Genomic DNA, 56,907 nt, shown 5'->3' on the forward strand with positions numbered 1-56,907 from the left:
ACGTGACTTGATGCTGCTCCCAAACAATGCCGACAACTTGAGGTTGAACGGAGTGAATCTCAGTATTTGGTGTTTTCCAAGCGTGCCGCTCTTTTTCAACAGACTCCCGAACCAACGCGGAGCAATCGGAAGGCTCAAGCACAGCACCTGCGATGAACGGACGGCTAGATGATCTTGATAGCCGAGTTTCACTTCGATGAGGCTTGATCGAATTGGAAAGCGGAAAATAAAGGTGTGATACGGTCGTTTGCTGCGACCGGCTAGGCAATCGATCTCGCTCGAGAAATGTTACGCCATCGGCGGTAAGCGCAAGCTCTGCGAGCCGAAGATCCATATAGTCTTGCGATGTTGGGCCGCTCAAGACGCCCATATAGATCAGATTTTCAACGCTTGGCCCGACCAGTTCAGTGGCCGAAGCCACGCCAAGTTGATGCTCAAAAATTTGAGACAGTGTCATGTCAGCGAGCCCCGGGGTCGCCCGATAGCTACCGCATAGCTTCATTACCGTCCGCTCAAATACTGTCGGCGTACGCACGGTCTGGTACGTCACCTCCGACTCCACTTCGTAGAGCGGCATGCCGACAGAGAAAGAACCCAACTTCATCGCTGATTACCTCGATTGCCGTTGCTGGGTCGCGGCGTGAACTTGCGCTGACCAGGGTTATCGTTTCGCATGAGTCGGCTCGCCGGAATCAGACGGGCGTCTCTATCCAGCTGATCGAGAATGTCCTTATAGACCGTGCGTGTCGTTGAGCCCTCCTGATCCATATGCGGTAGCGTTACCTCATATGACTCGTACATGCTTCTTGCACCAAAAACAATCAGTAGCTCCTGCGCTCGAGAGAAGGCCACGTTGATGAACTCGTATCGTGCGACATTCGCACGGCTAGACCTGCGCCTTGCCATACCCTGACTTCTGGTGTCGATTCCGTCATTGCGAACCAGACTAACCAGAATGATTGGCTTCTCCTTACCCTGATACCGTATTACGGTGTTGACCTCTACATCCAGGCATTCGAATTGCCCGGAAGGTTTGACCGTACGGATCGCCTCGCAGATTAACCGGCATTGCCGCGCGTAGAAGGAAACCACGCCGACTTGACGCCGCTTCTGAGCTGAATATCCAAGAAGGGCACTCTGCTTGTCGAGCTGAAGCAATGTGTGGGCAATCAACTGTGCTTCGAGGCGGTTGCTACGCGCAGGTTTACCCGCTGCGTCCATGTCCTCCTTGTGGATCTGCCCTTCCAAATTGCGAGATGTATCCACCCACAGGACGTGGTCACCCTCGTGAACGACTTTCTCCTTTTCTGCACGAGGAATTTCTGAGGACGGCAAACTGATGTTCTTGGGAATTCGATTGCCCCCACCATCAAGCGCGGGCTTGACGATAGATTTCCCATCTGCGTCGACCAGAACCAGCCCATGATTGCGATCGTAATTCGGGAACTCTAGCCCGCAGGTCAGGCGGCGCTCATAGAAATGGTTCACCATTGTCATGATCTGCGGATGCATACGGAACTGAACCTCGAGGCGTGCGCGTATCGCATCGTCTGCCGCTTCAAAGTGCGACTTGAACAAGGATGCCGTAACCATCTTTTCGAATCGGTGCAGATTTTGCCGGGTCAAAGCCGTTCGACTCTCTTGCTCGTCTTGCTCCGCCTCTTCAACCACGTCGCTGAATGTCTGGGCATCTGCCCCCTCCTGAAACAATGGTGGAAGCTGACGGTGATCACCCACCAAGATCGAGCGCCGCGCACGCATTAGAGGCAGCAGCATCTCCAGAGGAGTCGCCTTGCTGACTTCATCGATGATCGCAACGTCAAAACTTACCTGACCAGAGTCTTCGAGCGTTTGTTCACGTTCATTGCATGTGATGGCGACCACGTTGCACTGCGGCACATAGACTTCTTTGAAGTGCTCCCAATCAGACTGAGCTGAAGCAGGTCTGCGAAGATCATTCACCCAGTCCTGGATCAGTTGCCCCCACACATACTGCTCATCCTTCTGATTTTGTATTTGTTCCTCCAGCGTACGGACCTCGCCTTGGCGAACCAAGATTTCTTGGCTGAGCAAGGCAGCGACATCGATCGGGTTGTCGTTCGCGGAGTTTTCTGCTGCCTGCGCAAGAAGAAGCTCTGATGCACGAGCAAGGGAACTTGTCAGAGACTGATTTACCCTCGGCTCTGTCCTGATGTGCTGCTCGAGCTCCTGTTCGCGCTGCCGCCACTCAGATTCATCGATTTCCGGAACCTCACAGAGATCAATGAGCCTGTACACCTCTGCAATCAGTCGTTCCAAAGCCTGATCAATGGCCGCATTGCTGGTACGCAATGCGGCCAAACGATCGGCAAGCTCTGCGCCGACCTGTTCTGCGTTGTCGATGGCGGCACACCAGCGATCAGCGTCCACGAAGAGATCGCTGTACAGATCGGCACTCAGCCCACCGGCAGAACTGTTTCGAAGTTGCTTGATCTCCTGACGCTTGGCTCTCCAGGCTGAGACCAAGCTATCGTCATCGTCAACCCGCTCAGCTAGGGCCTTTTCTTCGGCCTCCAGTTCCGCAATGCGAATAGCCACATCAGGACTCTGTAGAGATCGGGGCCCCGCCGCATACAAGCGAGCCACATCCTTCTCCAGTTCCTGTTCACGTGTCCTCAACTTGCGCCAACACCTCACCAGTCCTGCAAGCATTTGAGGACGTTGTTGTGGCACGGCGTCCCAATCGGCCTTCGAGACCGGGAGTTTTGTTCGCGCTGCCGTCAACCCGAAGAGGCTGAAAGCTAGCTCTGATGACAGTGGTTCAGGCAGCGGGCACCCATCTGCAACATCCTCTTCGCCTGTCACCAAGAATTCCCTTAGGGTCGAAAGGCGGTTCCGCTTTCGTTTCGCGTCCTCGTGCTTCTGTGCCTGCTCCTGCAGCCTTTGCCAGGCCAAGTCTCTCTCAAGCTTTGCCCGGACACGACCTTGCTCATATAGATCAATACCTCTTTGTGCTTCGACAATGTCGCGGCGCACATATTCGGCTCTGTTCAGCCAGGACTGAAGCTGGCTCATCCGATCGGCAGTTTCACGCCAAGGCTTCAAGAATCGGTCGCTCGCATGCTCCGCCAGGGATGAGTAATACCGGGACAAAGCCGCTTGCTGAACAAAGGACTTTCCATCACCAGAGACTTTATCCAGGTCGCGTGCTAAACGAATGACCCGCAAATCAGGATGTTTGCCGAGCCGTTCTAGAGCGTTGTCAACGGCCGTGTGGGCTTGACTGGCCAGCAGTACGCGCTCACCGCGACGGGCCAATTGCATGATGGCTTCTGCGATCACGGTTGTCTTCCCTGTACCCGGCGGCCCTTGAATCAGGCACAGGTCAGGCGCGGTCAAGATCTTCTCGACTGCATCTTTCTGGAACGGGTTCAGATCATCTCGGAACCAGTGCGTGATCGATTCTTTGGCCGAAGGCTTCTTAGCTTGTCGGGCATCAAACAGGTAGGAGGAGAGGTAAGGGGCATAGCCTCCCTGATCTTGCAAGCGCTTGATCGCCATTTCATGGCGGCGAATCAAAGCAAGATCACCCGCAGCCGATACGGACAAGAACCCTTGCTCGGGGATTCTGGAAAGGATCATCTGGCGAATGTTTGCCAAGTCTTCCGCAACTGTTAGCTGATTCTGGTCGTCTTCAGAGAGAGCAACCACGACTTCAGCGAGGTGTGGCTCATTCCATTCGCAGTCCTTGATCTTGTCCTTGTGTGGAGCGATCTTCGCCATCGCCTCAGGTTGGCCGAGCTCAAAACCTCTCGGAGCACGCTTTGCCCCTTCCCGATCGCTGATTCGAAAGGTCCAGGGATCGACAGACACATTAAGGTCAAATGCCATCACGTCTTGACGTGAGAGCGACCGATGAACTTCACGCAGGGACTGCTCGCTCTCGCCAATCACTCTGAAGACGATCCTGTCCTCTTGCCACTCGCGCTGAATGAACCTCAACCCACGGGTTTTCTCCGACACGAGCTTGCGCTTCCACTTCAGGAATTCGGTCCAATCGACCAGTTTCTCCCGGGTGGTGATTGAAATGGGAGGTAGCTCGAATGCCAACTCGCGGGTCAAGGCATTGTTGTTGCGTTGGATTCGTGGCGGCTGCGGGTTGTCCTGATACACCACCACCGAAAGGCTGCGCTCGTAGCTGTGCCCAGGCGCATCAGCGACTTCAAACAAGTCCTGAACCATGAACACAGGGCTGGGAACGCGAGTCGGCCAGAAGCCCCTTACCGCCAACGAACATCCCCTGGGAAACGGCCAGGGCTGCTCCGGGTTGATGACCGGGCGAAGAGCAAGGCTCAAGTTATCGTCAGGGCGGTTCTCGATACTGAGGTTTGCCGCGTAGTACTCCATCGGCATGCCATGTGGGAAAAGCAAATTCAACATCCCCTCGATGCGATCGCCCCCAGTGAGGAAGTCCCGGAGCTGAGGATGTCGGCGAGCCAGTTCTCCTACCGTGCGCGAAACGCGTTCGCGATTTCTGTCGTCAACCCATATGTACAGATTGGCCATAACAAACAAAGTCCTCCCAGACCCAACGGCTCAGCTCCCACAAGGTGTGGGGTGGCTTCCGCGCTTTTTCTATAGGTTGTGTCTGTTCTTGATGAATAGATACCGTCAAGGACAGCGCGTAGTTCAGTCCTTCACGGCCACCCGGGTTGCCCCACCGTGCTGCGTAACCCTGGGTCTGCACCGAAGCTTGACGGCCCCTTTGGAAAACGACTCATCCGTCGCCTTGCTTGACCACACATAAGCCTCTCCGGCTTTCAGCAGGGCCATGCGCTCTGGCGTCAGGTTGCCGAGTGCGGCGTTGGCTTTCTGGATGTGCTTTAACCAAGCAGGCGAATTGAACTTGTGCATGATGATCTGGCTGGACAGCTCGATCAGGCTGACAGGCACAGATGGTGGGTCTTGGCTTGCGACCATGATGCTGACGCCCTTGTGCCGCATCTCTCGGACCACTTCGATGAGCCCGGCAACCAGGTCGGGACTCTCGATGTATTTGTGGGCCTCATCGAACACCACCAGCTTGTTGAAGCTGCGCCCATCGATGCGCGCATCTGCGAACAACTGCAAGAGCACGACGAACAGTCCGAGGGCTTCGTCCTTCTCGATGAATTCGTCCCGCAGGTCCACGATGATCAGTCGACCTGGCCTCACCACCTCAGTGAGCGAGGTTCCGTCGTTGATGTACTCAGCGGCCAGGTCGAGGCGCATCCGAGCCAGCTCCTTGAGGTGATCAGGAACCGACGATGCATCGATGCCTACACGCAAGCCCTCAAGGGTGATGTCGTCGCGCATCGCCTTCATGATGCGCATGATCTGACGGATGTACGTGGCTTGGTTGCCTACGGCGCCCATCAAAAATTTCCAGTGCGAAGCCTTCAGCTCTGAAGCCGAGAACTGCAACGGACGTACTTCGATGTCGGGGTACTCGGCCTGACGCTCTTCGATCTTGTCGGCTGGTACGAGAAGCAAGACATCTGCGAGTGCCCTCGGCTCCGCGCCATATACCTCCTTCAGCGCGCGAACCTGATCTTCCACCGAGTTCGCTCCCACCATCGACGTGAACTCGGGCTTGTAGTCCATCGTCGGGCTGTAGTGGAAGATCACCGTGGACAGCGGCTCAGGCAGGCAGTTGATACCAGGGATCTGCAGCGAAGCCATCTCTGCCACACTGCCCAAGGTGTAGCTCTTGCCGCCGCCCTGAACGCCGAACAGGCTGATGGTGTGGGTCTGATTGAGGTCAAGTGCCACCTTGCGCCCAGACACTTCACCAATCAGGCCGTACTGCGGTGTTGCTCCCGTGGCACCGAGCATGATGTCGTAAGCCACGCGGCTATAGATAGCCTCGCCATCTTGAGTCTGCGGCCGTTTAACGGACGCACTCAGGGGAGCCTCCTCCCCCGCAATAAGAACCGATGCGGGTGCCGGCTCCACAGTTGCTGTCGCATCCGGTTCGTCTACTGGCGGTGGTGGCGTGTCAGTGCTTGCAGCCTGCACGGAGCCAACTGGCTCGGGAGCCGCCAGCACCACGGGGGCAGGTTCTGGCTCACGCACGTGCACGCTTGAAGCCACCTCATGTTGCGTGTACCTGAACCTCGGACTGTCGTCCCACGCGAGTGTTCGATCCCGTGGCGGGCTGAGGAAGGCTGCCGTTTCAAAAGTAGGAACGGCAGGCGCCAATTCCCTGCGACGAAGCAGTTCTTGCGTGACCTCTCGCGCTGTGTCAGCAGAGCGCGCGTACTGGACGCTAGCCACCGTTTCGGTGTCAGTCACTGCAGACTCCACCAACTGTCGAATCAAATCACTACCGATCCGATAGAACTCGATGCCGTTTTCATGCTCGGCGGGCTCAGTCCCTGGCTTGCTGAAGTCAAACACCACGGCACTTCGTGTGAACTGCAGGGTGTAAGGCCGCTCATCAAGGCGTCGCAGGAAGTAGTGAGCCTCTTCGGCGGCTTCTGGCAAGACCACGCCATAGCGTTCGGAGCGGTCTAGGTAAAAGCCCAGCAGTGCAGCAAGATCGCGATTCTTGATGGGGCGGTCAGGCCGATCTACGTCAGCCATCCTGGGGTCGAAGTGATAGGCCAAGACGTGCTCGGACTGAGCGATCTGATCAGCGATGGACGCCTTCAACTGCGCGTAGGCAGCCACATCACCTACTTGGCTGTAGCACTTCACTTCGACCAGCCGACATGTCACCACACGGCTTGCTGGGTCGAGGTCGAACAGGGCAAGGTCAGTCCGACGGAAGCTGACTTCATCGCCCATTTCCTCAGCGCTTTGCTTCAACGCCTTGTACAACTCCAAGTGCGCGTCCAACGGCACGACGACCTGGTTCTGGAAAACGCCTTGGTGTTCGAGGAACAAACGCGAGAGCGCCAAGCCCATCGCCTCGGCCCGCTGGGATGAAGAGGACAGTAGCTTCAAGGCCAACCGTCCGGACAACGATCGAAGCTGATCCAGCATCACCAAGGCATGTCGGCCCGTGTTGGGCAGCCCGTACTCCCCCAAGATGGGAATCAGCAACGACTCAAGCTCAGCAACGGAGCGCGAGGTGATCGCCAATCGATGGCTCATGGCGCTCGCCATGTCGGGCGAGTGGTCAATCAGATAGTCTGGCCGCGTGGCATGGCGACGATGGTCGAAGAACTCGATCCCCAAGTTCCGATCAATCGTGAGCACCCAATCACTGACCTCATGAACCTGATGGAGCATGGCACGCTCGTCTGCCGACAGGCTCAACGCCACAACAGGGCGCGCATGCGGCAGGTATTGACTGCGAGCAACTGTCGCCACTGCGACCGAGACAGCACGGGAAACACCACCCATGAGGTCGGATAACGCCTCTGCTCCCTCCAGCGGCTGCGCCGCGCCATGAAGCGGACGACGCAGCCAAGTGATGGACTGCTCATCTTCCAGATAGTCCACTTCGAAGGGCTGAACCAGACCATGGACAAACGAAGAGTCGTCACTGTCCTGAACATCAACTGCTCGAATTTCCTCAGCAGGGAACAAGTCAAACAAGAAGGACAGATGCGCCGCATGCAATTCCGGATCCTCACGGAACTCCTTGATCGCACGAATGGCCAGTCGCAGCTTGGGGTGCAAATGACTGTTGGTCGGCGTCGAAAAAGCGTCTGCTTCCTTGGCACTCGTTCCCGAGTCTGGCGACAAGAGTTCCAGCAACGCTTCCCCGGTCGAAGGGGCTGCAGGATCAAGCACGAAGAGTCGGATGTCGTAACGTAGATCGGCGAAGTCAGGATGTCGCTGGAGTGCCAGCAGCACCTCGGCCATTGCGCCTGCGCGCCCCGCGTTGAAGGCGTTAATCGTCAGCGTCTCCACATACGGGTGCTGGACCAGATAACGCTGCACACGCGCGGCAAGATAAGCGCTATCGATGGTTGCCCCGCCGATGGCTGGCTCTGGCAAGCCCAAGGCAGCACAAACCTCCCCAATCAGGCCACGAGGATCCTTTTCATCGGTCGCTGCGTACAAGGACCAGAACGGGTTGATGTTGTCCACAGCCAGCGCTGTCCGCCCCAGCTCCTCACCGAAGGGAACAACCGGCGGAAATGCCGCTGGCGCAAGCTGCTTGATCACTGCGTCACGTGTCGGGATCACAAACTCTTTGTTACTAGCCCGGCTCTGCTCCATCCAGGCCTGGCCGAGATGGCTCCATGCAACATGCCAGTTGGCACGCAAAGGATGCGTTGGCCCCAACAGCACAGCATCTCGTCGCCTACCTTGGTAGTCTTCCAGCACGAGGGCCACTGAATCGATGGTGAGCGCGTAGCGAAGCTCATCCATCGCTTGCCGCGCAACGGCCGTCTCTGTGGAGCTGGCACGTGCAAGTGCTGTGTCGATCCAAGCCAAATAGGCGGAAGCATAGTTCTGAGCTGACTCCTGAAGGGACAGAAGATCGCTGGCCTGCATGATCAGCCGTTGGTCTCCCTTGAGCACTGCGGCGAAGAATGACTGCCGAGCCTCTCGGAATCGAGTGACCTCGTCCGGGACTGGCCACTTGAATGACGTCGTAGATCGGGTGGCAACACCCGAAGCGCTTATCGAAAGTCTCAAGCGGTTAAGACCTTCCGGGTCTTCAAGAAACGCGCGCTCCAGGTTCGCCAAAAGGCTGGACACCAAGACGTTCGCCTTACCCTCCTTGCCCAGGCGAATCTCCAAGGTTTCGCCGCTGGCCATGGCCTTGCTACTGCGCTCCACCCAGCCGCAGCCGGTCACAGTAACGGTTCCAGGATCACGATCCTGAGTCACCGCCGCAAAACGTGCACGCAGCAATGCATGCATCAAGCTAGCCTCACGCGGGACCGCACGCTGCGGTGGTTCTACCTCGACCTCGTCGTCGGTAACCACGTAAAAGAGGTCACTTTCGTTGGGGCTGGCGTGCGTCTCAGCTGCATCCGTGTTGAACCGGATGGGATTGCCTTCTCCGTCCGCGAGCGGGATGCGATCACCGTCCTCGGTCTCTGCATACACCCGCACGTAGTGCCAGCCTTCCTCCCAGTCGATCTTGCCAATCGACGAAAAAGCAATCGCGCCGGAGTCGGTTCCTTTGGTCCAGGCGGCCTTTCGTCTACGCAGGCCTGTCGGACCGTTGTCGCGCGACACAACCTCTGCCACAAACCGCGACAACCCTTCGACCTTGGACGGCACCGGGTCAACACGGAAAGAGACACTGAACTTCTTGAGCCCGGTTTTTGAGATGGGCAGCACCTTGTGCCCGATCAACTCAGCCAACCGGGGGTCTTCGTTGTCATCCTTTACCACGGGCAAGTCAGGCAGTGCGACATCGCCGATGTAGATGGCGTCGGGGTTAACTCCGCCGTCCTCGAACAACCATTTGTTGAACGCAAGTGGCCAATTCACACGGTCACGAACGATGGCTTGCGTCCACTCCTTGGGATTGGAGACGCCGATGCGGGAGAAGAACTCGCCAAGCTGCTTGCAGAACACAGGGTCCAGCAAGCCCAACTCAAGCGCGCGAACGCGCTCCGTCTTGGTAGACCAGGTCACGCGCTCAACGCACTCTCGGTTGCGCGCCACCCGCGCAGGTGCGCGCTCGGACTGTTGGAACAACTCAAAGTCCGGCACCAGAGCAAGTTCAAAGAGCGCTGCCCCCATCGCATCCGGATCAAACTCATTGATCTGGCAGGTGAGCAGGTAACGAGCGACAGCAGCGTCATCGGCGTACCTCCACCGGCTGTCACGCCGCCGCAACTCGCTCAAGCAGGCCTCCACGGCCATCCGCAAGTTGGCAGGAACTTGAGCCAGCAACTGCCCATTCAGCTCCGCATACGCGCCATCGATCGAAACCTCTTCGAACGTCGCGACGCCAAAGGAATCTTCCGCTGAAGCACGCAGGTCATTCGGAACGAAGACAAGCAACGGGGGGCGAAGCTCATCGTTCGGTAGCGGATTCCGCAGCTCAACCAGCTTGGTGCTGCTGACAGCCATGTCAGCAGCCATCGCTCGCAAGCCTTCGTCAGCCAGTACCACGACGTTCGCTGAAGGCACGGCAGCCCGCAGGCCACCAGCCAAGCGAATCATCAGCTCCCGATCCAAGTCGGTGACCCGCATGCAATGCCCAAGCTCGCGAGCGGCAAGCAACTGGGATAGCTTTGGAAGCAGGACCGATTCCAGCGCGGCGTTCAGCTCTTGATTGGTGAGTTCACGCAGTCCCTGACTCATGCGCGCGCTCCTTCGTTTCGTTCTGCAATCGTGTAGCGCGGCACCACGGTCTGAGTCACGTAGGCATCAGACAAATCTCGATAGAAGCCAATCTCACGGAGGCGTCCGGTGAATGCCTGCACATTGCTGCGCAGTGCCTTCCGTTCGTCGATGGTCGGAGCGCTGAACCCCTCACCGGGCGGCAGCTGATCGATGTAGAGCCCATAACGTTCACGCAAGAACGACAGCAAGTCGTCGATCCGCATCTCGCCGGTGAAGTAGCCTTGGTCCCCACCGGGTCGCAACACTGCGATCTGCAGCAACACTTCCAGCAGGCGACTCTCCAGCGCAAATCGCCGAGGTGCGTTCCGCGCGCGGGTCTGCGCAAGCAGCGCCCCCGACTTGTTCTTCAACATCGTCGCATCCAAAGACTCGATGATGTACTTCCGATGAAAGGCACCACGCAGTGCCACCAGAATCTCGATGTAGGTCTCGAAGTCCGAGAGTCCCATCTTTGTGATGGCCTCGACCTCTGCGTCAAGGCCCGCATCTCCCTCAGACAAGGATTCCAGCAGTCCGGCCAGGCGCTCACCAAAGAACTTATCTCGCTCTTCCGCGAACGGCTCTCCTTGCAGGCCGTAGAGTTCGCCGACCGAGAACACGGAATTCAAGGGCCGGATCAGTTTCCCTCTCCGAACGAGGTGCTCAGAAAATTCGTCTAGCTTCTTGGCGACGAAGTACGCTCGCACAAAGCTAGGAATGCGCCGGTAGTAGCCATCTGCGCTGCGCTCTGCCAGCGCTGCTGTGGAGGACTCTGAGCTACCCGACAGATCAACGAACAAGCCGAGCTTGTAGGGGCAGTCACCCTGAGGCTCGCGTTGCTCGCGGGGCTTCATAGGGCATGCCGATTCGGCGCACAGCGAGTTGGCCCCCTCCAGCTTCTGCCAGGCAGGCAGCAGCTTCAGCAGGCGAAGGTGGTACAGCGCCAAGTGGAACGACAACAGCACCTTCAGGTACTCCACCATCACTGAACGCGGCATGAAGGGCTTGTAGAACAGAAGTCGCTGAATGTCTTCGGCCATCAGATCGGCTGAGCCGATGCATACAGGCGCAAACCGATCTCCGCCCGCGCGCGTGTCCGCCGTGTCCTTTCTCTGCGACAGAAAGTGCAGCAGCGTCGCTGTCTCAATGTCTGTCAGCGCCTTGTCGTTCAGCTCTCTTGTGAGCTTGTCGAACCCGTCGAAAAAGAAGCCCTTGAGATGCTCGATGGCCTTGTGGCCGGCGAGGTGGCGCGCGTGGTGCAGCATCTGATAAAGATGCTGTGCAGCCCCGTAGTCACGCGAGTGCTTCGGGTTGCGAAAGCGATAGGTATAGCCATGCAGCGGTCGCGGCCCTGCCACGGCGGCGTTTTTCTTGCCGCGGTTCACGATGTCCATCAGGTGGGTTTCAACCCAACGCTCCACCATGTCTCGGTGCTGGGTGAAGCCCAAGAACTTGTCGCTGGCATCCAGGATGTCATCAACGAACTTGTCCACGGTCAACTCGCGCTTGTCGCGGAAAACGCTCGGATAACCCCCATGCTCCAGCCGCTCGAACAAGCCCGTGAGCACCCGATCCATCTCGATGGTCTTGAAGTCGAGATAGCTGATCTTCGGGAGTCGGAACTCCCTGTCCTTCTTCTGCAATGCCATCAGTTCCCCCTGGCGCCGCTCTCTGCGGCTTCTTCTTGGCGAGCGCACCCCACAGGGCCGTGCAGCAAACGCATCTCCACCCGACCATCGTCATGGCGGGCCAAGCGGTAGAAGTCGTGCCCCGTGGTGGTCAGCAGGATTTCGCGGTAAGGCTGAGCGTTGAGACTGTTCTTGAACACGCCAAGGCAGAGATAGAACCCTTGCATCTCCTCAACGCTTGGCCGGTAGCCTTCATTCAGGCGTACCAACATCTCGAATACGTCGAGGTTGATGATCAACTCACTGCTGATGGCGCCTTGGCCTTGGCCCTGGTACTTCAGCAATAGACCTGTCGGCAGGTGCTCAACGAAGCGTGCCTTGGCCGCAAAGTCTTGTACCTGCAACCCAAAGCCCTCCACTGGGAAGAGCCGGTAGCTGCGGACCGTACCGTGTTCGACCTGCCGCAACTGCAAGGCCAGGCTGGCGCCCAGTCGCTCGGGGCGCTGCAACCCCTCCCCACGGTTGATGGCATGCAGGATTTCGCCGGTGAGTTCGTCGATGGGCATCTCGCCACGAACAATCTCCACCATGCGTTTGGCAGAGCGATAGGGCAGCATCTTTTCCCAGCTGGCGTCACGCCGCTCAAAGAAGTGCTTGCGGCGTGCCATGGCCACGTACTCGCGATGCTTGCGCGCCCGGTGGCGAACTGACGAGTCAGACACGCCACGCGGCAGATCGCCGAACAGGCGCTTCAACACCTCGAAGTCAAACTGCCCTCGGCGCTCGAAGCGGAACAGGGCGCGGTCATCCGGCTGAACAAAATCCAGGCCTCGGTCGAAGCGGGGGTCCTCCTGCTTGCCAACATCCAGATCGCTCAGCAGCGTCAGCAGCCGGTCCGAGGTGGCTTGCCCGCCACCCATCCAGCTGTTGAAGTAGAAGCTCCGGGCCACGTCATCATGCTTGCCCGATGCGTACAGCGCATGAATCTCGCCACAGTCGCGGTTGCCAATCAGCATGAACGACAGCGCTGAACGCAGGTCGCGCATCGTGATGTGCAAACGCCCGCGTAAGTGGGCCATCGTGTAAAGCGTCTTGAGGCGTTCCAACAAACGCGGCCCGGCAATCTCATCCTGGAAACTGCGCGCGTTGTGCAAGGCGTAGCAACTGTCTTTCAAGTCACACAGCTCACAAGCAGCCCAGTTCTCCGGGCGGACGATGCTTCGCAGCGTGCGCTCCAGAATCGATCCATCCTGAGTATTGTTAGCGTCGTCGGCCACAACGCTGCGCAGGTTCAGGTTCACCACCGCCACGCCAGACTCCGCTTCCCCTGTGGCAAAAGCGCGCCGAACCAGGGCCGTGAGCGCCGGGAAATCTCGTTCATGCGCAGCGAGGAAGTCCACCAAGCGACCTTCGTTGATCGCAATCAGTCGTGTCTCTTGGGGCCTCCAGGTTGCTGCATCGTTGCCCTGGAACGGAGCCAGGAAGTCCAGCAACACCTGGTTGTTGTCCTTGTTGCCCTCGTCTTGGCTGCCGTCGTAGTTGATCAGGTAGCGCTTGCCCTCCAGGCTCAGCTCGCTGCCGTTTGCCAAACCACGATTGACGGCCCCGCCGCGCGCTTCGACCTCTTTCTCCAGGCGTTGCAAAAAGGCTGTCTTGCCATCACCAGCGTTGCCAGAGATCAGCACGAGTCGGAACTCACCCTGCAGCACAGCAGGCAACAAGGCACGGTCCAGCGCGGTGTCCACATAGGCTGAGAACCCAAGCGCGTCCATGCCCCGCGTACCCGCATTGCTGCGCCGGCTTTGGCTGTAGAGCGTCAGCAGGTGTGAAACGAACGCGTTGGAGTTGGGTGCCGATTCAGCCAAGGCGGGCTGCCCGCTACTCACAGCCGTCACCATAGCCGCCAGGCTGACAGTCTGCACTCGACGCGCATGGCGAACTTCTGCCAGCGCATCGCGGAAATCGACGGCCGTGTGGAAGCGCTCTGCCCTGCGCGGCGCAATGGCCTTGAGCACCACGTTCACCAACTCCGGCGCCAAGTCGGCAAAGCCCGACAGTTCGCGAGGGTCCGGCGCAGGCTTGTTGATGGGCGGCTCCGTGGTGTCCCACGGGTAGCGGGCGGTCAATGCCTCGTACAAAGTCAGGCCCAGCGCATACAGATCGCGGTCTGCGCGCTCGCCGTTGTGCGGAATGACCTCAGGGTCAAAGTCCGGCGGCAAATAGCGCCGCGAACCCCCGCCGCGCGACTCCTTGTCGTCGGCCCGCACTGACACGTTGAAGTCGATGATCTTGGCGCCCTTCTGCGTCCACAAGAGGTTGCGTGGCTTGATGTCGCAGTGATGGAAGCCCTGCGCATGCAGATGCACTAGGCCCTCAATCACCTGCTTGCCCAGCTCCAGCGCATCTTCAGGGGACAGCAGGCGGTCGTGGATCATGTCGCCAACATCGGCCCCTTCCACGTACTCAAACACCAGGAAGGGGATGTCCCGCCCTGGAATCACATCGGCATCGAGCACACGCACCACATGGGGGTGCTCGGGGATGTGCACCAGGTGGCGGTACTCCTTCTTCAGGCGCTCCAGGGTCGAGTGCCGGTCACTGACGATGAGCTTCACCGTGCGGGCCACGTCGCCCAAGGTGTCGATCACCTTGTAGACCACACCGAAGCTGCCTCGCCCGAGCTTCTTCTCCACGATGAACTTGTGGGTCAGGCGATGGCCTGCCACCAAGTTCAGGTAGTCGGTCTGGGCATCATCGACTTCAGTAGCCTCGGGCTTCGGAGCCTCTGCAGCTTGGCTGGCCACTTGCGCAACGGGCTGCAGCAAAGCATTCAGAGCAGCCAGCGCGGCAGATGCGGTCAGCCGCTGGTGCTCATCAAAAGCGCACAGGCTCTGCAGCCACGCGTCAAAGGCTTCGTTCAGTTCCGGTCGCAGTGCCGAGGGCTTGTTGAGGAACTCGCCGACCCGATCCCACACCGTGGTGGGTTCGCCCGCGAAGGGGCGCTCTCCGGTGAAGAGTTCGTAGAGGATGACCCCAGCGGAAAAGATGTCTGATGCGCTCGACGCGGCACCCGGCTCCCGGAACGCTTCCGGCGCCACATAGGCTTTCTCCACCAGATCAACAATGTCCGTCGCAATCGTCAGGCTGCGGTCCACACCGGGCTTGGCGAAATCGAAGTCGGTGATGCGTGTGGTGCCGTCCTGGCCAATCAAGATCGCGCCCGGCGTCAGGTTGCGATGAACCACACCGTGATGGTGGGCGTGGGCCAAGGCCGCCAACAGGTCTTTGGCCACGCGCCACTTCTGGTCCAGCGTCAGCGCCAACTGAGGACGAGCCATATGCACGGTCAGCGCTTGGCCCGGTGCATCGTCCAGGATCAGGATGAAAGACTTGTCGTCATCGGTCGGGAAGAAGTCCCGCGCCGCGACGATGTTGGGATGCAACGGCAGCTTAGACAGCGCCCGGTAAGCATTGGCAATGCGGTTGACCTGCGCCTTGCGCACATCCTCAGGCTGGTAAGGGTCTGCCTGGTACACCCGCAGGCGGGCCGTGCCACCCGCGAACGCGTTCTCGGCACGAAACTCGGTGTAGGCCTCCGCCGCCCCGAGCTTTTCTTTCACCTGCCAGTGCCCAAAGCGCTGCACGGCTGAAGCGGGCTTCACCACCTTCAAGGCATGCAGAATCAACCCCTGCTGCTGCAGGATGTTTTTGGAGAAGCGCACCGGGATGCGCGTGGCATCTTTGAAGTAACGCTCTGCGTCCTTCAGCTTCACCACCCGGTCTGCATCCAGCTGCTCGCGGTCATTCAGGTGAGCATCAGGCGCGGTGAGCAGGATGGCGGCATCGACATAGATACCGTCCAGTTCATTCCGACCGGGATTGGCCTGAGTCACCAAGCCCTTCACCGTGCGCGCATGACCGCGCAGCTTGCCCATCGGCGACGGATAGGGAGCGCGCCCCTCGGGGTACCACTTGCTGCCGTACACATCGATGGTGCCGCGCGTGCCCTTCACGTCGATCAGGTAAAGGGCGTGCGGGGTCAGCAGCGCGATGTCGATCTCAAAGCGCTCGCCCTGCCGCTCGATCTCGAAGTTGTGAAGCAGAACGAAACTGTCTGGCAAGCGATCCCGCAGGTAAGCGATCGCGCTGCGCTCTGCATCGTTGACCGGCTGGCCTATTGGGATCACTTTGGCCATCTCACTTCTCTCCTAGAACTCTTGCTTCCAACATGTCTCGCGCTTCGCGCTCCCAAACGCAAGCTTGATCTCTCAATTCCCGTGCGCGAATCGCAGGGGCGCCGATATATTCCCGGTCTGTGCGCGAAGGCCAAGGCACTTGAATTCGCTTGACGCGTTGCTCATCGGTGTGAGGAATGCTGGACCCAGCTGCTTCTCGCGAAAGCAATCTAACTCCATGCTCGCTAGACAGGAGTGTGAACAGATAGCCAACGTCGCTGTCGTCTTCAGGGACGATCCGAATCATGTTGTTGCTGCAGGAGAACCCGTCGAGATAGCTGCCGACCATCACCGAGCGTCCAATGAGGCCTCCCAGTTGACCGGCCTCCTGCACAACGATCATTCCTTTCCTGAGCAGCAGGCCGTACTCAGCGGCCACGCGCTTCATCAAGTACTTGTCTGAGGTAGGGGCCAGCTCGAACACGTCCCCTCCCGTGATGTAGGGACTGCCAAACTGAGGATCGGACGCATAAAGTCGCTTGAAGATACCTGGAATGAAGACCTCTGCAATCTCTCCCAGCTGGTGATTTTCGGTCGCACCGTCTAGTGCAATTCGTGACTCTGAATTCCTGGCACTGTAGTAATACGCGTCCCCTCGATCTTTAAAGACTTCGCTTGAAACCATTGCGACGTCTGGTTTTGGTAAAGAGGCAACGGGTGTTGGCTGCTTCAGCCCGAGTCTCTTGTACAGGCGATTTGCGGCTTCGCGGAGCGATTCCACCGCCTCCGCACGTGCGCGGGCAGCGGCATCTACTTTCGACGCAATTTCGTGTTCGGTCGGAATATCAAATCTTGGAACCGGCAGGTCGGCGATGTGTTCCGGCTCAATGTGCTGAATGATGGCGCCATATGTGCCAGAGACGACCAAAGGCACGCCGTAGCGGCTGGAGAGGAATGCGTGCAGATAACCCGGTTGAATAGCGTCAGGATCTGGGACGACCTTCAATACGTCCTGCGACGACCAGACGCCCGCCATATCTGGCCGCACATAGGACATCCGGCCGATCGTTCCGGAGCACGAAATCATCGTCATCCCTGGCCGCAGTCGAAGATAAGACAACCGTGAGGACTTCGCATCCTTCGCGCGCAGCAGTGAGAGCGTACTCAGGTCTGCGAGCAAGAGGGTGCCGCTGCTAATAAATGGCACACCGTGCTCAGGCGACTCAACATAATTGCGCTTGAACATCGGTCCGTTGTAGATGCCACCTGCGTATCCTTTAGTGAGGGTTCGCAAAGCGTCTTTGCGAACATTCAAACGCCGCAGAGCATCCCTGGCTTCTTGAGCGCCAGACATATAAGGGTTGCAATCGAGTCGTCGGCCGCCTTCGTCAAGCCAACCGGACCGGACAATGCGTGCATTCTTGAAGCTCGTGAAGGTCATACGGCGACCTCCAGGGGGAACCATGCAAGAAATGCTGCGTGCATCTCGGCAAAAGCCGTATCGGTACACCCCTTGATCGAGATGTGCTCAGCCAGCTTCTGGTAGATCGCAGAAGAGCGAGGTTGCCGGGTCTGCTTCAGCACCCATTCGGCGGCCTCCTTCGGCCGCGTTGGTTTGGCGGCGTTTGCAGGCCACCATCCGCTCTCCGCCAGATGCTGGCGCAGCGACTTGTCGCCTTTGTAGCGAAGCACGTCTGCCACCTGCGGCTTGTCCTGCCACAGCCAGTTCTCTAACTCGGGGTCGATGGCTATCACTTTGACCGCATCCTCAGCCCAGCCACTGGCCACCAGCTTGGCCGTGATGTGGGCAACGATGGCATCCTTACCAGGCGAGCCGTCCCATTCGCAATCCAACACCACGAGGGCGCGATGGTGGCTGTTCTGGTAAGGGCGCAACAACTCGTGGCCCTTGGTGTAGACGCCAGGGTCGTTGCCGCCTTCGTCCACCAGCAGGTCAGCACCGACATCAGTGTTGATCTCGAAGGGCGAGCAACCGAGACTCAGGTGCCAAGCCTCGCGCTTGAAGTAGCCACGGAAGGTGGCCGCCATATTGCTGTCGGCCACCAGGATGACGCACGGTCGCTTGTTTATCATCCCAGCACCCCCGCTGCGAACAGGCTGCCAAGATCGATGCCACCTCGCCACTCTTGCAGGCGAGGATGATCCGTCCCGGCGACCATCTCCACACCACCCTCGCTGGCCAGTCGTGCACACAGCAATTGATCCAGCTTGGCGCGCGCTAGCACGACCGGCGAATGTGATGACACCCAGACTTGGCTGTCGTACATGGACGAGAGCGATTGCAAGACCGCTTCGATGGCACGGGGATGGATACCGTTTTCTGGCTCCTCGGTCACCAAGATGGCCGGCTGCTTGCTGAGGTAGGGCAGCAGCGTCAGTGTGAGGATGCGCAGGGTGCCATCCGACAAGCCGGGTGACGGCACTTTGAAGTCGCCCTTGTAGCTGACCACGAAGTAGGCGTGGTGGTCGTCCTCACGTTCACGTACTTCGATGTCAACGACCTGCGGCAACGCGGTTTGCACGTGGGCAATCCAGTCGGCATAGCGCTCGCTGCGGTAGTTGGCAGGAGCACCCTCAGGAGCCCCCTCCCGCTTCAAGTCCAGCGCGAGCCATGGCACGTTTCGACCGTCCGCTGTGATCGCTTTGGGCTGACCTGGTGGGCAGGCAAACCGCATTTCCTCCCAGTCAGGATTGAGAAACACCGTTTCTGTAGTCAGTAGACTATGCAACCAACGTGACGCGGGATACTCATGCTCCGACTCAAAGAGCATCCGCGGCATTGCAAGCAAGGTATTGCCAATGCCGACTTTTGTGGAACGAGTTCGAGCTCCTGGTGGCGGAACTTCTGGCGTAAATTCAGCCGTTTGGCCAAATTCGCGCTGCAAGATCATTCGCCAGCCCTTGCCCTTCCGTTCGCCCACGCGAACGCCCTGATACCCAGGCTCCTCACGATTCGGTTTGAAGGCCTCCGGGAAGACGAAGAGGAACTCCTGAACCACATGCAGATCTCGATCTTCAGAGACTCTGAGCCCTAGCTCATATCGGATATGTGAAGGCCAGCGCTTTTTGTCGATGTCCAACGCGGATTGAGTTTTTTGCCGTTGAGCCTTACTCAATCGTTGAAACATACCTTCGACGAGTTTTGACTGGACCTCTTCTGGCAATCTCGCCTCGATGGCGAAAGAAAAGTCATCCCCCCGACCAGCAAACACGAGTTCTCTAAGACTACTGGCGCGAGCTTTGCCTTCCGACGACTTGCGACGACGCGGGACGAATGCATCGATTACATATTTAGCGTCCAGGAGGTCGCCGAATAGCCCCGGCAAATCGAGTAGCGTGCTCTTGCCAGAGCCGTTAGCCCCGACGAGCACACGAAAATCGCCAACATCGATGCCAAGGTGTTCAAAGCAGCGATAGCGTGTGGCTTCAAGTCGCGTGATCATTTGCTTGGCTCCGGATGTTGGGCGCGGAACTCGGCATACGCCTTGGCAATTTCGGGCAGGTCGTCGTCGAGGATGCGCTCCTTGCGGTGGAGCGTGCGCACTTGCAGGCCACCGCCGATGCGGACCTTCTCTTCGTGGCTGACATCCACCAGGATTTCTTCTCCGTCAGGGTGGCGCTTGTAGAGCGTGTTGCCACGGCGGTCGAAGCCCACCTTCTCGGCGACCGCCATGAAGACGGGATAGTCCTTCTTCTGGCCCAGGTCTTCTGCCTTGATCACCTCTTCGGGCTTGCGCTTCAGGAATAGCAAGCTAGTCAAGATGTTGACGTTGGCCTCGACAATGAAAGATTCCACCGGCAGGTCGATGCTAGCCAGCACCCAGCAGTGGCGAAGAATCCAGTAACGGATGTACTCATCGCCAGGGTTGCCCAGGATGCCGTCAGGCAAGACGATGCCCGCACGCCCCCCCGGCTTGAGCCACTTGACGCAACGCTCGATGAACAGTACCTCTGGCGACACAGCAGGCTTAATGGCGTTGGTCATCACGAAGCCATCGCCTTGCCGCTCCCAGCGGCGGGCCAGCTCGTACTGCTCCAAGATGGTCTTTTCGGTGACCGGAATGTCCGAGCCAAACGGCGGGTTGGTCATCAAGACATCGATGGTGCCAAGCGGGATGGCTGCCTTCGCAGCAGGCACACCAGGCAGGTGGCCTGCCGGGAACTCCAGCGAGTTCATGTGATAGAGGTGGCCGAGCGAATTGCCAGCCATCATCACGTTCATCTGTGCCGCGCGAACCAGGAAGGGGTCGAAGTCGGCGCCGAACAGGTTGTTGGCCGCGAAGTGGGCCAACCGGTCTCGAATGGAGACGAACTCTTCCGTATTCTCGTCGCCTGCCTTAATGCGCTTCTCTTCGTGGAAGACCTTGTTCAGGTAGTTCAAGGTCTCGACCAGGAAGCCACCCGTACCGCAGGACGAATCGAGCACGCGCTCATGCTCTTTGGGTGCCAACATCTTGACCACAAGACTGATGGCGCCACGCGGGGTGAAGTATTGGCCGCGATCTCCACGCAGGTTGGTGCCAACGATTTCTTGGTAGGCCGTGCCCTTGGCGTCCACATCGGTGCGACCAAAGTCGTAGCGGGCCAGTTCGGAGACGATGAATGCCAGTGCGCGGTCGGACAGGGTGATCTCTTCGTTGCCCTTGAACAGGCCGTCGTACTTCTTCTTCACCGCCTCAAAAAGCGGCTTGATGCGCAGGCGGATTTGCTCTCGGCCAGCAGCTTCAAACGGCTCGAACGGCCCTACCCAGAAGCGACGCGCATCGTTGGGCTGCTGCTCGTCATACATCTTGCAGAAGATGAGGTACAGGAACTGCCAGAAGGCCGCATCCTTGGGCATGCCTTCATTGCCGTGGATGTAGTTGTGGCAGCGGCGGAACGCTGTGCGCAGCATGACCGGATCGGCACGGCGCAGGCGCCCCATGGAGCGGCCTTCCACACTGAAGGTGTCGTCACCCAGGGGCCAGTCGCCGATGGGCTTGAACTTGGTGTCGAAGCGGGTGACTTCTTTCTTGAAGAAGAAGAACTCCAGTCCGTTGGTCCACAGGCCGTAGTCGCAGCTTTCGACTTCGGCCATCACGGTTTCCAGCACCTCGAACTCTTTGCGCGCCTCTTCCGGATCACGCATGCGATAGGCACCTTTGGTGCCGAGCTTGGGCTCTTTCTCCACCACCACTGCGCGGTAGAGGTTGTCCACCGTGTGTGCTTGGCCAGGCTTGAAGATGGCGATGTCGAGCTTGCGGTTCTTACCCAGCACCTTGACCTTGAAGTCAGGCTCCATGTCTTCGGCAGCAATGCCGTACTCATGGATGATGGCGCGGGCGATGCGCTGGCGGACTTGCTCTTTGTCGCTGTCCTTCACCGGGTTGCCGGTGATGTAGTCAAAGACCTTGCCCTCTTCGAGCGCTCTCTCGGGCGCTTGGGCTTCTTGATCAAGGTCGCTCATGTCGTTGTTGTCCTGTGCGGAGCGCTGCTTAGGCATTGCGGGGCTCCTTGTCGTCAAAGTCATCACTGCTGGCAGCGGCACCGCCCTCACGCACCCAGGCGTCCACGTCTTCTTTCTTGAACTTCCAGAAGCGCCCAACCTTGTGCCCCGGCATGCCTTTGGAGGTCACCCAGGTGTAGATGGTGTCTTTGGCTACGCCGAGGTAGTCGGCGATTTCATCGACAGAGAGCCAGCGGTCGTCCATATCTGCATCCAAACAAAAATGCGCCGCCAAAGCGGCGGCAACTGAACACAGTCTACGCCACTTTCAGCCAGTTAAATAGGGTTTGAACCTGTTTTGATCGGGTTAGGCCTTGTCAGGATCGTTCGAGTCGGACACGGGCGGCTTCAATCCCAACCTGGCTTCAAGTGCCAGAACGCGAGCCTCCCGCGCTTCCAACTCCTTGATCAACAACTGCGCTTCAAGCATCGTCTTGTGCGCGAATGAGCGAAGCTGACGGTCACGCTCACCCGTCCCACGCGTGATCTCACGCGCACGCTGGAGCAACGAGGCCTGCGCCGGCAGCCCGAACTTCACCCGCGTCCACTGCGCACGACTCATGCGCTGTCGGCCCGGCCCCAAACGAGCGAGTCCAGACGGCCCGGCAACGTGCTCCCAGAATCGGTCCTGAAATGCGCGCATTGCCGTGTTGTAGGCAAGACGCTGTTCCTTGGGTGTTTGAGCGCCCTTTGCCGCACGGAAGCCGGGATGCAAGTCCTTGACGTTGCCACCGTCAGGATTGACGACATAGAAGTGGAGGTGCGGGTGCGCCTCATCGGTGTGCTCGACAACGGACCGAACGCGATCACCGAATTCCGTTTGCAGCCACTCCAAGGTGCTTTGCTTCCAGTAGCTGTACTCAATGCCTCCACGTGGATACGACGCCACGCCAGCCAGCAGGACGGACGCGTCCTTTCGCAAACGGCGACCAGCTGCGTCACGGCTGCGCGCATGGATGGCGCCAACTTCGGCTTCCAGCTCGGCGAGGCTGGGACCATGCAGCAGGTTGGGTGGCCTCGGCCTAGGCACATGCAAGCACGCTTGCGGCTCGCGGCTGGCCTCAGCAATCACGTCGCGCACAGCCCATTTACGGTCTGCTCCCCGCGAGGTTTTCTTCGGTGAATGCAGCGAATAGACAGCGATGTGAACAAACTGGATGCCGCCTGTGATCATGGGGCACCGTCGCTGAAAACATAGTGACCGACTATATTTATCGCCGCTATCGCAACGATAAATGTCGGCCAGGGGAAAATCCCCTGGACCCCGCCGCCCAATGTGCGAACAGTGTGTTGAGCCTGTGCGAACCAATGGGCGAAACTGTGTGAACAATTGGCCGATTTGATGCCAAACCTTGTGTTAACAGTGTGGCAAACATGTGGGGGCACTGTGGCGCATATTGTGTAATCAGTGTGTGAGTTGCCCACGACGCCTCCGCTGATTACCAAAAACTTGCACGAGCAGACCGTCATCCGCCAGGCCATTCAGCAATTCCGGCGCGGCCAAATGGACTGGAGTTGATGGGACTTGCCGCAGCCTGTCGATGACAGCATCGAATGAAAGTCGGGCCACATACTCGCGGAGCACGAAGCCAGTGTCCGTATATTCGATCAACGTGGCCTGATCGAGCGCAATGAGACAAAGCCGCATGCTTCGGTCGCCGCCGAGAGCTGGTTGCGGTATGCATTCAATATTGACCTTGCCCGTCGCCACGGTGCAGGTTTGCATCCATCCCCAGCCCGCCCATTTGTCATCCGCCACGACATCTCGCCAGGCGAATCGGTTTTCCAAGTTTTTGTTGTTCATGCTGTGCCTCGTGACATTGCCGGTGTCCGTGCCTTCTTTGCGAGTTCATCACGCATCTGCTGGAGCCTTTCTCTGGCGCGGGCCCTGTCCACCACTGGCCGATCCGTCACGATTGCTTGAGTTGGCTCGGCTGCGGCTTCCATAGCGCGTTGCCGCCTGATGATTTGGCGAAGGTCGCGTCGCAGCTCTGACCCAGCCGACAAGCTGAACTTGCCCTCGCGAGCCCTTCGCAGCAGGGAGGCAAGGAATTGGGGGACAGTCTTCCGAATGCTGTTTTGGCGCTTGCATTCGAGGACTTCTGCCAAGACATCCAGGGCTACGGAGGTGGAGAGACCCGTGCATTGATCCTGCGTCTTTTGGGGTTCGAGTGATAGCTTTTGGCACAACCACAACCAGCACTCTTCATCCGCCTCGTCCATGATCAAGGCCGGCGACTGGTCAGAGTCAGGTGGCGTGTCCTCTGGCCCGGTAGTGGTTGTTTTTGATGAATCCAATGTTTCTTTAAACCCAGTGTTTGTAGCCCCTTGATCGCCCTGGACTGGCTGATCCAGAACTGGCTCTTCCACACGTGGGTTTTCAAGGTGTGGAGCCCAGTCCACAATCGGCTCATCGCTGACAAACCATCTGGATTGAATGAATTGCCCCGATGCCGAACGGTCGCGGACGATTCGCATGTAGTTCAGGCTCTCAAGCTGCTTGATGGCTGTTCGCATGGCCGTCTCCCCCTCCTTGCGTACAGCGCACAGACCTTCGAGGCTGATGCGATAGCCTGGCGGGAGGGAGAGCAAGTGCACGATCACCCCCAGCGCTTTCAGACTGAGATGCTCGTTGCGGATCAGCGAGTTGGGAATCTGGGTGAAATTCCCCGCATGGCGACGCCGAACGATCAGCAACTGAGAGGCGTTCATGGGCGTCTCCACTGACCTTCATGATCAGCGGCCCACCCGTGCGGTAGCAGCTTGCTGGGCAATCCAGGCCTCGATTTCTTCAGCAAGAAATCCGATGGCCGCGTTGCGAGAGTTGCCCAGGCGGATCGGGCGCGGGAAGGTTGGGTCTGTTCTCGTCCTGCGCCAGATGGTGACGCGGTTCATGCCCAACTGGGTTTCCAGGTCGCTGTACCGGAGGATGCGGTTTTTCATTTGATTGCCCACCATTTCGTGTAATGACAGGCAATTCTTCGTTCTGCGTTGTCGGCGTGTCCAGAGGCTCAGATTTTGGCTATGTTCCGCGATTTACATGACAAATTCAGATAACTGATGCGATTGTCAAAAACGTGCAGCGGCATGTTTTTGACCATACGGAGAAACGCAAGCAATGCCGCCCCAATGAAACGGACAGTTCAACTTCGCATTGGGCGATTGACTTCCGCTCGGGCACGGACACGAAAGAGGTTTTTCGGAAATCACCGACCAACGGCCATTCACCGCCGAATGACGGATATGGAATCAGTTGTTTTCAATCAGAAGCTAGAAAACTGAATCGCCATCTTTTGAACTGAAAAATGTCTTTTATCAACAGCCACTTGCGCGATTCGCGGATCGCAAGGGGACAGATGACGGCGCGAGCGAAATAAATCATCGCTCGTTGCATTTTTGCAACAATTAATGCCTATTTCTGGCTATCCCGTGCTGCGGAGATCCATTGAGCAATCGCGCTGGGCTCAAACCCATCATGCAGTGCTGCGCGTAGTGCTTGCTCCAGTTTTTGCCAACCGACGGGAGAGCTGGTGTTGGATGAGGCGGTCGGCCAACTGCTATTACCAATCTGAAACAGCAGGCTGTCCAACAGTTCGTCGTCGTCCACATCATTTGCTGCTTGCTCAGCCAGCGTAAGCAATGCTTCACGCGTGGCTCTGACCGACTCGACCGGGACCGCAGCAAGAGGCTCAGCCAGCACGATCACACGGTGCGGCTGAATGAAATCGGCCAAGTCCTGCGCGGCCGCAAAGCCAGCGGTTAGCTCGATGCGGGCAAGTACATCGCCAATTTGCAGGAACCGGGTCTTGGTAAGGCCTGGCTGACCATCCTGGTAAAGCACAACAGCCTCAGAGCCGACGAGGGCGTTCAGCACCAGTCCCACGTCATCTAAGGCACCAGCGTCCCGCCATTGGTGGAGGATATCTGCGCGTAGGCTGCTCCCCTCCAGCCCTAGGTGATACATCAACGTCGCCACGCGCTTGGCAGAAATGACCTGCTCTTTGCCCCTCAGCCAAACGGAGAGGTTCGCCGGACGGATACCAGTGGCCATCCCCACAGAGCTCAGCGTATCGCCACGCAGTCGCATGAGTGCGGCTGCTATGGCACGCAGTTGTTCGGCCTGAAGTGTCGGCATACGGCACCTGCATTGTTCTAACAGTAAATCACTATAACAAGGCGGCCATCACCCAGCCAAGGCTTGGCATGCCCTGTTTGAGTCGTTATAGTAATTTATAGTTAAATGGAGAGTACCATGACCGACCTGCAACGGAAGTACCGCCCCATGCGACGCCGAGAGTACCAAGAGGCCGTCGAAGAGCTGAAGCGACTTCACCCTTGGCTGGAGAAGCAGGTGTTTCAGCCCGCCCCAGGCCATCTCGCCGTGGTCGCCGAGCTGATCACTCAATGCGAGCGGTTGATGCATCGCAGTGACTACCAGCGTCGTCCGCTGTTCTGTGTCACCGCAACCAGGGAAAAGCTGGCGGTCCGAGTCGAGGTCTCCGATGCCAGCATCCAGCGCGAGCGCGCCTTGCTCGATGTGGTGGAACAGGCTCGGCACGCCGCCCAGCAGTGCTGCCCTGTGTGTGGTGCTCCAGTTTTCGGTGGCGATGCCAATGCTCCCCAAGGTGCTCGGTGCGCTGCGCACGAGCAAGTGGTCGGACTGTTCGCAGAGGACATCCAGCGTTTCAAGAGAGCTGCGAAGGCCTTGGAGTTGGCGGATGCCGAGCGTGCGAGCAGCACTACTGATCGCGATGCACCCACTCGCACTGAAGCCGCCAAGAAAGACCTGCCCGACAGCCCCGTCCCCGCACGCGATAGCAGCACTTCGACTAACGACAAGCACGCACCGTTGATCGCCTTTCTGGACGCTTCCGGCCTCAAACAATTTGTTGACCGCCATCGCGCGAAGGCAGACGAAAAGTTCAAGCGTGCCCAGCAGATTGCGGAGCGCATCCGGGCGGCCGGCCATGAGCGGCGCACGCTCGGCATGCTGCCCGACGAGTGGGACGTGCTGATCGAAGAGTTCACACAAGCCTTCCCGAACTTCAGCGAGCTGGCTGAGGTGCTGCACGATCACTTTGCCCTCAATGCGATGGGCGATGGCCGCGTTGCCTGGTCGCCGCTACTGCTGGTCGGGCCTGCGAGCATCGGCAAAACAGGAGCGGCTCGCTGGCTGGCGGAAAGGCTGGCCTTGCCCTTCCGTGTGTTCGACATGGCAAGCGCCCAATCTGGTTCTCCACTGGCTGGGTCAGAAGCCTTCTGGAGTAATTCCGAGCCTGGCCTCCTGTTCGAACTGCTTGCCTACCAGCCAAAGGCCAACCCCGTCGTGGTCTTGGATGAACTGGACAAGACTGAGCAGGTGCGCCAGTACGACCCATTGGCGGCGCTATACACCCTTCTTGAGCCCCGCAGCGCACGGTCCTTCACGGACCTCTCTATTCGTGATTTCACCATCGATGCCAGCCACGTGAACTGGATCGCGACGGCAAACAGTGTGGATGGCATCCCGAGCCCATTGCTGTCGCGGCTCACGGTGCTGCATGTCCAAGCACCCACGCCCGATCAGATCGCACGAATCGCGCAGAACATCTATGGACGAATGCGTGCCGAAGCCAGCTGGGGTTCTGCCTTCGTACCCTCTCTCGACGGGGCCGTTCTGGAGAAGTTGAAGCACTTGCCGCCGCGAAGTCTGGGCCTGGCATTGCGACGGGCGCTTGGGCATGCCGCAAGGGATCTGCGCGATCACATCCGCCCCAAGGACCTACAGCTGGTTTCGGACGGTGGGAAACGTAGTATCGGTTTCACCGCTGGCTTGACTGTCCAGCGGTAGTCTATGCACCCGTTATCGTAATTACGGTAACTACGATAACGGGTGCGTACCGATCATGTCCTGCGATGTGCCTGCCCGCACGTATGGCAAAACCACGTGCTCTGCCACTGGCGTTTCGCGGCACTGTAGACCTTCGCCTGGGTACGCCAGCCCTTCATCAGCAGCCAGCCCAGCGCGATGAGTCCCAAGCCGACAGCCGCTTGCTTCCAGTTGTAGCGCAGGCCTGCCATGCCGACGTATACGCACTCACGCGCCAACAACGGGCACACCGTCATCGACATGTAGATGATGATGCCGCCAATCCCATATGCCCCGATGAAAGGTAGCGGTGACGGCGGTGCGGGCGGGGCGCAGTGCTGGGCCAACGCCGTGGACTGCGAGCCCTGGCTGCTACCTTGAACGAACTGCCCATCTGAAGTGACCGCCGTGTGCGTTGCGTAGAACTGCTGCGTGCCGCCTGCATGCACGACAGCCATCGGCTGAATGTGCGTGCTGCCGCAGCTCGGGCATTGCATCGCCATGGTCAGCCCTCCGAGCCTTCGGTGTTGACGGTGCAGGTCAGCGTGACTTCGCCGCCCTCCATGCCTGCCGACAACACACCGACCTTGGTCAAACGGCCATAGGTCTTACCGTCCTTGCCCAGCTTCAACGAGCCTGATTTCGCAAGCTGCTGGACCGTAAGACCGGGCAAGTAGCTGCGGTAGGTTTGCTCACCCCCGTCACGTGACACCGCAACTTTACGGACGCTGAACCCATAGACCTTGACGGGCTCGGTGAGCGTGACCGGCGTGACGCCTTGATCGGGATTCCATCCCGACTGCTTGAGCAGTGACTCAGCCAGTTCAAATCGTGGACCGATGGCCGTGCAGCTCAGCGCCTGTTCGAGCTGCGCCTTGGTCTTGGCGTCCACGGGCTGCGACGCTCCGTTGCTGGAGGCAGGAGGCACGGTTGGCTTGATGACCGCGTTGGCGTCATACCCTACCAACCAGAGATTGGTTGGTGCGCCCGGCTGCCAGCCGGTGTCTAGCACCAGTTGCTGGACAAACCCCTGAAAAGCGAGCTGCTGCCGCTCGCTGATCGGCTGCCGGTCTGGGATGGCCAGCATGGGCGGCTTGGGGCCAACAGTGCGGACATTGCCGCTGTGCTCGACCGCCATCTGCTGCATGAAGAGGTGCAGGTTCGCGGCGTTGTTGACCGCGTACCCCACCGACTGTCCCCAGCACACAGAGAAGGCGGGCACAGCTTCGGACTTGCTCTTGCTCCACCAGATGGTGGCCGTACCGATCCAGCAGTCACGGCGGGACCAGTCTGTGACCGTGACTGCCACGCGGGGGAAGTAGGTCTTGGGCGTTCCGTCGTAGGAGTGCTTGCTGAAGACGCCTGCCAGGGCTGTTGCACGGATGCCAGGAGCGCCGGGCGGCGCGCTTTGGTCTGGCTTTGCTTGATTGGCAACGACGGCTGGGCGAGTCTCGGTAGTAGGAGGCGGTGCCACGTTACCTTGGCTTACCTTCGACACGCCACCCAAGGAGAGGTGAACCTTGGTAGAACCGTCAGCCTGCGGCTGTGTCGTGACACAACCGGTCACGGTCATCACAACGGCCAGCCCGGCCAGCATCCGAAAGCAGAGTCCACTCATCCATCAGCTCCCTTTGATCCCAAGTTGAGCTGATTATGAAGACTATATTCGACATTGTCGAATATAGTCCGTGGATTCAAGGTCTCATGACGCCCATGCTCGGCGTTGATGGGACGAGACTACGAGCAAGTGCGTCAGGACTTGGCGCGCAACATGAAAGACTTCCGGGGCAAGCGTGGCTTGTCGCAGGAGGCGCTCGCCCTGAGCGCGGATGTGGATCGCACCTACGTGAGTCAGATCGAGCGCGCTGTGGGCAACCCGTCCCTGCTGGTCCTTTGCAAGCTGGGCGCGATCCTGGAGACCGACGTGCTTGATCTCTTGGCGGAGCAGACCAAGTGAACACGGGTGAGGCCACCCGAATGGGGATGTCCGCAAAAAATGTATACGGAAGTGACTACGGAATGAGCCAAACCGCGCTGAGACCCAGTAAAAATGGCACTTCCAAGGCCATCTTTCACTTTAACGTCTGAGCCTCCGGGAGCCCATCAGAGGGCTGTGCAAGCCCTCTCAAAAAACCGCAAAGCCTGGTGCCTGCGGTTTTTTTTATGTCCAGCCGTTTCCCTCCGGCACAGCGCTCCCGCGGTCTTCGCCGCCGCCAGGGCTTTCTTCGAATGCCGCCAAGCTTCCTGGCCGGCGAGCGAGGCTTTATCGCCCGCCGCGATGCGTCTTCACTGCCAAACAAGTCTTTCCTGGCTTATTGCCCGAAGTGATAACCCGCCGCCGGGTGCAGGCGCCAGCCGGTGTCGCCGGTGAGCTCCAGCACCTGGGTGTGGTAGCGGACCACCGCGGCCCGGTGGGCGATACTGATCAGCGTGGTGCCAGCCTCGAGCAGCAGGCCGTAAAGGGCGGCCTCGTTGGCGCTGTCGAGGGCGCTGGTGGCCTCGTCGAGGATGGCATAGCGGGGCTGGAACAGCAGCACCCGGGCAAAAGCCAGGCGCTGCTGCTCGCCGATCGAGAGCACCTTCTCCCAGTCCATCTCCACGTCGAGGCTGCCGAAACGCTCGGCCAGGTCCGGCAGATTCACCTGCTCCAGCACTCGCAGCAGGCGCGTATCGGGCACCGTGCCTGTCTTGTGCGGGTAGAGCAGCTGGCTGCGCAGGGTGCCGAACTGCATGTAGGGCTGCTGGGGCAGAAAGAGCATCTCGCTCGCCGGCGGGCGCAGGATGCTGCCGCTGCCCGCATACCACAGCCCGGCAATGGCCCGCAGCAGCGAACTCTTGCCGCAGCCGCTGTCACCGACGATCAGCAGGCTCTCGCCCGGCTTCACCATCACCGACAGGTTCTGCACCAGGATGCGTTCGTAGTTGGGAGTGTGCAGCGTGACGTTCTGCAGGGCCAGGTGGGGCGCCTCGGCCGACTGGATGGTGCTTCCCTTGCGCGGCTGCAGCTCGGCGGCGGGGCCCAGCACCCGCGCCAGGGTATCGAGCCGGTCGACCCCGGCGGTGAAGCGGGAGAGGCTCTCGAAATTCTCGACGATCAGAGAGATGGCGCTCAGCACCGCCGCAAAGGCCCCCGCCGCCTGCACCGCGCGGCCCACCTCCAGCTCGCCCGAGAGCACCTGGGAGGCGACGATGGCGCTGGGCAGCACGATGTTCATCAGGCTGTAGGCGTACTGGAAGAAGTTGAGCCCCAGCTGCTGGCGGATCAGCTGCTTGAAGTTCTTGAAGGCCGCGCTGAAGCGCCGCCGCACCTGGTGCAGCTCCTGGGCCTCGCCCCGGTAGAAGGCGATGGATTCGGCGTTGTCGCGCACCCGCAGGAGGCTGTAGCGGAAATCCGCCTCGCGCCGGATCTGCTGGAAATTGAGGCTCATCAGCCGCGAGCCGAAGAACACGATGGCGATCAGGGTGCCCGAAACAGCGTACACCACCAGCACATACACCAGCTCGTGGGAGATCGACCACAGCACGCGGCTGAAGGCGATCAGCTGCAGGAAGGAGCCGATGAAGATCAGCAGGAAATACAGGGAACGCGAGCAGAAGGTGCTGATGTCCTCGGCGATGCGCTGATCCGGGTTGTCGATGATGGCGCTGGCGTTGAGCTCGTAGTACTGGCGGTGGCTGAAATAGCTCTCGAGGAAGCGGTTGGTCAGCCAGCGCCGCCAGTGGATGCCCAGGGTGTCGCGGACATAGAAGTAGAACGCGAAGATCGGCACCGCCATCAGCAGCAACACCACGCAGAACTGGATCGAATCCCAGAAGCGCGTCTCGTCGCGGGCCGCCAGGGCCGAGGTGAATTCGCCGGTCTGCTCGTTGAGCATCACCGCGAAGCGGGTCTGGCCCAGCAGCAGGACGACCAGTAAGGCCAGCAAGCCCCACGCCCTCAGCCGCTCGTCGCCGCGCCAGTAGGGCGAGGCGATGGCCCAGAAGCGCTGCCATAGATGGTAGGCGAAGAGATTGATCTTCATGATCCTGAGCGGCACCCGGTGAAGGCCTGCGCTGGCTGGAACCACGGGGCGCCCCCGATGAGCGCCCCCGGCTTTTGTACTCCCGCGATCGGCGCGGGGTCAAGCGCGGCCGGGCGGCGGCAGGGCCTGGGTGACGCTCAGCACGCTGGCCAGGCCCTCGGGGGCATCCGGCGCACAGGCCGGGAAGCGCATCGTGAAACAGGTGCCGCCGGGCGTGCTGCTCACCTCGATGCTGCCCCCCAGCAGGCTGGTGACGATGTTGTAGACGATGTAGAGCCCCAGCCCGCTGCCGCCCTGCCCCATGCGGGTGGTGAAGAAGGGGTCGAACACCCGCCCCTGCACCTCCGGCGGAATGCCGCAGCCATTGTCGCGAATGCAGAGCTCGATCTCCCCGGTGCCCACCGGCTCGGCCAATATGAAGAGCTCACCGGCCTCATCCGGCCCGAAGGCATGGATGGCGGCGTTGGTGACGATGTTGGCGATGACCTGCTCCAGCGGCCCCGGGAAGCTGTCGAGTTCCAGCCCCTCGGGGATGTCCACCACGAGCACCAGCCTGCGCTTGCGCAGGCCTGGCATCAGGGTCGCGACGACTTCATCGACGGTCTTGCGCAAATCGAAGCGGCGCCGCTGGGCGCTGGTCTGGTCGACCGCTACCTGCTTGAAGTTGGCCAGCAGGCCCGCGGCCCGGTTGAGGTTGCGCTCGATGAGATCGAGCCCGTCGCTGGAGAGTTCGATGAAGGCGGTGAGCTCGGAGCGCCGCATGGCCCCTGTTTTAAACACATCCTGCAGCTCATGGACACGGTTGCGCAGGTGGGTGGCCGTGAGCAGGGTGTTACCCAGGGGCGTGTTGAGCTCGTGAGCCACGCCGGCAACCAGGTTGCCCAGGGAGGCGAGCTTCTCAGCCTGCACCAGGTGTTCTAGGGCATGGGCCAGGCGCTCGTTGGTCTGGCGCAGCTCGGTGGTGCGCTCGGCCACGCGCTGCTCGAGGGACTGGTTGAGCCGCCGGATCTCCGCCTCGACGGCCTTCTGCTTCGAGATGTCCTTGCCGGTGCCACGAAAGCCGCAGAAGCCACCGTCGTGCCCGAAAACCGGGTCGCCGCTGACCTGCAGATGGATGACGCCTCCGTCAGGCAGCTGGAGCTGAAACTGCAGGTCGCGGAACGGCTGATGGCTCTCGAAGGCGTTGCGCAGCCGGCTCCATTCCAGCGGCTCGCCCTTGACGCCCGGGTTGTCCCACGGGCACACGCCGAGCAGCATGACGTGCCAGGCGAGCAGTTCATTGGCCCTGAGGCCCGACAGCGCGGTGTAACGGAAGTCGGCGTCGACCTCCCAGAACACGTCGCTCGACATGTCCGACAGGGTGCGCAGGCGCGCCTCGCTCTCGCGCAGCGCCCGCTCGGCGAGGGCGCGCTGGCCGGCGCTCTGGCGGAACTCCCGGAGGGCACCGGCCAGCCGGCCCAGCTCGTTGTCACCCACGTCGGGAACCGGCTCGTCGAAGCGCCCGCGGGAGAAGGCCTCGACGGTGCGCAGCAGGGCCCGCAGGGGCTCGCGGATCGACGCCGCCACCAGCGCTCCGAGCAGCAAGGTGACGCCGATGACGACCGCGCCGATCATCACCGACAGCGCGTTGATCATGCTCAGGCGGGAGGTGTAGCGGGCACGCAGCTCGGCCTCGATGCCGGCATGGCGCTCGTCCAGCGACGACGCGACCCGGGCGATGTCGCGCTGGCTGGCCTCGATCTGCCGCTCCATCACCGCGGCGCGCCGGGCGTAGGCCCGCTGCAGGCTGCCCAGGCCGGAGATCATGCGGTGGGTGCGTTCGCCCAGGTCGCGCAGCACCGCCCGCTCGAACGCGTCGTGGGTGAGCTGCTCGATGAGGGGCGAGAGCTGCGCCACCCGCTCCAGCGAGGTGCGCGTGGCGAGGCTCACGTTAACCTCCCGCCGGGCGTAATAGGCGTTCATCTTCAGCAGCGCATCCACGAAGGCGTCGATCAGCGAGCGGGACGCCGGTCCGATCAGGGTCTGGCCCGTGTTCTCGGCGCTGCGGCTGAGCATCAGCGAGAGCAGGCGGGCCGACTGCTGCGCCGACTCGAGGAGCTCGCGGTGGTAGATGCGGTCGATCTCCAGGTTGATGCGCTTGAGCTCCTGATACCCCGCCACAAAGCTCTGCAGCGACTGGCGCAGCGAGGCCAGCTCATCGGCGTAATCGGCGCGGGTCTTGTCGGTGGTGTCGAGCTCGGCGAACAACAGCTCGGTGGCCCCATCGATCTGCCGCACCAGGGCCTCGTCGGGCACCGCCAGATACTGCTGGATCGCGGCCTGCAGGCGGGCCGTCTCGGTGTTGAAGTGCTGCAGCTGCCGCTGCTGGACGTTGAGCACCTCGATGGAGTCGAAGTAGGCATCCTTGAGCCCGCTGCTCAGCAGGTTGAGCGCCAGCAACATCGTCAGGCCGGCGACGCTGAGCAGCGACAGCAGGGTCAGGCGCCGCCCGAGGGAGGTGGCGCGCAACCAGGCGTCGATGCGGGCACGCAGGCGGGCGAGCTGCGGGGCGATCATCGGAGGGCGCGGATCCGGGCGATCAGCCGGCGCTGCTCGGGGCTGCCGACAAAGCGCGCGTAAAGCGGCCGCAGCGCCGCCTCGAAGCGGGCCCGCTCGGCCGGCGGGATGTCCACGAAGCTGACCCCGCCCAGGCGTAGCAGCGCCTCGACCCGCTCCTCGCGCTGCTGCCACATGTCGCGCATCATCGGCCTGGCCTCGCGGGCGGCCCGGCGCAGCATCGCCTGCTCGGCGCCCGACAGTGCATCCCAGCTGCGCCGCGACATGACCAGCACCTCTGGCGAGAAGGTGTGGTGGGTCAGCGTGAGCCACGGAGCATGGCGGTGATGCTCGGCGCTGGCGTAGGCCAGCAGATTGTTCTCCGCCGCATCGATCAGGTGCGTGGTGAGGGCGTTGCCGGTCTGGGAGAAAGGCAGCTTGATCGGCCGCGCGCCCCAAGCCTCGAAGACGGCCGAGGCCAGCGCCGACGGTGGCACGCGGATGCGCAGCCCCTTGAGGTCCTCCGGGCGCCTCACGGGATGACTGACCGTGCAGATCGAACGCCCCCCGGCCTCGAAGAAGGCCAGCGCCACCAGCCCCTTGCCATTCATCGCCCCCAGCAGCTCGGCGCCGATGGGGCCGTCGAGCACCCGGTTGAGGTGATCCACGTCGCGGAACAGGAAGGGCAGCGACAGAACCCGGACCAGCGGGAAGACCTCTTCCAGCGCCTGGGCGCTGACCCGGTTGAGATCCAGCTCGCCGCTGCGGGTCAGTTGCAGCAAGGTGGCCTCGTCCCCCAGCAGGGCCGCGGAATAAACCTGGATGGCCAGCTTGCCGCCGGACTGCCGGTGCAGGCTCTGGCCCATGGCGTGGACCGCCTGCACGGCCGGATAGTCGGCCTGCTGGACGTCGGCGGAGCGCAGCGTGCGCACGCCGTCGACGGTCTCGAGCGCGGCCAGCGGAGGCGCGACGAGCAGCAGCAGCGCCGACAGCAGCCGCCGGACACCACCGGGCCGCAGCGCCAGGCGCCCCATCTCAGTGCCCCACCACCGGGCTGCGCCCATGGTGCCGGAAGTGGATGGCCATCAGGGTCTGGTCGCGCAGGCGCGCCACGATCCAGCGGTTGATCCAGTCGCGCAGGGGTTTTTCGCCCTTCGGCATCGCCACCGCCAGATCGAACTCGGATTGCCTGAACTGCTCGACTAGGGGCCGCAAGGGCTGGCGGGCGTTGACCTCGGCCACCACGCTCTCGGTGGCCGACATGATCTCGAAATCGCCGGCCAGATAGGCGCTCACCAGCAGGTCATGGTCGGCATAGGCGAGCAGCTTGGCAGCCGGGACGTGCTGGTGCAGATGTTCGAGGTTCGAACTGCCCGCCAGCACCCCCACCCGACGCCCCTTGAGGTCGAGCAGCGACGACAGCTGCAGCGAGCGCGGCGCCGCGATGAGCACGCCGATGGTCGCATACGGCACCGAGAAGGCGATCAGCCGCTCCCGCTCGGGCGTGATCGACAGCGCCGAGATGACCAGGTCGGCGCGTCTGGCGAGCAAGACCGCGACCCGCTCGGAGTTGATGACCCGGACGATCTCGAGCCGGACGCCCAGATCACGGGCCAGGGCCCGGGCGATGTCCACGTCGGAGCCCTCGGCCCTCCCGTCGGGCCGATAAGCATTGTAGGGCGGCACCGAGCCCGCGATTGCGACGCGAAGCACTCCCCGCGCCCGCAGCTCGCCGAACAGGTCGGCACGCGCCAGCCCGGGTACGGCCAGCAGCAGCGCAAAGGGCACCGAGCGCAGCCAGGCCCGCCTCGAGACGCGCCCCATCTCAGCGCCCTCCCCGCGCAGGACGCAGCTCGGCGGGCAGGTCGCGCCCGTGGTGGCGGCGGTAGATCTCGTTGAGGCGGCCGTTCCGCAGCTGTTCGAAGACCCAGGCGTTGACCCAGGCACGCAGCGCCCGCTCCCGTCGGGGCATGGCGATGGCCACATCCATCTCCTGCTGGACGAACTTACCCTCGAACATCTTGTAGCCGGCCCGTTGGTTCACCGCGTCGAGCACGGCGTTCTGGGTCGAGAAGAGGTCGAGCCGGCCGGCTGCCGCCGCCTCGATCAGCATCATGTCGCTCTCGAAATCGACCCGCCGGGCCCGCGGTGCGAAGCGGGCCACCAGCGCCCCGCTGGCGGTATTGCGGGTCACCCCAATCTCCATGCCGGCAAGGTCGGTGTAGCCACTGACACTGAGCGCCGGGCGCCCGGCCAGCACCACGTAGAGCCGCGCATAGGGCATCGAGAAACCGACCACCTGCTCCCGCTCGGGGGTGATCGCCAGGCTCGAAACCACCAGGTCCACCGTGCCCGCCTCGAGCGCCGGGAGCCGCCCGGCGTTGGTGAGGCGCACGATCTCGAGCCGGACACCCAGGTCGCTCGCCAGCAGGCGCGCGGTATCCACGTCGGAACCCACGAGCTCCTGGCGGGCATCCAGATAACTGAAGAGGGGCACGCCCACCGCCACCCCCACCCGGAGCCCCCCGCGCTGGAGGACGTCAGCAAGCAGGTCGGCCCTGGCCGCCGGCACCGCCAGCAGCGCGACGACAACCCACAGGGACACCACCAGCCGGAGCGCCGGACCCGCACCACGCAGAAATGCGTACATCGACTCTCTCACGCGGAATAGTACGTCTGATTACGGACGCCATCCCCGATGCTTGAGGGCTTTTTTGATGAATGTATCGGCATGGCTCCAGGCAGCCGAAGACCAGGGCCGCCCGGATGGGCGACGTCCGTGGCAAAGGGCGCCAACCGGGCTTCGAGGCCCGCGCACGACCGCGTGCAGCAAGGGCCGCCCCTTCCCGGCAGACCCGCACACCCCGGTCCCGGATGCGACGAGGGCGCCACAAGGCGCCCTCCGGCCTGGCGCTGATCCGTGAAGAGGACCACGCGGGAGGCGGTGGATCGACCCACCGCCAGTCATTCCAGGACAAGCCTTCAGCTGCTTACCGCCTCATCAGCGCGCGTCTTGGTAACGAAGCGGGACAGGAATATCCCCAGCTCGTAGAGCAGGCACATGGGCACCGCCAGCATCAGCTGGGACACCACGTCCGGCGGCGTGACCACTGCGGCGATGACGAAGGCGCCGACGATCACGTAGGGCCGCGCCTCCTTGAGCTTGGCCACATCGACGATCCCCAGCTTGACCAGCACGATCACGATCACCGGCACCTCGAAGGTGATGCCGAAGGCCAGGAACATCGACATCACGAAGGCCAGGTATTGCTCGATGTCCGGCGCCGGGGTGATGCTCTTCGGCGCAAACTGGGCGATGAACTTGAACACCGTGCCGAACACGAAGAAATAACAGAAGGCCATGCCCGCCAAAAACAGCACCGTGCTGCCCACCACCAGCGGCAGACCCAGGCGCTTCTCGTGGGCGTAGAGGCCCGGCGCGATGAAGCACCAGGCCTGGTACAGCACGAAGGGCAGCGCGATCACGAAGGCCACCAGCAGCGTGACCTTCATGGGCACGAAGAACGGCGTGACGACGCCGGTGGCGATCATCTTGGTGCCTTCGGGCAGCGCACTCATCATCGGGTGCGCGAGGATGTCGTAGATGTCGCCGGCCCAGGGCATCAGGCACACGAAGATCGCGACCACCGCAACCACGGCCCGCAGCAGGCGGTCGCGCAGCTCGACCAAGTGAGAGATGAAACTGTCTTCCTGCGGCTCGCTCATGACTGGGTGCTCTTGCCGGCGCTGCCGGGCTCATTTGAATCGACGCCTGCCGACACCGGCGCAGCGGGCGCCACGGCGGGCGGAACATCGACGAAGACGGGCGGGCCGGCGTGCTGCTCGGCCTCGGCCAGCTGCTTGTCGAGGAGATCGGAGACGACGTCGTGGCTGTGCCCGGTGTCGACGAGCTCGGGGCTGGCCGGTGGCGTGGACTTGAGGGTGTTCTCGAGATCGCCGATCGCCGACGAGGCCGATTGCAGCGATGACGAGAGCCCGCTCTCGACGCCCGCCATCTCGCTCCTCACCGTGCCTTCGAAGGCCATCGCCGACTTGCGCGCTTCTTCCTGCAGCTTCTTCAGCTCGTCGAGCTGCATCTCGCGGTTGATGTCCGACTTCACGTCGGAGACGTAACGCTGCAGGCGGCCCAACAGGTGCCCGGTGGTGCGCGCAACCTTGGGCAGCCGCTCGGGGCCGAGCACCAGCAGCGCCACGATGCCGATGACCATGAGTTCAGAAAAACCGATGTCGAACATCTGATTCGCCTAATGTGAGGAAACGCCTGGGGCCGGCGGACGCCAGAAACAAAAAGAGGGGCGGCTCGATGCGCCCCTCTGCCGCGCGTGCTGCCGGGCCTGGATCAGGATTTGTTCTTTTCCCGGGCTTCCGCGTCGATGGTCTGCTTGCTGGCGGCGTCGCCGATCTTCTGGCTGTCGCCCTCGGCTTCTTTCATGCCGTCCTTGAAGCCCTTCACCGCGCCTCCGAGATCCTGGCCGATGTTGCGAAGCTTCTTGGTGCCGAAGACGAGCATCACGATCACCAAGACGATCAGCCAGTGCCAAATGCTGAAGGAACCCATTGAATTCTCCTAGTAACTACCGTTTGAGCATCGGCCCGACCGGATCCGGCCCACCGACGATGTGCATGTGCACATGCATGACTTCCTGCCCGCCGACGCGGCCAGTGTTGATGATGGACCGGAAGCCGTCGGTGCTGCCTTGATCGACAGCAATCCCGTTGGCGACCGCCAGCATCCGGCCGAGAACCGGGGTGTCTTCCGGCGCCGCATGGGCCAGCGAGGTGATGTGCCGCTTCGGGATCACCAGCACATGCACCGGCCGCTGGGGCTGGATGTCGCGGAAGGCCAGCACCTCGTCGTCTTCATAGACTTTTGCGGCAGGGATCTCGCCGCGGACGATGCGGCAGAACAGGCAATCATGCATTGTTGGATGCCTTCCTCAGCCGGCGGTTCGCGCTTTTTTCTCGTCGATGCCCGAGACGCCTTCGCGGCGGCGGAACTCGGCGAGCACGTCGTCCACCGACAGGCCGAAATGGGCCAGCAGCACCATGGTGTGGAACCACACGTCGGTGACTTCCCAGACCACGTGCAGCAGGTCCTTGTCCTTGGCCGCCATGATGGTCTCGGCGGCCTCCTCGGCGACCTTCTTGCAGATCGCGTCGGTGCCCTTGTGGAACAGGCTGGAGACGTAGGACGAATCCGGGCTGGCCTCCTTGCGCTCGGCAAGGGTGTTGGCGACGCGGTGCAGCACTTCGATGTCGATCATTTGTAAATCTCCTTCGGGTCTTTCAGAACCGGTTCGACGGCCTCCCAGCGCCCGTCGGCGAAGTGCTTCTGGAAGAAGCAGCTGCGCCGGCCGGTATGGCAGGCGATGCCGCCCACCTGCTCGATCTTGAGGAGGACCACGTCGTTGTCGCAATCAATGCGGATCTCGCGGATCTTCTGGGTGTGGCCGGACTCTTCGCCCTTGTGCCACAGCTTGCCGCGGGATCGGGAGAAATATACCGCCTCGCCTGTTTCAGCCGTTCGCGCCAGCGCGTCGCGGTTCATCCAGGCGAACATCAGCACGTCGCCGGTTTCGGCGTCCTGGGCGATGGCGGGGATCAGGCCGTCCTTGTCCCAGGTGAGTTCGTCGAGCCAGGCGGTGCTCACAGGCGCACCTCGATGCCGCGGGCGCGCATCAGCTCTTTTGCTTCGCGCACGGTGTGCTCGCCGAAGTGGAAGATGCTCGCCGCCAGCACCGCGTCAGCGCGGCCGAGGGTGACGCCGTCGGCCAGGTGGTCGAGGTTGCCGACCCCGCCGCTGGCGATCACCGGGATCGAGATCGCGTCGGACACCGCCCGGGTGAGGCCCAGATCGAAGCCGTTCTTGGTGCCGTCCCGGTCCATGCTGGTGAGCAGGATCTCGCCGGCCCCGAGGGACGCGACCTTCTGCGCCCACTCGATGGCGTCGAGGCCGGTGCGGTTGCGCCCGCCGTGGGTGAAGACTTCCCACTTGCCCGGGGCGACCTGCTTGGCGTCGATGGCGACGACGATGCACTGGCTGCCGACCTTGCCGGCGGCGTCGGCCACCAGCTGCGGGTTATTGACCGCGGCGGTGTTCATGCTGACCTTGTCGGCCCCGGCGTTGAGGAGGCGCCGCACATCGTCGACGCAGCGCACGCCGCCACCGACGGTGAGCGGAATGAAGACCTGCTCGGCCACCTGCTCGACCACGTGCAGGATGATGTTGCGGTCGTCGGAGCTGGCGGTGATGTCGAGAAAGGTGATCTCGTCGGCGCCCTGTTCGTCGTAGCGGCGGGCAACCTCGACCGGATCACCGGCATCCCGCAGTTCGACGAAATTGACGCCTTTGACGACCCGGCCGGCACTGACGTCGAGGCAGGGAATGATGCGCTTGGCGAGCATGAACTCAGGCGGCCCCGTTGAGCTCGTCGGCGCGGGCCTGCGCCTTGGCGAAATCGAGGGTGCCTTCGTAGATCGCCCGGCCGGTGATGGCGCCGGTGATGCCTTCGCCCTCGACGGCGCACAGCGCTTCGACGTCGGTGACGGTGGCGATGCCGCCGCTGGCGATGACCGGAATGCGCAGGGCCTGGGCCAACTTGACGGTGGCTTCGATATTGACGCCGGAGAGCATGCCGTCACGGCCGATGTCGGTGTAGATCACGCCTTCAACGCCGTAGTCCTCGAACTTCTTGGCGAGGTCGACCACGTCGTGGCCGGTGAGCTTGGACCAGCCATCGACGGCCACCTTGCCGTCCTTGGCGTCGAGCCCGACGATGATGTGGCCGGGGAAGGCGCTGCAGGCGTCGTGCAGGAAACCGGGGTTCTTGACCGCGGCGGTGCCGATGATCACGTAGGTGATGCCGGCGTCGAGCACGCGCTCGATGGTGTCGAGGTCACGGATGCCACCGCCCAGCTGGACGGGAATCTCGTCGCCGACCTCGGCCAGGATCGCCTTGATGGCGGCCTGGTTCTTGGGCTTGCCGGCGAAGGCGCCATTGAGGTCGACCACGTGCAGTCGGCGGGCCCCCTGTTCGATCCAGTGCCGGGCGGTGGCCCGGGGATCTTCGGAGAACACGGTGGCAGCGTCCATTTCGCCTTGTTTAAGGCGCACGCAGTGACCATCCTTGAGGTCAATAGCGGGAATCAGCAGCATAGCGAGAGATTGCGGAAGAGGAGTTGAAACCGAAACGGGGGAATGAAAAGCGACCGGGCGTCAGGGCTTCCAGGACATGAAGTTCGACAGGAGCTGGAGACCCGCCGCGGCACTTTTTTCAGGGTGGAACTGGACGGCAAAGATATTAGCCTGCGCTACCGCCCCGGTAAAGGGGATGCCGTAGTCGGTGGTGGCCGCGACGATAGCCGGATCGGCCGGATCGACGTAGTAGCTGTGCACGTAATAAAAGCGCGCACCGTCGGGGATGCCGACCCACAGCGGGTGGGCCTGCTTCTGCCACACCTCGTTCCAGCCCATGTGGGGCACCTTCAGGCGCGCACCGTCGGCGCCAACCATCTTGTCGGCGGGAAAGCGGCGCACTTCGCCCTTGAACACGCACAACCCGGGCACGTCGCCCTCCTGGCTGTGCTCGAAGAGCATCTGCTGACCGATGCAGATACCCAGGAAAGGCTTGTTGCGGGCCGCCTCGAGCACCGCCGGACGCAGGCCGCGGGCGTCGAGCTCGCGCATGCAGTCGGGCATCGCGCCCTGACCGGGGAAAACCACCCGGTCGGCCGCCAGCACTTCGGCCGGGTCGGCGGTGACGAGGACTTGCACATCGGCAGCCACGTGTTCGATGGCCTTGGCCACCGAACGCAGGTTGCCCATGCCGTAATCGATGATCGCAAGCTTGCTCATAGGGCCCCCTTGGTGGACGGCACCATGCCGGCCTGGCGCGGGTCCGGCGTCACCGCCATGCGCAGCGCGCGGCCGAAGGCCTTGAAGACGGTTTCGCACTGGTGGTGCGCGTTGCGCCCCTTGAGATTGTCGATGTGCAGGCTGACGCCGGCGTGATTGACGAAGCCCTGGAAGAATTCGTAAACGAGCTGGGTGTCCAGCGCGCCGATCATGCCGGCGGTGAAGGGCACCTCGAACTCCAGCCCGGGCCGGCCGGACAGATCGACCACCACCCGCGACAGCGCCTCGTCGAGGGGCACGTAAGCGTGGCCGTAGCGGGTCAGCCCCTTCTTGTCGCCGACCGCCTTCGCGAAGGCCTGGCCGACGGTGATGCCCACATCCTCGACAGTATGGTGGCCGTCGATGTGCAGGTCGCCAACGGACTCGATCTCCAGGTCGAAGCTGCCGTGGCGGGCAATCTGGTCGAGCATGTGGTCGAAGAAACCGATGCCGGTGTTGAGCTGACTCTTGCCGCTGCCGTCGAGATCGATCTTGACGCGGATCTTGGTTTCGAGGGTATCGCGGGATATTTCGGCGTGCCGCATTGCGTGGTTTTCCAGGAAGAACAGTCGAAACTGGGTGAACAAAGGGCATGATAGCATCTAGTGTTTTCACCGTCCCTTCCGGCACGCGCTGCCGCCGAGCCGATCTGCCATGAGCCGCTTCTGGAGCCCCGTCGTCCACGACCTGACGCCCTATGTCCCCGGCGAGCAACCCAAGCTCGCCAACCTGGTCAAGCTCAACACCAACGAGAACCCCTACCCGCCGAGCCCCCATGTGCTGGCGGCGATCCGCGCCGAGCTCGGCGGCGACGCCGACCGCCTCAAGCTCTACCCCGACCCGACCGGCAGCCAGCTCAAGGCCGCCGTGGCCCGGCATTTCGGCATCGCGCCCGAGTGGGTGTTCGTGGGCAACAGCTCGGACGAAGTGCTGGCCCACACCTTCCAGGCCCTGCTCAAGCACGAGCGGCCCCTGCTCTTCCCGGACATCACCTACAGCTTTTATCCGGTGTATTGCGGCCTGTACGGCATCGCCTTCGAGGCCGTGCCGCTCGCCGACGACTTCACGATCCGCGTTGACGACTATCTGGCCCGTGGCGCCGACCGCGTGGGCGCGGTGATCTTCCCGAACCCCAACGCGCCCACCGGCCGCCTGCTGCCGCTGTCCGAGATCGCCCGCCTGGCCGCCGGCCTGCCCGATGCGCCGATCGTGGTCGACGAGGCCTACGTGGATTTCGGCGGTCTCGACGTGATTCCCACCGCCGTCGCGCTGGTGCAGCAGTTCCCCAACATCCTGGTCACCCAGACGCTCTCCAAGAGCCGTTCGTTGGCCGGGCTGCGGGTGGGTTTTGCGATCGGTCAGCCGGAGCTCGTCGAGGCCCTCACCCGTGTCAAGGACAGCTTCAACTCCTACCCGCTGGATCGCCTGGCCCTGGTGGGCGCCAGTGCCGCGATGGACGATGAGGCCCATTACGAGACCACCCGCCGCCAGGTGATCGCCAGCCGCGAAGCCCTCACCGCCGAGCTCGGCGCGCTTGGTTTCGAGGTGCTGCCGTCCGCCGCCAACTTCGTCTTCGCCCGCCACCCGGGCCGCGACGCCGCCCAGCTGGCCGCCGCGCTGCGCGAGCGCAGCATCATCGTGCGGCACTTCAAGGCGGCGCGCATCGACCAGTTCCTGCGCATCACCGTGGGCACCGACGCCCAGTGCGTGCAGCTCGTCGAGGCGCTGCAGGAGATCCTCGGCTGACCTGGCAATGCCCGTAAAAAAGCCGCACCCGAGGGTGCGGCTTTTTTGTGGCTGCGGGGGGCGGCCGGCCCGAGCTGAAGACTCAGCCCTTCAGACGCATCTCGGCCGAACGGGCGTGGGCCTGCAGGCCTTCGCCGTGGGCCAGCACCGACGCGACCTTGCCGAGGGTCTGGGCGCCGGCCTCGGAGACGTCGATGAGGCTGGTACGCTTCTGGAAGTCGTACACCCCCAGCGGGCTCGAGAAACGCGCGCTGCGCATGGTCGGCAACACATGGTTGGGGCCGGCGCAGTAGTCGCCCAGGGCCTCGACCGAGTAGTGACCGATGAAGATCGCGCCGGCGTGGCGAATCTGGTCGATCCACGGGTACGGGTCGGCGAGGGACAGCTCGAGGTGCTCGGGCGCGATGCGGTTGGCGATCCGGCAGGCCTCGGCGAGGTCACGCACGTGGATCAGCGCGCCGCGGTTCTTCAGCGAGGTGGCGATGGTGTCTCGGCGCGGCATCTCGGGCAGCAGGCGGGCGATGCTCTCCTCGACGCGGGCGATGAAGGCCGCGTCGGTGCACAGCAGGATGGACTGGGCCAGCTCATCGTGCTCGGCCTGGGCGAAGAGGTCCATCGCCACCCAGTCGGGGTTGCCCGAGCCGTCGGAGATGATCAGCACCTCGGACGGGCCGGCCACCATGTCGATGCCGACGGTGCCGAAGACGCGGCGCTTGGCGGCCGCCACGTAGGCGTTGCCGGGGCCGACGATCTTGTCGACCTGCGGGATGCTGTGGGTGCCATAGGCCAGCGCAGCCACGGCCTGGGCGCCACCGATCGTGAACACCCGGTCGACGCCGGTGATTGCGGCGGCGGCCAGCACCAGCGGGTTCTTCTCGCCGCGGGGCGTCGGCACGACCATGATCAGCTCGGCAACGCCGGCCACCTTGGCGGGGATGGCGTTCATCAGCACCGAGCTGGGGTAGGACGCGCGGCCGCCCGGCACATACAGGCCGACCCTATCCAGCGGCGTAACCTTCTGCCCGAGGCGGGTGCCGGCCATGCCCGGAGAATCGTCGGCGTAGCTCCACGATTCGAGCACCTGGCGCTCGTGGTAGCTGCGCACGCGGGCGGCGGCGGCTTCGAGAGCCTCGCGCTGGGCGGTGCTGAGGCCGGCCAGTGCGGCCTGGAGTTCGGACTTCGGGAGTTCGAGCGCAGCCATGTCGGCGGCGTCGAGGTGATCGAAACGGCGGGTGAACTCGACCACCGCCGCGTCGCCGTCCCGGCGCACGGCCTGCAGGATGTTGGCGACGGCGTCCTCGATGGCCGCGTCGGTGCTGCCCTCGAAGGCCAGCAGGGCGTCGAGGGTGGCGGAGAAGCCTTCGTCGGCGGACGACAGGCGGCGGATCTGTTCACTCATTTCTTGACGGCTCCTGCGAAGGCCTCCAGCACCGGCTGGATCAGCTCGCGCTTCAGCTTGAGGGAGGCCTGATTGACGACGAGGCGGGAGCTGATGGGCATGATGTCCTCGACCTCGACCAGGTTGTTGGCCTTGAGCGTACCGCCCGTGGAGACCAGGTCGACGATGGCGTCGGCCAGGCCGACCAGCGGCGCGAGTTCCATCGAGCCATACAGCTTGATCAGGTCGACGTGGACGCCCTTGGCGGCAAAGTGTTCCCGGGCCGCGTTGACATATTTGGTGGCGACCCGGATGCGCGCACCGCGCTTGACCGCCGCGGCGTAGTCGAAGTCCTTGGGCGCTGCCACGCACAGCCGGCACTTGGCGATGTTGAGGTCGAGGGGCTGGTACAGCCCGGCTCCGCCGTGTTCGAGCAGCACGTCCTTGCCGGCGATGCCCATGTCGGCGGCGCCGTACTGCACGTAGGTCGGCGTGTCGGTGGCGCGCACGATGACCAGCCGCACGTCGGGCCGGTTGGTGCCGATGATGAGCTTGCGCGACGTTTCGGGGTTGTCGGTCGGCGTGATCCCGGCGGCGGCGAGCAGCGGCAGGGTTTCTTCGAAGATTCGGCCCTTCGAAAGGGCAAGCGTAATGCCGTTCAAGATGGTCATCTGTGTGCCTAAAACGTGATTCTAGCCGATAGCACCGCGCTCCGGCCCGCGGGGGTGGCGGCAGGCTTTGTTCGCGGCGCCGGTTCTGTTAGCCTTTGGACTGTGGCTGAACCGCTCCCGGCGGGTTCGGCCCTTTTCATTTTTCAGTCTCAGGAGCATTGCATGAAACCCGAAATCACCGTATCGACCAGCGATCTCGAACGCCTCGAGGGCCTGCTGTCGAAGCCGCCGACCCGCAACCGCAGCGATCTCGACGGCCTGCGCGCCGAACTCGACCGCGCCAACATCCTCGACACCGACGGCATGCCCGCCGACGTCATCATGATGAACAGCCGCGCCCGCTTCCGCGAGGAGACCTCGGGCCGCGAATACGAACTCACCCTGGCCTGGCCCCACGAGGCCAACGCCGCCGACGGCAAGGTGTCGATTTTCTCGCCGGCGGGCAGCGCCCTGCTGGGCTTGTCGGTCGGCCAGTGCATCGACTGGCAGACCCCGGAAGGCCACGCGATCCAGCTGCGGGTGCTGGCCGTGAGCCACGGGGCCTGACCCCCAGGGGCCCGCCCCGCCGCCGGTGCGACCCTAGCGCAGCCGGCTGACCCGGGCCCCCAGCGCGCTCAGCTTCTCCTCGAGCCGCTCGTAGCCGCGATCCAGGTGGTAGATGCGCTCGATGGTGGTCTGCCCTTCGGCCACCAGGCCGGCGATGATCAGGCTCGCCGAGGCGCGCAGGTCGGTGGCCATCACGGTGGCGCCCTGCAGGCCGGCGACGCCCTTCACGAAGGCGGTGTTGCCGTCGATCTTGATGTCGGCGCCCAGGCGCTGCAATTCAACCGCGTGCATGAAGCGGTTCTCGAAGATCGTCTCGCGGATCACTGCGGTGCCGTCGGCGACCGCGTTGATGGCCATGAACTGGGCCTGCATGTCGGTCGGAAAGGCCGGGTACGGCGAGGTGCGCAGGCTGACCGCGGTGAGACGCGCCGGCGCCTTGAGGCGGATCGCGTCGCGCTCTGCGGTGATCTCGCAGCCGGCGTCCATCAGCTTGTCGATGACCGCGTCGAGGTAGCTCGCCGAGGTGCCGGTGAGACGCACTTCACCGCCGGTGACGGCTGCGGCACACAGGTAGGTGCCGGTCTCGATGCGGTCGGGCATCACCCGGTGGGTGGCGCCGTGGAGCTTTTCCACGCCGCGGATGCGGATCACGTCGCCGCCGGCGCCGGAGATCTGCGCGCCCATCGCCGCCAGGCAGTTGGCCAGGTCGACAACCTCGGGCTCGCGGGCGGCGTTCTCGATGACGGTCTCGCCATCGGCCAGACAGGCCGCCATCATCAGGTTTTCGGTGCCGGTGACGGTGACCATGTCGGTGAAGATGCGGGCGCCCTTCAGGCGCGGCACCTTGGCGTGCACGTAGCCGTGCTCCACGCTGACCGCCGCGCCCATCGCCTGCAGGCCCTTGATGTGCTGGTCCACCGGGCGGGCGCCGATCGCGCAGCCGCCGGGCAGGCTCACCTGGGCCTCGCCGAAGCGCGCCACAAGCGGGCCGAGCACCAGGATGGAGGCGCGCATGGTCTTGACCATCTCGTAGGAGGCCATCGGCTTGTCCACGCCGCTGGCGTCGAGCGTCACGGCGTCGCCGTCGCGGCTCACCTTGACGCCCATCTGCTCGAGCAGGCGCAGCAGGGTGTTCACGTCATTGAGGCGCGGCACGTTGGTAAAGGTGACGGGCTCGATGGTGAGCAGCGCCGCGCACAGGATGGGCAGGGCCGCGTTCTTGGCGCCGGAGATGGCGATCTCGCCGGACAGGCGGACGCCGCCCTCGATGAGCAGTTTATCCATGAATCAACGGGCCCTCAGCCCAGTTCCTTGATGAGTTCGGCCCACTGGGCGGGCGTGTAGGTGTTGAGCTGGAGGGCGTGGATCTCGTTGCCCATCAGCTTGCCGAGGGTGGCGTAGACGGCCTGGTGCTGCTGCACCCGGCGCTTGCCCTCGAAGGCCGGGCTGACCACGATGCCGGTGAAGTGGGTGCCGTCGTCACCCTCGATCTGCAGGAAGTCGCATTCGAGGCCCGCGGCGATCAGCCGCTCGATTTCAGTTGCTTCAAACATTTTTATACCAATCCTCAGGCGCGCAGCTTGTAGCCCCGGGCAAGCATCTGCAGGGTGACTACCGCGAGCACGATAAAACAGGTCAACACGACTCCGATGCTCGTCCACGGGGAGACGTCCGAGACACCGAAGAAACCATAGCGGAATCCGTCAATCATGAAGAAAAACGGATTGAAATGCGACACCCCCTGCCAGAAAGCCGGCAGGGAATGGATCGAATAGAACACCCCCGACAGCATCGTGAGCGGCATGATCAGGAAGTTCTGGAAGGCCGCCAGCTGGTCGAACTTGTCGGCCCAGATACCGGCGATCACCCCCAGGCTGGCCAGGAAGGCGCCGCCGATCAGCGCGAAGGCGACAATCCAGCCGGGCTGGGCGATGTCGAATGACGCGAAGGGCAGCGCAGCCAGCAGCACGCCGACGCCGCACATGGCGCCCCGCAGCACCGCGGCGATCACGTAGGCTGCGTAGAACTCGCGATACGAAATGGGCGGCAGCAGCACGAACACGATGTTGCCGGTGATCTTGCTCTGGATCAGCGACGAGGAGCTGTTGGCAAACGCGTTCTGCAGCACCGTCATCATCACCAGGCCGGGCACCAGAAAGGCCGTGTAGCTGACGCCCGGGAAGGGCTGGACGTGGTCCTCGAGCACATGGCCGAAGATCAGCAAATAAAGCACCGCGGTGAGCACCGGGGAGAGCACCGTCTGGAAGCCGACCTTCCAGAAACGCAGGCACTCCTTGTAGAGCAGGGTCTTGAAACCTTCCATGGATTGCCTCAGTTCTGGTTCATGATGCCGACGAAGACCTGCTCCATGTCGGGCTTGCCGAGGGCCATGTCGACGATGGAGCCGCCGGCTGCGCGCACGCCGGCCAGGATGTCGGCCACGTCGTCGAAGTGCTCGAAACCGAACTCGAGCCCGCCGTCCGCCTCGCGCAGCAGCTTGGCCGCCAGCAGCGGCGGCAGCGCCACGGGGGCGGCCAGCTTGACCTGCAGCAGGTGGCTGGCGAAGCGCTGGAGCAGGTTGGCGGTGGTGTCGAGGGCCACGATGCGGCCAGCCTTGAGCATGGCGATGCGCCCGCACAGGGTTTCGGCTTCTTCGAGGTAGTGGGTGGTCAGGACGATGGTGTGGCCGTCCTGGTTGAGCTTGCGGATGAAGGTCCACAGGCCCTGGCGGAGCTCCACGTCGACGCCGGCGGTGGGCTCGTCGAGGACGATCACCGGCGGCCGGTGGACCAGGGCCTGGGCCACCAGCGCGCGCCGCTTCATGCCGCCCGAGAGCATGCGCATGTTGGCGTTGGCCTTGGTGGTGAGGTCAAGGTGGTGGAGGATCTCGTCGATCCAGGCGTCGTTCTTCTTGATGCCGAAGTAGCCGGACTGCAGCACCAGCATCTCGCGCACCGAGAAGAAGGGGTCGAAGACGAGCTCCTGGGGCACCACGCCGAGGGCCATCCGGGCGGCGCGGTAGTCGCGCACGACGTCGTGGCCCATCACTTCGAGGGTGCCACTGTCGGGCCGGGCGAGGCCGGAGAGGGATGAGATAAGCGTCGTCTTGCCGGCACCGTTGGGGCCGAGCAGCCCGAAGAATTCGCCCTGCGCCACCTCGAGATCCACCCCGGCCAGGGCCTGCAGGGAACGGAAACGCTTGGTGACGCCGGCAATGCGGATCGCAGGAGTCATATCAGGTCGGAGAGTTGAAGCCGGCAGGCGCTCAGTGCGCCAGCGGCAGGATGGCGTCGACGTCGTAGAGGGCCGCCAGGCTGAGCAGCGCCGGCGGCGCCGCGACGATGGAAAGCTTGCGCCCCGCCCCGTTGGCGGCACGCGTCCAGCTGAGCAGCAGGGCCAGCGCAGCGGAATCGACCGGGCCGGCCGCCGAAAGGTCGACGACCCGGTCGGCCTCGGCGACAAGGGCCGCGCCCTCGCCCTTCAGCGTCGCGACGGTGCTGATGGTGAGCGGCCCGGAGACGAGCAGCCGCTGGCCCTCGAGGCGGATCATTTCTTGGCCTGGACAGTGGTTTCGAGTTGCTTGTTCTTGTCCTTGAGAGACTTGATCAGGCCGTCGATGCCGCCCGCCCGGACTTCCTGCCCGAAGCTGTCGCGGTAGTTGGTGACGAGGCTGACGCCGGCCACCATCACGTCGTAGACCTTCCAGCTGTCGCCCTGCTTGTCGAGGGCGTAGTCGATCTGCACCGGCTTGGCACCGGCCTGGCGCACCTCGGTGCGGACGATCACGTCGGTATCCTCAGGCTTCGCCTTGAGGGGCTTGAAGTCGATCACCTGGTTACGGTATTGGGTGAGTGCGTTAGAGTAGGTGCGCACCAGCAGGGTCTTGAACTCGTGGGTCAATGCGGCTTTTTGCTCGGGGTTGGCCTGGCGCCAGTCCTTGCCCACCGCGAGGCGGGTCATGTGGGCGAAGTCGAAGTACGGCAGCACCTTGGTTTCGACCAGGTCGACGGCCTTGCGGGTGTCGCCCGACTGGATCGCCTTGTCCTGACGCACGATGGCGATCACGTCGTCGGTGACGCCTTTGACGAGGGCGTCCGGCGCGATGGTGTTGGCGAAGGCAGCAAACTGGACGCCGAGGCTGAGGGCCAGCGCGGCAAGCAGGGAGAGGGTCTTGGTCATTCCTGGCTTTCTTTCGTGGCGGAGGTGGGCGAAGGCGTGGCGGAGTCGGCCGCGGCAAGGGCCGGGGCGGCAGGCTGATCGGCCTGCGCCTCTTCGTCGTCAAAGTCTTTCACCCTCGGCGGGCTGCCGTCATACACCTGATTGAGACGGTACTGCATGTAAAAACTACGCATGTACGAATACTTGTCGAGGGCGGCCTGCTCGGCGGTGGTGTCGGCCCCCAGCAGCACGCTGCGCTTGTGAATCAGGCGCAGGCCGGTGGCCGAGTTGCGGGTGGCGACCTCTTTGTGCTGGATCACAGGGTCGGCGTAGATGTCGCCCACCAGGCCCAGGGTGTCGCGGAAGTTGCTTGACCCGAGGATGGGCAGCACCAGGAAGGGCCCCTCACCTACGCCCCACACGCCGAGGGTCTGGCCGAGGTCTTCGTCGTGCTTCTCGAGCCCCAGCTCGGTGGCAATGTCGAAGGCGCCCAGGAGGCCCACGGTGCTGTTCACCAACACCCGTCCGCCGTCGGAGAGGGCTTCGGCCACCTTGCCCTGGAGCAGGTTGTTCACGCCGATCCAGACATCGCCCAGGTTGCCGAAGAAATTGCCGACCACCGTCTTGACCGGCAGCGGCACGTAGTCGTAAACCTGCGCAACCGGGCGGATCACGAAGCGGTCGGCCTGCTCGTTGAACTGGAAGGTAGCCCGGTTGAGGGGCTCGAGGGGGTCTTTCGGATGCCCGCCGCCGGTGGCGGCACAGGCGCTCAGGCCGAGGCCGAGCGCCAGCGTGGCCGCACCGCGCAGGAGGGCCTGCCGCTGAAGTTTGCTTTTGTTGTTCTTCATCATCGTACTGCCGGCGAGATGCCCGGCACTCTGCGTTGGTTTCGCCCTGGTCTCACTTCTTGGCCGGGGCGGGCTCGCTGTCCGCCGCCTTGTCGAACATGAACTGGCTGATCAGCTTCTCGAGCACAACGGCCGACTGGGTCTTTTTGATGACCTCGCCCGGCGCGAGGTTCTTCTCCTCGCCGCCCGGGTCGAGACCGATGTACTGCTCGCCGAGCAGGCCGGAGGTGAGGATGTTGGCGAAGGTGTCTACGGGAAATTTATAGCGACCATCAACGGTGAAGACCACCTCGGCCTGGAAGCGTTCATTGTTGTAGCGGATTTCCTCGACGCGCCCCACCAGCACGCCGGCGCTCTTCACGGGCGCCCGCACCTTGAGCCCGCCGATGTTGTCGAAATGGGCGCTGAGGGTATAGGGCGACTGGATGCCCGACCCGGAAATGCTGCCCACCTTGAGCGCCAGAAACAACAGCGCGGCAATCCCGATTGCCACGAAAACCCCGACCCACAGATCGAGCGTCGTACGACTCATCAGAGACCCCTGAACATGAAAGACGTCATTACAAAATCGAGCGCCAGGATGGCCAGCGCCGAGCTCACCACCGTGCGGGTGATCGCCCGCGACACGCCCTCGGCGGTGGGCACGCAATCGTAGCCCTCGAACACCGCGATCAGCGCCACCGCCACACCGAAGACAAAGCTCTTGAGCACACCGTTCATCACGTCGTAGCGGAAGTCGACGGCCGCCTGCATCTGCGACCAGAAGGCGCCGTCATCGACTCCGATGAAGACCACGCCAATCAGCCAGCCGCCGAAGATGCCCATCGCCGAGAACAGCGCGGCGAGCAGCGGCATCGAGATCACCCCGCCCCAGAAGCGCGGCGCGACGACCCGGGCGATGGGGCTGACGGCCATCATGTCCATCGCCTTGAGCTGCTCGGTGACCTTCATCAGGCCAATCTCGGCGGTCACCGCCGAGCCGGCCCGGCTGGCGAACAGCAGGCCCGCCACCACCGGCCCCAGCTCACGCAGCAGCGACAGCGCCACCATCGTGCCCATCGCATCGGTGGAGCCATAGCGCTGCAGGATCTCGTAGCCCTGCAAGCCGAGCACCAGCCCGACGAACAGGCCCGACACCAGGATGATGAGTAGCGACAGCACGCCGCTGAAATAAAGCTCGCGGATGGTGAGGTGCAGTCGCGTGAACGACTGCCCCGAATACACCAGGATCAGCCAGAAGAACCGCGCGGCGAAGCCCAGCTGCCACACCCCGTTCACCACCATCGCGCCGAGCCTGCGCACCACGCCGCCCATCAGGCGCGACCTCCGGTCAGGGCCTGGGCGTAGTCGCCGGCCGGGTAGTGGAAGGGCACCGGGCCATCTGCTTCGGCATGGACGAACTGATGCACGAAGGGGTCTTTGGTGTGGCGGATCTCATCTGGCGCCCCCTCGGCCACGACCCGCCCCTCGGAGATGAAGTAGATGTAATCGACGATCTGCAGGGACTCCTGGATGTCGTGGGTGACGATCACCGAGCTCGCCCCAAGCGCGTCATTGAGGCGCCGGATGAGCTGGCCGATGACGCCCAGCGAGATCGGGTCGAGGCCGGTGAAGGGCTCGTCGTACATCAGCAGCGCAGGGTCGAGGGCTATCGTGCGGGCCAGCGCCACCCGCCGCGCCATACCGCCCGAGAGTTCGCCTGGCATCAGCCGCGCCGCGCCGCGCAGGCCCACCGCATGGAGCTTCAACAGCACGAGGTCTTCAATCAGCTCGGGCGGCAGGTCGGTGTGCTCGCGGAGCGGAAAGGCCACGTTGTCGAAGACGGTCATGTCGGTGAACAGCGCACCGAACTGGAACAGCATGCCCATGCGCCGGCGCAGCGCGTAAAGCGCCTCCCGGCCGAGGCCGGCCACGTCCTGACCATCCACCACCACCCGCCCGCCGACGGCCCTTTCCTGGCCACCGATGAGGCGCAGCAGGGTTGTCTTGCCGCAGCCGCTGCCGCCCATGATGGCAACCACCTTGCCACGGGGGATCGATAGGGAAATATCGCGCAGGATCGCCCTTTCGCCATAGGCGAAACGGACGTTTTCAAGGCGAACGAAGGGCTCGGACATGGGAAAATGCTGCAATGCAATAGCCCAATTGTAGCAGAGCCGCCGCAGGCTGGCATGGGGGCAAACCCCTTCCTTGCTGGAAATCCCCCGTCACATCAAGGTCTTGAGCGTGTCAAACCCGGCATCGCCCGAGGGGTTTATAATGCGCGGTTTCGTTCCAATCACGAGCCGCTACGGACATGCAGGACAAACAACAGTACAAACCCGCCGACATCGAGCGCGCCGCCCAGCAGCACTGGGATGCCACCCACGCCTTCCGCGTCCAGGCCGACGCCTCGAAGCCCAAGTACTACTGCCTGTCCATGTTTCCCTACCCCTCGGGCAAGCTGCACATGGGGCACGTGCGCAACTACACCATCGGTGACGTGCTGTCGCGCTTCCACAAGATGAAGGGCTTCAACGTCCTGCAGCCCATGGGCTGGGACGCCTTCGGCCTGCCCGCCGAGAACGCCGCGATCAAGAACAAGGTGCCGCCCGCCAAGTGGACCTACGACAACATCGCCTACATGAAGCAGCAGCTCAAGTCGCTGGGCTTTGCCATCGACTGGAGCCGCGAGCTGGCCACCTGCACGCCCGAATACTACAAGTGGAACCAGTGGCTGTTCCTGCGCATGCTTGAAAAAGGCATCGCCGAACGCAAGACCCAGGTGGTCAACTGGGACCCGGTCGATCAAACGGTGCTCGCCAACGAGCAGGTCATCGACGGCCGCGGCTGGCGCACCGGCGCGCTGGTCGAGAAGCGCGAGATCCCCGGCTACTACCTCAAGATCACCGACTACGCCGACGAGCTGCTGTCCGACCTCGACGAGCTCCAGGGCTGGCCCGAGCGCGTCAAGCTGATGCAGGCCAACTGGATCGGCAAGAGCACCGGCGTGCGCTTCGCCTTCAAGCACGACATCGCCGACGACGGCCAGCTCATCAGCGACGGCAAGCTGTGGGTGTTCACCACCCGCGCCGACACCATCATGGGCGTCACCTTCTGCGCGGTGGCCGCCGAACACCCGCTGGCCCTCCACGCCGCCAGGTCCAACCCCGAGCTCGCCGCCTTCATCGAGAAGTGCAAGCACGGCTCGGTGATGGAAGCCGACATGGCGACCATGGAGAAAGAAGGCCTGCCCACCGGCCTGTTCGTCACCCACCCGCTCACCGGCAAGCAGGTCGAGGTGTGGGTCGGCAACTACGTGCTGATGAGCTACGGCGACGGCGCCGTGATGGGCGTACCGGCCCACGACGAGCGCGACTTCGCGTTCGCCAAAAAATACGCGCTGCCGATCGAGCAGGTCGTCGCGCTGGGCGACAAGCCCTACTCCCTCGACGCCTGGCAGGAGTGGTACGGCAGCAAGGACGGCGTCTGCATCAATTCCGGCAAGTACGACGGCCTCGGCTATGAAGCCGCCGTCGACGCCATCGCCGCCGACCTCGCCGCCCAGGGCGTCGGCGAGAAGAAGGTGCAGTGGCGCCTGCGCGACTGGGGCATCAGCCGCCAGCGCTACTGGGGCTGCCCGATCCCCATCATCCACTGCGACAGCTGCGGCTCGGTGCCGGTGCCCGACGACCAGCTGCCGGTGGTGCTGCCCGAAGACTGCGTGCCCGACGGCTCCGGCAACCCGCTCAACAAGCGCGACGACTTCCTCGCCTGCGCCTGCCCGAGCTGCGGCAAGCCGGCCCGCCGCGAGACCGACACCATGGACACCTTCGTGGATTCGTCCTGGTACTACGCCCGCTATGCCACGAAGTTCGGCGCCGACAAGATGGTCGACGACGAGACCAACTACTGGATGACCGTCGACCAGTACATCGGCGGCATCGAGCACGCCATCCTGCACCTGCTGTATTCGCGCTTCTGGACCAAGGTGATGCGCGACGTGGGCCTTGTGAAATATAGCGAGCCTTTTGCAAACCTCTTGACTCAAGGCATGGTGCTCGCCCCCACCTATTTTGTGGATAAGGAAGACGGCAGCAAGGACTGGATCAACCCGTCCAGCATCACTGAATACACCAGCCCCGTCACGGGACAGACATATGCATGGATAAAAGATGGGGGCCTGGATTTTTCCGAAACCACACTCGTTGAAGGGCGTGGCAACACCTCAAAAGTTCGAATTTCGGGCACGAATGGTGCCCTCAATTGGTTTGAAGAAACCGACAAGCAGGGCAAGAAGAGTCTAGTCATCGTCTCTGGCAACCAGGTTCAAATCAGCGGCATGGAGAAGATGTCCAAGTCGAAAAACAACGGGGTAGACCCAGAGGCCTTGATTGCCACATACGGCGCTGACACCTGCCGGTTTTTTATCATTTTCACCGCCCATCCCGAACAATCTCTCGAGTGGTCCGACGCCGGCGTCGAGGGCGCCTACCGCTTCCTGCGCCGGGTGTGGGGCTTCGGCCACGTGCTGGCCACCGAGATCCGCCCGCAGATCGGTGCCGAGCGCCAGCTCGCCGGCGCCAAGCTGCCGGAAGCCCTGGCCGGCTTCCGCCGCGAGATCCACCTGCTCCTCAAGCAGGCCAACTACGACCTCGGCAAGCAGCAGTTCAACACCGTCGCCTCGGCCACGATGAAGATGCTCAACGCCCTCGAAAAAGCCCCGCGCGACGGCGCCCTCGCCGCCGAGGTGATCGAAGAGTGCTTCGGCATCCTGCTGCGCGTGCTCTCCCCGCTCACCCCGCACATCAGCCACGCCCTGTGGCGCGAGCTGGGCTACGGCGACGACATCCTGCAGGCCGCCTGGCCCGAGCCCCTCGAGGCCGCGCTGGCGCAGGACGAGATCGAGCTGATGCTGCAGGTGAATGGCAAGCTGCGCGGCGCCGTCCGCGTCGCCGCCGACGCGCCCAAGGACGCCATCGAAGCCGCCGCCCTCGCCCACGAGATGGCTGCGAAGTTCATGGAAGGCAAGCCCGCCAAGAAGGTCGTGGTCGTGCCGGGCCGCCTGGTCAACATCGTCTGCTGACGACAACGAGGGCCTTCATCATGCGTGCCGGCATCGCTTTCGCTTTACTTCTGCTCCTCGCCGCCTGCGCCGGCGCGCCGGGCGATCGCGCCTGGTACGAAGGCCTGCGCCAGGAAAACGCCCGGCGTCAGTACGAGCCGGGCCGCGACATCAACCGCGAACCGCCGGCCCCCAGCTACGACGCCTACGAGCAAGAACGTCAGCGCCTGCAGAAGGAAGCACGCCCATGAGCCACCCGCAACAGCCCGGCCGCCGCCGGGCCCTAGCCCTCCTCGGCGCCGCACCGCTCCTCGTGGCCGGCTGCGGCTTCAAGCTGCGCGGCGCGCGGCAGATGCCCTTCGAGTCGATCCACCTGGGCATGTCGCCCTACCTTGAGCTCACCGCGGCCATCCGCCGCCAGCTCCGCGCCAACGGCGACACCGTCATCACCGACAAGGCCGAAGACGCCCAGGTGCGCCTCGAGGTGCTCGCAGACCGCAAGGAAAAAGTCATCCTGGCCCTCAACACCCAGGGCAAGGTGCGCGAGTACCAGCTGCGCCACCGCTTCATCTTCCGCCTCGTCGACGTCAAGAGCGGCCAGGAGGCGCTGCCCAACAGCGA

The 56,907-nt window shown here is 62.6% G+C and carries 51 protein-coding genes (1 of these 51 only partly in view); 7 read left to right on the forward strand and 44 right to left on the reverse strand.

Going from position 1 to position 56,907, the window contains the following annotated elements:
- The 15 genes from ZRA01_RS04710 to ZRA01_RS04780 all read right to left on the reverse strand — a co-directional run.
- Nucleotides 1-604: hypothetical protein (locus ZRA01_RS04710; protein ID WP_218028650.1), on the reverse strand; the 604-nt coding region annotated here is incomplete at its 3' end.
- Nucleotides 601-4,545, reverse strand: coding sequence for an AAA domain-containing protein (locus tag ZRA01_RS04715; RefSeq protein WP_141349808.1), 3,945 nt, complete (start codon nt 4,543-4,545; stop codon nt 601-603). The genes ZRA01_RS04715 and ZRA01_RS04710, both read right to left, overlap by 4 nt.
- 123 nt (nt 4,546-4,668) lie before the next feature.
- The gene (gene mads8, locus ZRA01_RS04720) at nt 4,669-10,245 is read right to left on the reverse strand and encodes a methylation-associated defense system ATP-binding protein MAD8 (protein ID WP_141349810.1); all 5,577 of its coding nucleotides are present in this window, start codon (nt 10,243-10,245) and stop codon (nt 4,669-4,671) included.
- On the reverse strand, nt 10,242-11,915 hold the full coding sequence (gene mads7, locus ZRA01_RS04725; RefSeq protein WP_141349812.1) for a methylation-associated defense system protein MAD7: 1,674 nt from the start codon (nt 11,913-11,915) through the stop codon (nt 10,242-10,244). The genes mads8 and mads7 overlap by 4 nt, the downstream gene beginning before the upstream one ends.
- On the reverse strand, nt 11,915-16,090 hold the full coding sequence (mads6, locus tag ZRA01_RS04730) for a methylation-associated defense system protein kinase MAD6 (protein WP_141349814.1): 4,176 nt from the start codon (nt 16,088-16,090) through the stop codon (nt 11,915-11,917). The genes mads7 and mads6 overlap by 1 nt, the downstream gene beginning before the upstream one ends.
- 1 nt (nt 16,091) lies before the next feature.
- The gene (gene mads5, locus ZRA01_RS04735) at nt 16,092-17,510 is read right to left on the reverse strand and encodes a methylation-associated defense system restriction endonuclease subunit S MAD5 (protein WP_141349816.1); all 1,419 of its coding nucleotides are present in this window, start codon (nt 17,508-17,510) and stop codon (nt 16,092-16,094) included.
- Nucleotides 17,507-18,163 carry a methylation-associated defense system protein MAD4 gene (mads4, locus tag ZRA01_RS04740; protein WP_141349818.1) on the reverse strand — a complete coding sequence of 219 codons (657 nt, stop codon included), beginning with the start codon at nt 18,161-18,163 and terminating at the stop codon, nt 17,507-17,509. The genes mads5 and mads4 overlap by 4 nt, the downstream gene beginning before the upstream one ends.
- Nucleotides 18,160-19,533, reverse strand: coding sequence for a methylation-associated defense system AAA family ATPase MAD3 (mads3, locus tag ZRA01_RS04745; protein WP_141349820.1), 1,374 nt, complete (start codon nt 19,531-19,533; stop codon nt 18,160-18,162). Before mads3 ends, mads4 begins: the two co-directional genes overlap by 4 nt.
- A complete protein-coding gene (gene mads2, locus ZRA01_RS04750; RefSeq protein ID WP_218028651.1) occupies nt 19,530-21,572 on the reverse strand; it encodes a methylation-associated defense system DNA methyltransferase MAD2 in 2,043 nt (680 codons plus the stop codon). The genes mads3 and mads2 overlap by 4 nt, the downstream gene beginning before the upstream one ends.
- The gene (gene mads1, locus ZRA01_RS04755; protein ID WP_103524192.1) at nt 21,565-21,780 is read right to left on the reverse strand and encodes a methylation-associated defense system helix-turn-helix domain-containing protein MAD1; all 216 of its coding nucleotides are present in this window, start codon (nt 21,778-21,780) and stop codon (nt 21,565-21,567) included. Before mads1 ends, mads2 begins: the two co-directional genes overlap by 8 nt.
- A gap of 102 nt (nt 21,781-21,882) precedes the next feature.
- The gene (locus ZRA01_RS04760) at nt 21,883-22,749 is read right to left on the reverse strand and encodes a plasmid recombination protein (RefSeq protein WP_141349822.1); all 867 of its coding nucleotides are present in this window, start codon (nt 22,747-22,749) and stop codon (nt 21,883-21,885) included.
- Between the two features lie 231 nt (nt 22,750-22,980).
- Nucleotides 22,981-23,379 (reverse strand): hypothetical protein, encoded by a 399-nt coding sequence (locus ZRA01_RS04765; protein WP_141349824.1) that lies wholly within the window; start codon nt 23,377-23,379, stop codon nt 22,981-22,983.
- Nucleotides 23,376-24,287: a hypothetical protein gene (locus tag ZRA01_RS04770; RefSeq protein ID WP_141349826.1), complete on the reverse strand. Its 912-nt coding sequence runs from the start codon at nt 24,285-24,287 to the stop codon at nt 23,376-23,378. The genes ZRA01_RS04765 and ZRA01_RS04770 overlap by 4 nt, the downstream gene beginning before the upstream one ends.
- Before the next feature lie 24 nt (nt 24,288-24,311).
- The gene (locus ZRA01_RS04775) at nt 24,312-24,518 is read right to left on the reverse strand and encodes a helix-turn-helix transcriptional regulator (protein WP_103524196.1); all 207 of its coding nucleotides are present in this window, start codon (nt 24,516-24,518) and stop codon (nt 24,312-24,314) included.
- A gap of 469 nt (nt 24,519-24,987) precedes the next feature.
- Entirely contained in the window at nt 24,988-25,710 is a 723-nt protein-coding gene (locus ZRA01_RS04780; RefSeq protein ID WP_141349828.1) for a hypothetical protein, read from the reverse strand.
- 117 nt (nt 25,711-25,827) lie between these two features.
- Between ZRA01_RS04780 and ZRA01_RS04785 the strand changes: the two genes are divergently transcribed.
- Entirely contained in the window at nt 25,828-27,405 is a 1,578-nt protein-coding gene (locus ZRA01_RS04785) for an AAA family ATPase (RefSeq protein WP_218028652.1), read from the forward strand.
- A gap of 53 nt (nt 27,406-27,458) precedes the next feature.
- Here ZRA01_RS04785 and ZRA01_RS04790 read toward each other — a convergent pair whose 3' ends face one another.
- Both ZRA01_RS04790 and ZRA01_RS04795 read right to left on the reverse strand, forming a co-directional pair.
- On the reverse strand, nt 27,459-27,926 hold the full coding sequence (locus ZRA01_RS04790) for a hypothetical protein (RefSeq protein ID WP_141349830.1): 468 nt from the start codon (nt 27,924-27,926) through the stop codon (nt 27,459-27,461).
- A 2-nt stretch (nt 27,927-27,928) separates the two neighbouring features.
- Nucleotides 27,929-29,041: a hypothetical protein gene (locus ZRA01_RS04795; RefSeq protein WP_218028653.1), complete on the reverse strand. Its 1,113-nt coding sequence runs from the start codon at nt 29,039-29,041 to the stop codon at nt 27,929-27,931.
- A gap of 108 nt (nt 29,042-29,149) precedes the next feature.
- On the opposite strand from ZRA01_RS04795, the gene ZRA01_RS04800 reads away from it, so the two are divergent.
- Nucleotides 29,150-29,380 (forward strand): helix-turn-helix domain-containing protein, encoded by a 231-nt coding sequence (locus tag ZRA01_RS04800; RefSeq protein ID WP_103524200.1) that lies wholly within the window; start codon nt 29,150-29,152, stop codon nt 29,378-29,380.
- Nucleotides 29,381-29,735: 355 nt separating this feature from the next.
- Here ZRA01_RS04800 and ZRA01_RS04805 read toward each other — a convergent pair whose 3' ends face one another.
- The 15 genes from ZRA01_RS04805 to hisB form a co-directional block, all read right to left on the reverse strand.
- Nucleotides 29,736-31,445: an ABC transporter ATP-binding protein/permease gene (locus ZRA01_RS04805; RefSeq protein WP_141349832.1), complete on the reverse strand. Its 1,710-nt coding sequence runs from the start codon at nt 31,443-31,445 to the stop codon at nt 29,736-29,738.
- 99 nt (nt 31,446-31,544) lie between these two features.
- Nucleotides 31,545-34,001, reverse strand: coding sequence for an ATP-binding protein (locus ZRA01_RS04810; protein ID WP_141349834.1), 2,457 nt, complete (start codon nt 33,999-34,001; stop codon nt 31,545-31,547).
- Nucleotides 33,998-35,014: a TRAP transporter substrate-binding protein DctP gene (gene dctP, locus ZRA01_RS04815; RefSeq protein ID WP_170182908.1), complete on the reverse strand. Its 1,017-nt coding sequence runs from the start codon at nt 35,012-35,014 to the stop codon at nt 33,998-34,000. The genes ZRA01_RS04810 and dctP overlap by 4 nt, the downstream gene beginning before the upstream one ends.
- A gap of 1 nt (nt 35,015) precedes the next feature.
- Complete coding sequence (locus ZRA01_RS04820; protein WP_141349838.1) at nt 35,016-35,804, reverse strand: transporter substrate-binding domain-containing protein; 789 nt, start codon at nt 35,802-35,804, stop codon at nt 35,016-35,018.
- Nucleotide 35,805: 1 nt separating this feature from the next.
- Nucleotides 35,806-36,630 carry a transporter substrate-binding domain-containing protein gene (locus tag ZRA01_RS04825; RefSeq protein WP_141349839.1) on the reverse strand — a complete coding sequence of 275 codons (825 nt, stop codon included), beginning with the start codon at nt 36,628-36,630 and terminating at the stop codon, nt 35,806-35,808.
- Nucleotides 36,631-36,962: 332 nt separating this feature from the next.
- Nucleotides 36,963-37,706: a twin-arginine translocase subunit TatC gene (gene tatC, locus ZRA01_RS04830; RefSeq protein ID WP_141349841.1), complete on the reverse strand. Its 744-nt coding sequence runs from the start codon at nt 37,704-37,706 to the stop codon at nt 36,963-36,965.
- Nucleotides 37,703-38,236 carry a Sec-independent protein translocase protein TatB gene (gene tatB / locus ZRA01_RS20940; protein ID WP_246093282.1) on the reverse strand — a complete coding sequence of 178 codons (534 nt, stop codon included), beginning with the start codon at nt 38,234-38,236 and terminating at the stop codon, nt 37,703-37,705. Before tatB ends, tatC begins: the two co-directional genes overlap by 4 nt.
- Before the next feature lie 104 nt (nt 38,237-38,340).
- Entirely contained in the window at nt 38,341-38,559 is a 219-nt protein-coding gene (gene tatA / locus ZRA01_RS04840; RefSeq protein ID WP_141349842.1) for a Sec-independent protein translocase subunit TatA, read from the reverse strand.
- Nucleotides 38,560-38,575: 16 nt separating this feature from the next.
- Nucleotides 38,576-38,923 (reverse strand): histidine triad nucleotide-binding protein, encoded by a 348-nt coding sequence (locus tag ZRA01_RS04845; RefSeq protein ID WP_141349844.1) that lies wholly within the window; start codon nt 38,921-38,923, stop codon nt 38,576-38,578.
- Nucleotides 38,924-38,938: 15 nt separating this feature from the next.
- Entirely contained in the window at nt 38,939-39,265 is a 327-nt protein-coding gene (locus ZRA01_RS04850; protein ID WP_141349845.1) for a phosphoribosyl-ATP diphosphatase, read from the reverse strand.
- On the reverse strand, nt 39,262-39,651 hold the full coding sequence (gene hisI, locus ZRA01_RS04855) for a phosphoribosyl-AMP cyclohydrolase (RefSeq protein ID WP_141349847.1): 390 nt from the start codon (nt 39,649-39,651) through the stop codon (nt 39,262-39,264). Before hisI ends, ZRA01_RS04850 begins: the two co-directional genes overlap by 4 nt.
- Nucleotides 39,648-40,406, reverse strand: a complete 759-nt coding sequence (gene hisF / locus ZRA01_RS04860; RefSeq protein WP_141349849.1) for an imidazole glycerol phosphate synthase subunit HisF — start codon at nt 40,404-40,406, stop codon at nt 39,648-39,650. Before hisF ends, hisI begins: the two co-directional genes overlap by 4 nt.
- A 4-nt stretch (nt 40,407-40,410) precedes the next feature.
- Entirely contained in the window at nt 40,411-41,157 is a 747-nt protein-coding gene (gene hisA / locus ZRA01_RS04865) for a 1-(5-phosphoribosyl)-5-[(5-phosphoribosylamino)methylideneamino]imidazole-4-carboxamide isomerase (protein WP_141349850.1), read from the reverse strand.
- Between the two features lie 60 nt (nt 41,158-41,217).
- Complete coding sequence (hisH, locus tag ZRA01_RS04870; RefSeq protein WP_141349852.1) at nt 41,218-41,856, reverse strand: imidazole glycerol phosphate synthase subunit HisH; 639 nt, start codon at nt 41,854-41,856, stop codon at nt 41,218-41,220.
- On the reverse strand, nt 41,853-42,440 hold the full coding sequence (gene hisB / locus ZRA01_RS04875; protein ID WP_141349854.1) for an imidazoleglycerol-phosphate dehydratase HisB: 588 nt from the start codon (nt 42,438-42,440) through the stop codon (nt 41,853-41,855). Before hisB ends, hisH begins: the two co-directional genes overlap by 4 nt.
- Nucleotides 42,441-42,549: 109 nt before the next feature.
- Here hisB and hisC point away from each other — a divergent pair, with 109 nt between their 5' ends.
- Entirely contained in the window at nt 42,550-43,641 is a 1,092-nt protein-coding gene (hisC, locus tag ZRA01_RS04880) for a histidinol-phosphate transaminase (RefSeq protein WP_141349855.1), read from the forward strand.
- Nucleotides 43,642-43,723: 82 nt separating this feature from the next.
- On the opposite strand, the gene hisD is transcribed toward hisC, so the two are convergent.
- Nucleotides 43,724-45,040 (reverse strand): histidinol dehydrogenase, encoded by a 1,317-nt coding sequence (hisD, locus tag ZRA01_RS04885; protein ID WP_141349857.1) that lies wholly within the window; start codon nt 45,038-45,040, stop codon nt 43,724-43,726.
- On the reverse strand, nt 45,037-45,681 hold the full coding sequence (gene hisG, locus ZRA01_RS04890) for an ATP phosphoribosyltransferase (protein WP_141349980.1): 645 nt from the start codon (nt 45,679-45,681) through the stop codon (nt 45,037-45,039). The genes hisD and hisG overlap by 4 nt, the downstream gene beginning before the upstream one ends.
- 171 nt (nt 45,682-45,852) lie before the next feature.
- Between hisG and rnk the strand changes: the two genes are divergently transcribed.
- Entirely contained in the window at nt 45,853-46,236 is a 384-nt protein-coding gene (gene rnk, locus ZRA01_RS04895) for a nucleoside diphosphate kinase regulator (protein WP_141349859.1), read from the forward strand.
- Nucleotides 46,237-46,269: 33 nt separating this feature from the next.
- Here the strand turns inward: rnk and murA are convergent, their stop codons facing one another.
- The 10 genes from murA to ZRA01_RS04945 are packed head-to-tail and all read right to left on the reverse strand — an operon-like array spanning nt 46,270 to nt 53,359.
- The gene (gene murA, locus ZRA01_RS04900; protein WP_141349861.1) at nt 46,270-47,520 is read right to left on the reverse strand and encodes a UDP-N-acetylglucosamine 1-carboxyvinyltransferase; all 1,251 of its coding nucleotides are present in this window, start codon (nt 47,518-47,520) and stop codon (nt 46,270-46,272) included.
- A 14-nt stretch (nt 47,521-47,534) separates the two neighbouring features.
- A complete protein-coding gene (locus tag ZRA01_RS04905; RefSeq protein WP_141349862.1) occupies nt 47,535-47,789 on the reverse strand; it encodes a BolA family protein in 255 nt (84 codons plus the stop codon).
- 14 nt (nt 47,790-47,803) lie between these two features.
- Nucleotides 47,804-48,559: an ABC transporter permease gene (locus tag ZRA01_RS04910; RefSeq protein ID WP_141349863.1), complete on the reverse strand. Its 756-nt coding sequence runs from the start codon at nt 48,557-48,559 to the stop codon at nt 47,804-47,806.
- Between the two features lie 8 nt (nt 48,560-48,567).
- Nucleotides 48,568-49,470: an ABC transporter ATP-binding protein gene (locus tag ZRA01_RS04915; protein ID WP_141349865.1), complete on the reverse strand. Its 903-nt coding sequence runs from the start codon at nt 49,468-49,470 to the stop codon at nt 48,568-48,570.
- Between the two features lie 31 nt (nt 49,471-49,501).
- Complete coding sequence (locus ZRA01_RS04920; protein WP_141349867.1) at nt 49,502-49,786, reverse strand: STAS domain-containing protein; 285 nt, start codon at nt 49,784-49,786, stop codon at nt 49,502-49,504.
- A complete protein-coding gene (locus tag ZRA01_RS04925; protein ID WP_141349868.1) occupies nt 49,783-50,415 on the reverse strand; it encodes an MlaC/ttg2D family ABC transporter substrate-binding protein in 633 nt (210 codons plus the stop codon). Before ZRA01_RS04925 ends, ZRA01_RS04920 begins: the two co-directional genes overlap by 4 nt.
- Nucleotides 50,412-51,242, reverse strand: a complete 831-nt coding sequence (locus ZRA01_RS04930; protein WP_141349870.1) for an MlaA family lipoprotein — start codon at nt 51,240-51,242, stop codon at nt 50,412-50,414. The genes ZRA01_RS04925 and ZRA01_RS04930 overlap by 4 nt, the downstream gene beginning before the upstream one ends.
- A gap of 52 nt (nt 51,243-51,294) precedes the next feature.
- The gene (mlaD, locus tag ZRA01_RS04935; protein ID WP_141349872.1) at nt 51,295-51,774 is read right to left on the reverse strand and encodes an outer membrane lipid asymmetry maintenance protein MlaD; all 480 of its coding nucleotides are present in this window, start codon (nt 51,772-51,774) and stop codon (nt 51,295-51,297) included.
- A complete protein-coding gene (gene mlaE / locus ZRA01_RS04940) occupies nt 51,774-52,556 on the reverse strand; it encodes a lipid asymmetry maintenance ABC transporter permease subunit MlaE (RefSeq protein ID WP_141349874.1) in 783 nt (260 codons plus the stop codon). Before mlaE ends, mlaD begins: the two co-directional genes overlap by 1 nt.
- Entirely contained in the window at nt 52,556-53,359 is an 804-nt protein-coding gene (locus ZRA01_RS04945; protein ID WP_174851591.1) for an ABC transporter ATP-binding protein, read from the reverse strand. Before ZRA01_RS04945 ends, mlaE begins: the two co-directional genes overlap by 1 nt.
- A 179-nt stretch (nt 53,360-53,538) precedes the next feature.
- Between ZRA01_RS04945 and leuS the strand changes: the two genes are divergently transcribed.
- The 3 genes in view from leuS to ZRA01_RS04960 are tightly spaced (at most 20 nt apart) and all read left to right on the forward strand, a layout consistent with a single transcriptional unit that may run on beyond the window.
- Nucleotides 53,539-56,307 carry a leucine--tRNA ligase gene (leuS, locus tag ZRA01_RS04950; RefSeq protein ID WP_141349878.1) on the forward strand — a complete coding sequence of 923 codons (2,769 nt, stop codon included), beginning with the start codon at nt 53,539-53,541 and terminating at the stop codon, nt 56,305-56,307.
- 20 nt (nt 56,308-56,327) lie between these two features.
- Entirely contained in the window at nt 56,328-56,537 is a 210-nt protein-coding gene (locus tag ZRA01_RS04955) for a hypothetical protein (RefSeq protein ID WP_141349880.1), read from the forward strand.
- Nucleotides 56,534-56,907, forward strand: partial view of an LPS-assembly lipoprotein LptE gene (locus tag ZRA01_RS04960; RefSeq protein WP_141349882.1) — the 5' portion only. The gene runs 160 nt beyond the window's last position; 374 of the gene's 534 nt are visible here — the first part of the coding sequence; its start codon is at nt 56,534-56,536; its stop codon lies off the right edge, out of view. Before ZRA01_RS04955 ends, ZRA01_RS04960 begins: the two co-directional genes overlap by 4 nt.

The organism is Zoogloea ramigera, from assembly GCF_006539865.1.
Lineage (GTDB): Bacteria > Pseudomonadota > Gammaproteobacteria > Burkholderiales > Rhodocyclaceae > Zoogloea > Zoogloea ramigera.

Excerpts from the sequence above, each read along its gene's own strand:
- ZRA01_RS04715 (WP_141349808.1), bottom strand. The coding sequence starts at position 4,545 with ATGGCCAATCTGTACATATGGGTTGACGACAGAAATCGCGAACGCGTT.
- mads8 (WP_141349810.1), bottom strand. The coding sequence starts at position 10,245 with ATGAGTCAGGGACTGCGTGAACTCACCAATCAAGAGCTGAACGCCGCG.
- mads7 (WP_141349812.1), bottom strand. The coding sequence starts at position 11,915 with ATGGCATTGCAGAAGAAGGACAGGGAGTTCCGACTCCCGAAGATCAGC.
- mads6 (WP_141349814.1), bottom strand. The coding sequence starts at position 16,090 with ATGGCCAAAGTGATCCCAATAGGCCAGCCGGTCAACGATGCAGAGCGC.
- mads5 (WP_141349816.1), bottom strand. The coding sequence starts at position 17,510 with ATGACCTTCACGAGCTTCAAGAATGCACGCATTGTCCGGTCCGGTTGG.
- mads4 (WP_141349818.1), bottom strand. The coding sequence starts at position 18,163 with ATGATAAACAAGCGACCGTGCGTCATCCTGGTGGCCGACAGCAATATG.
- mads3 (WP_141349820.1), bottom strand. The coding sequence starts at position 19,533 with ATGATCACGCGACTTGAAGCCACACGCTATCGCTGCTTTGAACACCTT.
- mads2 (WP_218028651.1), bottom strand. The coding sequence starts at position 21,572 with ATGCCTAAGCAGCGCTCCGCACAGGACAACAACGACATGAGCGACCTT.
- mads1 (WP_103524192.1), bottom strand. The coding sequence starts at position 21,780 with ATGGACGACCGCTGGCTCTCTGTCGATGAAATCGCCGACTACCTCGGC.
- ZRA01_RS04760 (WP_141349822.1), bottom strand. The coding sequence starts at position 22,749 with ATGATCACAGGCGGCATCCAGTTTGTTCACATCGCTGTCTATTCGCTG.
- ZRA01_RS04765 (WP_141349824.1), bottom strand. The coding sequence starts at position 23,379 with ATGAACAACAAAAACTTGGAAAACCGATTCGCCTGGCGAGATGTCGTG.
- ZRA01_RS04770 (WP_141349826.1), bottom strand. The coding sequence starts at position 24,287 with ATGAACGCCTCTCAGTTGCTGATCGTTCGGCGTCGCCATGCGGGGAAT.
- ZRA01_RS04775 (WP_103524196.1), bottom strand. The coding sequence starts at position 24,518 with ATGAAAAACCGCATCCTCCGGTACAGCGACCTGGAAACCCAGTTGGGC.
- ZRA01_RS04780 (WP_141349828.1), bottom strand. The coding sequence starts at position 25,710 with ATGCCGACACTTCAGGCCGAACAACTGCGTGCCATAGCAGCCGCACTC.
- ZRA01_RS04785 (WP_218028652.1), top strand. The coding sequence starts at position 25,828 with ATGACCGACCTGCAACGGAAGTACCGCCCCATGCGACGCCGAGAGTAC.
- ZRA01_RS04790 (WP_141349830.1), bottom strand. The coding sequence starts at position 27,926 with ATGGCGATGCAATGCCCGAGCTGCGGCAGCACGCACATTCAGCCGATG.
- ZRA01_RS04795 (WP_218028653.1), bottom strand. The coding sequence starts at position 29,041 with ATGAGTGGACTCTGCTTTCGGATGCTGGCCGGGCTGGCCGTTGTGATG.
- ZRA01_RS04800 (WP_103524200.1), top strand. The coding sequence starts at position 29,150 with ATGGGACGAGACTACGAGCAAGTGCGTCAGGACTTGGCGCGCAACATG.
- ZRA01_RS04805 (WP_141349832.1), bottom strand. The coding sequence starts at position 31,445 with ATGAAGATCAATCTCTTCGCCTACCATCTATGGCAGCGCTTCTGGGCC.
- ZRA01_RS04810 (WP_141349834.1), bottom strand. The coding sequence starts at position 34,001 with ATGATCGCCCCGCAGCTCGCCCGCCTGCGTGCCCGCATCGACGCCTGG.
- dctP (WP_170182908.1), bottom strand. The coding sequence starts at position 35,014 with ATGGGGCGCCTGGCGCTGCGGCCCGGTGGTGTCCGGCGGCTGCTGTCG.
- ZRA01_RS04820 (WP_141349838.1), bottom strand. The coding sequence starts at position 35,804 with ATGGGGCGCGTCTCGAGGCGGGCCTGGCTGCGCTCGGTGCCCTTTGCG.
- ZRA01_RS04825 (WP_141349839.1), bottom strand. The coding sequence starts at position 36,630 with ATGTACGCATTTCTGCGTGGTGCGGGTCCGGCGCTCCGGCTGGTGGTG.
- tatC (WP_141349841.1), bottom strand. The coding sequence starts at position 37,706 with ATGAGCGAGCCGCAGGAAGACAGTTTCATCTCTCACTTGGTCGAGCTG.
- tatB (WP_246093282.1), bottom strand. The coding sequence starts at position 38,236 with ATGTTCGACATCGGTTTTTCTGAACTCATGGTCATCGGCATCGTGGCG.
- tatA (WP_141349842.1), bottom strand. The coding sequence starts at position 38,559 with ATGGGTTCCTTCAGCATTTGGCACTGGCTGATCGTCTTGGTGATCGTG.
- ZRA01_RS04845 (WP_141349844.1), bottom strand. The coding sequence starts at position 38,923 with ATGCATGATTGCCTGTTCTGCCGCATCGTCCGCGGCGAGATCCCTGCC.
- ZRA01_RS04850 (WP_141349845.1), bottom strand. The coding sequence starts at position 39,265 with ATGATCGACATCGAAGTGCTGCACCGCGTCGCCAACACCCTTGCCGAG.
- hisF (WP_141349849.1), bottom strand. The coding sequence starts at position 40,406 with ATGCTCGCCAAGCGCATCATTCCCTGCCTCGACGTCAGTGCCGGCCGG.
- hisA (WP_141349850.1), bottom strand. The coding sequence starts at position 41,157 with ATGCTGCTGATTCCCGCTATTGACCTCAAGGATGGTCACTGCGTGCGC.
- hisH (WP_141349852.1), bottom strand. The coding sequence starts at position 41,856 with ATGAGCAAGCTTGCGATCATCGATTACGGCATGGGCAACCTGCGTTCG.
- hisB (WP_141349854.1), bottom strand. The coding sequence starts at position 42,440 with ATGCGGCACGCCGAAATATCCCGCGATACCCTCGAAACCAAGATCCGC.
- hisC (WP_141349855.1), top strand. The coding sequence starts at position 42,550 with ATGAGCCGCTTCTGGAGCCCCGTCGTCCACGACCTGACGCCCTATGTC.
- hisD (WP_141349857.1), bottom strand. The coding sequence starts at position 45,040 with ATGAGTGAACAGATCCGCCGCCTGTCGTCCGCCGACGAAGGCTTCTCC.
- rnk (WP_141349859.1), top strand. The coding sequence starts at position 45,853 with ATGAAACCCGAAATCACCGTATCGACCAGCGATCTCGAACGCCTCGAG.
- murA (WP_141349861.1), bottom strand. The coding sequence starts at position 47,520 with ATGGATAAACTGCTCATCGAGGGCGGCGTCCGCCTGTCCGGCGAGATC.
- ZRA01_RS04905 (WP_141349862.1), bottom strand. The coding sequence starts at position 47,789 with ATGTTTGAAGCAACTGAAATCGAGCGGCTGATCGCCGCGGGCCTCGAA.
- ZRA01_RS04910 (WP_141349863.1), bottom strand. The coding sequence starts at position 48,559 with ATGGAAGGTTTCAAGACCCTGCTCTACAAGGAGTGCCTGCGTTTCTGG.
- ZRA01_RS04915 (WP_141349865.1), bottom strand. The coding sequence starts at position 49,470 with ATGACTCCTGCGATCCGCATTGCCGGCGTCACCAAGCGTTTCCGTTCC.
- ZRA01_RS04920 (WP_141349867.1), bottom strand. The coding sequence starts at position 49,786 with ATGATCCGCCTCGAGGGCCAGCGGCTGCTCGTCTCCGGGCCGCTCACC.
- ZRA01_RS04925 (WP_141349868.1), bottom strand. The coding sequence starts at position 50,415 with ATGACCAAGACCCTCTCCCTGCTTGCCGCGCTGGCCCTCAGCCTCGGC.
- ZRA01_RS04930 (WP_141349870.1), bottom strand. The coding sequence starts at position 51,242 with ATGAAGAACAACAAAAGCAAACTTCAGCGGCAGGCCCTCCTGCGCGGT.
- mlaD (WP_141349872.1), bottom strand. The coding sequence starts at position 51,774 with ATGAGTCGTACGACGCTCGATCTGTGGGTCGGGGTTTTCGTGGCAATC.
- mlaE (WP_141349874.1), bottom strand. The coding sequence starts at position 52,556 with ATGGGCGGCGTGGTGCGCAGGCTCGGCGCGATGGTGGTGAACGGGGTG.
- ZRA01_RS04945 (WP_174851591.1), bottom strand. The coding sequence starts at position 53,359 with ATGTCCGAGCCCTTCGTTCGCCTTGAAAACGTCCGTTTCGCCTATGGC.
- leuS (WP_141349878.1), top strand. The coding sequence starts at position 53,539 with ATGCAGGACAAACAACAGTACAAACCCGCCGACATCGAGCGCGCCGCC.
- ZRA01_RS04955 (WP_141349880.1), top strand. The coding sequence starts at position 56,328 with ATGCGTGCCGGCATCGCTTTCGCTTTACTTCTGCTCCTCGCCGCCTGC.